The organism is Priestia veravalensis, assembly GCF_001457055.1.
Taxonomy (GTDB): domain Bacteria; phylum Bacillota; class Bacilli; order Bacillales; family Bacillaceae_H; genus Priestia; species Priestia flexa.
Genome location: NZ_KQ758659.1, coordinates 1 through 40626, shown reverse-complemented (window position 1 = coordinate 40626; position 40626 = coordinate 1). Strand labels below are relative to the sequence as shown.

41 protein-coding genes and 3 pseudogenes are annotated in these 40626 nt (G+C 39.3%); 32 read left to right on the top strand and 12 right to left on the bottom strand.

Annotated elements, in window-relative coordinates; all coding sequences use genetic code 11:
* Window positions 1–83 precede the first annotated feature (83 nt).
* On the bottom strand, window positions 84–494 hold the full coding sequence (locus tag AS180_RS13320; protein WP_025908665.1) for a pyridoxamine 5'-phosphate oxidase family protein: 411 nt from the start codon (window positions 492–494) through the stop codon (window positions 84–86).
* 203 nt (window positions 495–697) lie between these two features.
* On the opposite strand from AS180_RS13320, the gene cax reads away from it, so the two are divergent.
* Both cax and AS180_RS13310 read left to right on the top strand, forming a co-directional pair.
* Entirely contained in the window at window positions 698–1750 is a 1053-nt protein-coding gene (gene cax / locus AS180_RS13315) for a calcium/proton exchanger (RefSeq protein ID WP_025908666.1), read from the top strand.
* A gap of 130 nt (window positions 1751–1880) precedes the next feature.
* Window positions 1881–2693: a YfkD famly protein gene (locus tag AS180_RS13310; RefSeq protein WP_025908667.1), complete on the top strand. Its 813-nt coding sequence runs from the start codon at window positions 1881–1883 to the stop codon at window positions 2691–2693.
* A 37-nt stretch (window positions 2694–2730) separates the two neighbouring features.
* Here the strand turns inward: AS180_RS13310 and yfkAB are convergent, their stop codons facing one another.
* On the bottom strand, window positions 2731–3849 hold the full coding sequence (gene yfkAB / locus AS180_RS13305; protein WP_062686930.1) for a radical SAM/CxCxxxxC motif protein YfkAB: 1119 nt from the start codon (window positions 3847–3849) through the stop codon (window positions 2731–2733).
* A 182-nt stretch (window positions 3850–4031) separates the two neighbouring features.
* Here yfkAB and AS180_RS13300 point away from each other — a divergent pair, with 182 nt between their 5' ends.
* The 6 genes from AS180_RS13300 to rlmD all read left to right on the top strand — a co-directional run bounded on the left by AS180_RS13300 (window position 4032) and on the right by rlmD (window position 9239).
* Complete coding sequence (locus tag AS180_RS13300; protein ID WP_062686929.1) at window positions 4032–4223, top strand: SE1561 family protein; 192 nt, start codon at window positions 4032–4034, stop codon at window positions 4221–4223.
* A gap of 102 nt (window positions 4224–4325) precedes the next feature.
* Window positions 4326–4943 (top strand): NUDIX hydrolase, encoded by a 618-nt coding sequence (locus AS180_RS13295; protein WP_025908670.1) that lies wholly within the window; start codon window positions 4326–4328, stop codon window positions 4941–4943.
* Window positions 4944–4963: 20 nt separating this feature from the next.
* A complete protein-coding gene (locus AS180_RS21720) occupies window positions 4964–5113 on the top strand; it encodes a DinB family protein (protein ID WP_174521186.1) in 150 nt (49 codons plus the stop codon).
* A gap of 139 nt (window positions 5114–5252) precedes the next feature.
* Window positions 5253–6794, top strand: a complete 1542-nt coding sequence (locus AS180_RS13290) for a fumarate hydratase (RefSeq protein ID WP_062686928.1) — start codon at window positions 5253–5255, stop codon at window positions 6792–6794.
* Between the two features lie 78 nt (window positions 6795–6872).
* Window positions 6873–7700, top strand: coding sequence for a delta-lactam-biosynthetic de-N-acetylase (pdaA, locus tag AS180_RS13285; protein WP_025908672.1), 828 nt, complete (start codon window positions 6873–6875; stop codon window positions 7698–7700).
* Between the two features lie 144 nt (window positions 7701–7844).
* Window positions 7845–9239, top strand: coding sequence for a 23S rRNA (uracil(1939)-C(5))-methyltransferase RlmD (gene rlmD, locus AS180_RS13280; RefSeq protein ID WP_061785528.1), 1395 nt, complete (start codon window positions 7845–7847; stop codon window positions 9237–9239).
* A 61-nt stretch (window positions 9240–9300) separates the two neighbouring features.
* Here rlmD and AS180_RS13275 read toward each other — a convergent pair whose 3' ends face one another.
* Complete coding sequence (locus tag AS180_RS13275) at window positions 9301–9513, bottom strand: hypothetical protein (RefSeq protein ID WP_061785529.1); 213 nt, start codon at window positions 9511–9513, stop codon at window positions 9301–9303.
* A 136-nt stretch (window positions 9514–9649) separates the two neighbouring features.
* Here AS180_RS13275 and AS180_RS13270 point away from each other — a divergent pair.
* From AS180_RS13270 to AS180_RS13245, 7 genes and pseudogenes are all read left to right on the top strand, one after another.
* Window positions 9650–10264 (top strand): annotated as a pseudogene (locus AS180_RS13270) (MFS transporter); the annotation flags it as partial.
* Window positions 10265–10496: 232 nt separating this feature from the next.
* Window positions 10497–11063, top strand: coding sequence for a DUF4256 domain-containing protein (locus AS180_RS13265; RefSeq protein ID WP_062686927.1), 567 nt, complete (start codon window positions 10497–10499; stop codon window positions 11061–11063).
* Between the two features lie 179 nt (window positions 11064–11242).
* Window positions 11243–11560, top strand: a complete 318-nt coding sequence (locus AS180_RS13260) for a YolD-like family protein (RefSeq protein ID WP_025908676.1) — start codon at window positions 11243–11245, stop codon at window positions 11558–11560.
* Between the two features lie 129 nt (window positions 11561–11689).
* The gene (locus AS180_RS13255) at window positions 11690–12226 is read left to right on the top strand and encodes a WGR domain-containing protein (RefSeq protein WP_309599129.1); all 537 of its coding nucleotides are present in this window, start codon (window positions 11690–11692) and stop codon (window positions 12224–12226) included.
* 171 nt (window positions 12227–12397) lie between these two features.
* On the top strand, window positions 12398–13717 hold the full coding sequence (locus tag AS180_RS13250) for a hemolysin family protein (protein ID WP_062686925.1): 1320 nt from the start codon (window positions 12398–12400) through the stop codon (window positions 13715–13717).
* A gap of 136 nt (window positions 13718–13853) precedes the next feature.
* Entirely contained in the window at window positions 13854–14015 is a 162-nt protein-coding gene (locus AS180_RS22640; RefSeq protein WP_156413493.1) for a hypothetical protein, read from the top strand.
* A 454-nt stretch (window positions 14016–14469) separates the two neighbouring features.
* A pseudogene (locus tag AS180_RS13245) lies at window positions 14470–15710 on the top strand (MFS transporter).
* Window positions 15711–15876: 166 nt separating this feature from the next.
* Here the strand turns inward: AS180_RS13245 and AS180_RS13240 are convergent.
* Window positions 15877–17238 (bottom strand): MFS transporter, encoded by a 1362-nt coding sequence (locus AS180_RS13240; protein ID WP_025908680.1) that lies wholly within the window; start codon window positions 17236–17238, stop codon window positions 15877–15879.
* 257 nt (window positions 17239–17495) lie between these two features.
* On the opposite strand from AS180_RS13240, the gene AS180_RS13235 reads away from it, so the two are divergent.
* The 11 genes from AS180_RS13235 (at window position 17496) to AS180_RS13185 (ending at window position 29542) form a co-directional block, all read left to right on the top strand.
* Entirely contained in the window at window positions 17496–18410 is a 915-nt protein-coding gene (locus tag AS180_RS13235; RefSeq protein WP_025908681.1) for a LysR family transcriptional regulator, read from the top strand.
* A gap of 268 nt (window positions 18411–18678) precedes the next feature.
* Window positions 18679–19881: a hypothetical protein gene (locus AS180_RS13230; protein ID WP_025908682.1), complete on the top strand. Its 1203-nt coding sequence runs from the start codon at window positions 18679–18681 to the stop codon at window positions 19879–19881.
* A gap of 345 nt (window positions 19882–20226) precedes the next feature.
* The gene (locus AS180_RS13225; protein WP_062686924.1) at window positions 20227–22167 is read left to right on the top strand and encodes a family 16 glycosylhydrolase; all 1941 of its coding nucleotides are present in this window, start codon (window positions 20227–20229) and stop codon (window positions 22165–22167) included.
* Window positions 22168–22285: 118 nt separating this feature from the next.
* Complete coding sequence (locus AS180_RS13220; protein WP_025908683.1) at window positions 22286–23389, top strand: sugar diacid recognition domain-containing protein; 1104 nt, start codon at window positions 22286–22288, stop codon at window positions 23387–23389.
* A gap of 119 nt (window positions 23390–23508) precedes the next feature.
* Window positions 23509–24783 carry a GntP family permease gene (locus tag AS180_RS13215; protein WP_061786038.1) on the top strand — a complete coding sequence of 425 codons (1275 nt, stop codon included), beginning with the start codon at window positions 23509–23511 and terminating at the stop codon, window positions 24781–24783.
* A gap of 25 nt (window positions 24784–24808) precedes the next feature.
* Complete coding sequence (locus AS180_RS13210; RefSeq protein WP_062686923.1) at window positions 24809–25942, top strand: glycerate kinase; 1134 nt, start codon at window positions 24809–24811, stop codon at window positions 25940–25942.
* Between the two features lie 81 nt (window positions 25943–26023).
* Window positions 26024–26725 (top strand): AraC family transcriptional regulator, encoded by a 702-nt coding sequence (locus AS180_RS13205; RefSeq protein WP_025908685.1) that lies wholly within the window; start codon window positions 26024–26026, stop codon window positions 26723–26725.
* Window positions 26726–26817: 92 nt separating this feature from the next.
* Window positions 26818–27708 carry an EamA family transporter gene (locus tag AS180_RS13200; protein WP_061786040.1) on the top strand — a complete coding sequence of 297 codons (891 nt, stop codon included), beginning with the start codon at window positions 26818–26820 and terminating at the stop codon, window positions 27706–27708.
* Window positions 27709–27729: 21 nt separating this feature from the next.
* Complete coding sequence (gene csaA / locus AS180_RS13195) at window positions 27730–28062, top strand: chaperone CsaA (protein WP_062686922.1); 333 nt, start codon at window positions 27730–27732, stop codon at window positions 28060–28062.
* Between the two features lie 190 nt (window positions 28063–28252).
* Entirely contained in the window at window positions 28253–28600 is a 348-nt protein-coding gene (locus AS180_RS13190) for an AzlD domain-containing protein (protein WP_309599128.1), read from the top strand.
* A 156-nt stretch (window positions 28601–28756) separates the two neighbouring features.
* Window positions 28757–29542 carry a tyrosine-protein phosphatase gene (locus AS180_RS13185; RefSeq protein ID WP_062686920.1) on the top strand — a complete coding sequence of 262 codons (786 nt, stop codon included), beginning with the start codon at window positions 28757–28759 and terminating at the stop codon, window positions 29540–29542.
* Between the two features lie 52 nt (window positions 29543–29594).
* Here AS180_RS13185 and AS180_RS23865 read toward each other — a convergent pair whose 3' ends face one another.
* Window positions 29595–29720 carry a hypothetical protein gene (locus AS180_RS23865; protein ID WP_258954128.1) on the bottom strand — a complete coding sequence of 42 codons (126 nt, stop codon included), beginning with the start codon at window positions 29718–29720 and terminating at the stop codon, window positions 29595–29597.
* Window positions 29721–29891: 171 nt separating this feature from the next.
* Here AS180_RS23865 and AS180_RS13180 point away from each other — a divergent pair, with 171 nt between their 5' ends.
* On the top strand, window positions 29892–30509 hold the full coding sequence (locus AS180_RS13180) for a TetR/AcrR family transcriptional regulator (RefSeq protein ID WP_025908104.1): 618 nt from the start codon (window positions 29892–29894) through the stop codon (window positions 30507–30509).
* A gap of 88 nt (window positions 30510–30597) precedes the next feature.
* Here the strand turns inward: AS180_RS13180 and AS180_RS22635 are convergent, their stop codons facing one another.
* Window positions 30598–31068: a ferritin-like domain-containing protein gene (locus AS180_RS22635; protein WP_090752810.1), complete on the bottom strand. Its 471-nt coding sequence runs from the start codon at window positions 31066–31068 to the stop codon at window positions 30598–30600.
* Entirely contained in the window at window positions 31028–31237 is a 210-nt protein-coding gene (locus tag AS180_RS23590; RefSeq protein WP_062686918.1) for a ferritin-like domain-containing protein, read from the bottom strand. The genes AS180_RS22635 and AS180_RS23590 overlap by 41 nt, the downstream gene beginning before the upstream one ends.
* Before the next feature lie 219 nt (window positions 31238–31456).
* Here AS180_RS23590 and AS180_RS13165 point away from each other — a divergent pair, with 219 nt between their 5' ends.
* A complete protein-coding gene (locus AS180_RS13165) occupies window positions 31457–32344 on the top strand; it encodes a hypothetical protein (RefSeq protein ID WP_062686917.1) in 888 nt (295 codons plus the stop codon).
* 83 nt (window positions 32345–32427) lie between these two features.
* Here AS180_RS13165 and AS180_RS13160 read toward each other — a convergent pair whose 3' ends face one another.
* On the bottom strand, window positions 32428–33426 hold the full coding sequence (locus tag AS180_RS13160) for a tRNA dihydrouridine synthase (RefSeq protein ID WP_025908309.1): 999 nt from the start codon (window positions 33424–33426) through the stop codon (window positions 32428–32430).
* A 275-nt stretch (window positions 33427–33701) separates the two neighbouring features.
* On the opposite strand from AS180_RS13160, the gene AS180_RS13155 reads away from it, so the two are divergent.
* Window positions 33702–34184: a glutathione peroxidase gene (locus tag AS180_RS13155; protein ID WP_025908310.1), complete on the top strand. Its 483-nt coding sequence runs from the start codon at window positions 33702–33704 to the stop codon at window positions 34182–34184.
* 74 nt (window positions 34185–34258) lie between these two features.
* Here AS180_RS13155 and AS180_RS22630 read toward each other — a convergent pair whose 3' ends face one another.
* On the bottom strand, window positions 34259–34402 hold the full coding sequence (locus AS180_RS22630; protein ID WP_156413492.1) for a hypothetical protein: 144 nt from the start codon (window positions 34400–34402) through the stop codon (window positions 34259–34261).
* Window positions 34403–34519: 117 nt separating this feature from the next.
* Complete coding sequence (locus AS180_RS13150; RefSeq protein WP_175384201.1) at window positions 34520–35329, bottom strand: hypothetical protein; 810 nt, start codon at window positions 35327–35329, stop codon at window positions 34520–34522.
* Between the two features lie 249 nt (window positions 35330–35578).
* Here AS180_RS13150 and AS180_RS13145 point away from each other — a divergent pair, with 249 nt between their 5' ends.
* Together AS180_RS13145 and AS180_RS21715 are read left to right on the top strand one after the other, a co-directional pair.
* Window positions 35579–36163, top strand: a complete 585-nt coding sequence (locus AS180_RS13145; protein WP_062686916.1) for an SMI1/KNR4 family protein — start codon at window positions 35579–35581, stop codon at window positions 36161–36163.
* Window positions 36164–36462: 299 nt separating this feature from the next.
* Window positions 36463–36720 (top strand): annotated as a pseudogene (locus AS180_RS21715) (3'-5' exonuclease); the annotation flags it as partial.
* Between the two features lie 143 nt (window positions 36721–36863).
* On the opposite strand, the gene AS180_RS13140 reads toward AS180_RS21715, so the two are convergent.
* A complete protein-coding gene (locus AS180_RS13140) occupies window positions 36864–37469 on the bottom strand; it encodes a ScaI family restriction endonuclease (protein WP_062686915.1) in 606 nt (201 codons plus the stop codon).
* Between the two features lie 99 nt (window positions 37470–37568).
* The gene (locus tag AS180_RS13135) at window positions 37569–39839 is read right to left on the bottom strand and encodes a hypothetical protein (RefSeq protein ID WP_062686914.1); all 2271 of its coding nucleotides are present in this window, start codon (window positions 39837–39839) and stop codon (window positions 37569–37571) included.
* 525 nt (window positions 39840–40364) lie between these two features.
* Between AS180_RS13135 and AS180_RS13130 the strand changes: the two genes are divergently transcribed.
* On the top strand, window positions 40365–40559 hold the full coding sequence (locus AS180_RS13130; RefSeq protein ID WP_025908917.1) for a hypothetical protein: 195 nt from the start codon (window positions 40365–40367) through the stop codon (window positions 40557–40559).
* Window positions 40560–40626: the final 67 nt, after the last annotated feature.

The following is a 40626-nucleotide window of genomic DNA, read 5'->3' as shown; positions in this document are numbered from 1 at the left end:
AGACAAACCAAAAAGATTGGAACAGCTATTGTTCGTCTCTTAGAAGCAATCATTTTGTTATGTCCCAAACTCTTTTTAAAGGATTATAACTCTTCAGGTTCGCTACCTGCTTTTTCGAAGTAGCGAATATTTTCAGGTGTTAGCTGAAGGAGCACGTAGTTTGGGTCGTCTGGGCTGTTAATCCATTCTTTTAAATGGTCGTTCCAAAACGTTTCTTTTAGTTCTTTGTTGTCTTCAATTAGAGCTTTTGCTTCGATTTCAACATACGGATCATTCCAGCCTTGGCCGTCATAGCCGAGGAGAATATGAACGTATGGATTAGATTGAATGTCGTCAACCTTGTGCGTGTTTTTGTTTGTTGCTGTGTAAAGTACAAGGTCGTCGTGAGAAAACATCATAAAGCGAGAATAGGGTTTGTTATTTTGGATTGTGGCAAGCGTGCCAACCTTATAGTTATCTAAAATAGATAGTACTTTTTGTTTTACATCTGACATATGCTCAATTCCTTTCTTCATCTTTCTTACTTTTGCTAGTTTGGCCTTTTTTTAAACATTTTCTTAAAGAAGAATTTATTTTGTTCATAAAAAAGTTTAACTTTAAAAAATAAAGAGGTAACAGTGATAATGAATAAACAAGCGTTAGAAAGACGAAGCTTGTAGAGTGAATGGATTTAACTTAGAGAAGTAGGTGCATATGAATGAATCGAGTGTTTTTTATAATGGTGCTCATTGGTGTTCCGCTATCGGTGATTGGTAATCTTCTACACTGGTCGCAGGTTCTCATGTTTGCAGTGTTTTGCTTGACCATTATAGCTTTGGCAGCATATATGGGGCGCGCTACGGAAAGTCTGGCTGTGGTCGCAGGACCGCGAATCGGAGGATTGTTAAACGCAACGTTTGGTAATGCCGTTGAACTTATCATTTCTATTTTCGCATTAAAAGCTGGATTGATCGGCGTTGTATTAGCTTCATTAACGGGTTCTGTTTTGGGAAATCTGCTTCTTGTTGGGGGCTTATCTTTCTTTATTGGAGGATTAAAGTTTAAGCGTCAGGAATTTAACGTATACGATGCGCGCCATAACTCTGGATTGTTAATTTTTGCAGTGATTGTAGCTTTTGTTATTCCAGAAGTATTCTCTCAAGGAATGAATAATCAAAAGACGATGGTACTAAGCGTTGGCGTATCAATCACGTTAATTCTTCTTTACTTAGCCGCACTATTATTTAAACTAGTAACGCACCGCGGTGTATATCAGCATAAAAGCGAGCAAACGGAAGAACACGAAGAGCCAGAATGGTCAAAAGGTAGAGCAATCCTTGTCCTGCTGCTTGCGACCGTCGCTGTTGCTTACGTGGCAGAGAGCTTAGTACATACAATTGAAACGGTTGCGCTTCGCTTCGGATGGAGTGAGCTGTTTATCGGGGTTATTATCGTGGCCATCGTTGGAAACGCAGCCGAGCACGCATCTGCAATTATTATGGCTGTGAAAAATAAGATGGGTGTGGCCGTTGAGATTGCGATTGGCTCTACGCTTCAGGTAGCTATGTTTGTAGCCCCTGTATTGGTGTTAATCTCTTTGCTTTTTGAGGAGCAAATGCCACTTGTCTTTACGTGGCCAGAGCTTATTGCCATGGTAACAGCAGTCTTTGTCACTGTGGCCATCTCAAATGACGGAGATACAAACTGGTTTGAAGGTGCCGTTTTATTAGGTGCATACATCATTATGGGAATTGGGTTTTATTTAATCTAAGAAAAAGTCGAGCTGGAGGAGTGTTCGGCTTTTTTTGGTTATAATTCCCTTTGGCTAAAACAGGATAAAGAGCTATTCCTTTGAAAAAACTATGCATACATCTATTTATGAGGTTGAAAGGAGCTCTTATATGCTACGTCAATTAACTATCGTAACGTTCGCTATTTTCTTGTCATTTTCAGGTTTGCATACAACAGAAGCGAAAAACAAGGAGACGAAAACGCCAAGCACAACTGTGCAAATTCCTAGTTCTACGCTTCATATTGCAAAGGAGAATACAAATCCAAATACGAGTCAAGATACGCCTTATTTACAGCCAAGTGAACTGTCTCAAGAATTGCTTGAAACGTCCAATGTGCCAATTCAAAATCCGGACTTAATTCGTATTTTAAATGAAACATCCATTTCAAAGACACCGTGGGCAATTGGTTTTCGAGCAACGATTTATCTCGGTCAATGGCCGCTTAACTATGAATCCGAAGCAACAAGCGTGAACTGGCAGTATCAAAAGGTAAACACAAATCATTATGATAATCGTTCAGGGAAGTCCCAGCAGCAAATGCACTATAACCAAGAATCCCAAAGCATTGTAAAAGGTGGCTTAACGTCTCGTATTAACGAAGCGGACCACGTAAAGCAAATGATGCTTTTAACAGCTTCAAAGAAAACAAATCTAACGTTATCATTCCAAACGATTATCGGTGCAGGTACGAAAAAAGATCAAGTATATAATATCGCACCCAAAAAGGTTGGATACCTCTACGCATATACACCAGCCGTTCATGAAAAAGGAAAAGTAACGTATGGTGAAGTCTATTTGACCATGAAAGGCAGCAAGCGCATGATTGTTGTAAAAAACGTAACGTCACAAGGTATTGGTGCGTGGATTCCAGTCCAAGATTACGTATCCTTAAGCTTTGGTTCATACGACCAGCCGCGTTAATCAAAAGAAAACCTCTCCAGCTTCGGAGAGGTTTTTCTTACTTCATAATCAACGCTTTGCGTGTTGAAAAGTCCGTGTCTTTATAGTAGCTGTTTTTCACCAGAATATTTGGTCCAAGACAGGAAACAGCTGGGCAGTGACAGCTAAGTTCTTTTGAAATCGATGACTGCTGCCATGTGTCAAACGCATCCTGCAGCTTTGTATCTTGAATGTTGCCAAGCGGAGGCGTATCGCCAAAGTCCGTAACGATAATATCGCCATCAAAAATGTTCACGTTTAAGCGAGAACGGCCGTCTGGATCGTTGCGAACCGTTACGTTTTTGCTGCTGTATAAACGCTTTAACAACGCTTGATCTTCTTCGTTATCGTTACACGCATAGAACGGAAGCGTACCAAAAAGCATCCAAACGTTTTCATCACGGATATCAAGCAGGTGATGAATGGCGTTGCGCATGTCTTGTAATGACAGTGTTTCAAGCGCGCTTGCGAAGTCGCTTGGGTACATTGGATGCACTTCGTGACGCTGACAAAGCATTTCATCAACGATTTGACGATGGATCTTTTCCATATGAGGAAGCGTACGTTTGTTGAGCATTGTTTCAGCTGATACCGTTACGCCAGCCTTTACCAGCGCACGGCTATTTTCAATCATGCGATCAAAATATTTAGCACGCTGCTCGTATGTTGGTTTTCGGTCCATCATAGCAAATCCTGCTTCAACAAAGTCATCCATTGTTCCCCAGTTGTGTGAGATATGTAAAACATCAAGGTATGGAATAATAAGCTCATAGCGCGCTAAATCAAGCGTTAAATTTGAATTAATCTGTGTACGAATGCCGCGTTCATGCGCATACTTTAAAAGAGGCACTACGTAGTTTTTGACAGATTTCAAAGACATCATCGGTTCGCCGCCTGTAATACTTAGAGCGCGAAGAGTTGGTACTTCATCCAAGCGTTTTAAAATCAAATCAAGAGGTAAAGCATTCGGGTCTTTTGGCTGAAGCGTGTAGCCAACCGCACAGTGCTCACAGCGCATGTTACACAGCGTTGTTGTTGTGAACTCAACGTTTGTTAAGGTTGGTTTTCCGTAATCTTTTATATCTAAATAAGCTTCCCACGGGTCATAAGACGGCGTGATCTTTTGTAAAGTGGTCATCACAAAAACTCCTTTTTTTCATTCAACGTGTTACCTAGCTTAAAAAGGACACTAGTGACTATTATGAAATCCAATGCTTTTAGTTGTCAAATGCAAAAGCATTCGTTACGATAAAAGAAATTATTTCTTTTATTAAAGTAGAAAAGCGCATTTAAATTTATCATGAGAAGGTGTAGACAAGGATGGGAAATGCAGTACATGATTCAGAATCACAAGTTCGCTATCTAAAAGAACGTTTAAATATGTTTATGCAGGTGCTTGACTCAATTGAACCTGAAACAATGGAGCTTGAAGATATCGATCGGTTAATCACAATGATTGATGACCTTGAATTAAAGTGTGAGCAGTTTAAAAAGAGCGACGATAATAAATAAGATAAGCGAAAGGGCTAAAGAGTCCTTTCGTTTTTTTTATGGATTGAAAATCTTTATGTTTCGTTATCAATTCGATATGCTAAAAAGTGGGGGGGATGAATCATGGAAATAAAGTGGTTAGACTGGGCAAAAGAGCTTCAAGCGATTGCACAGGCAGGATTAACTTATTCAAAAGACATGTACGATATTGAGCGTTTTGAAATGATTCGAGATCTCAGTATAGAAATGATGGCTAAACAAACGGGGACACCTCAGAAAGTAGTAAAAGAATTATTTGCGAATGAAACGGGGTACGCCACGCCCAAAGTGGATGTACGAGCAGTCATTTTTAAAGGCAATAAGATTCTTATGGTAAAAGAGAAGCTAGATGGCCACTGGGCACTTCCTGGCGGCTGGGCTGATATTGGTCTAACGGCTAAAGAAGTGGCTGTAAAAGAAGTGAGAGAAGAAGCAGGATATAACGTTCAGCCCATCAAGTTACTTGCTGTTTTAGATAAAAAATGTCATCCTCATCCACCGTCACCTTATCACGTTTATAAGCTATTTATTCAATGTGAAATTACTGGGGGAAGTGGCGAGTCAGGAATGGAAACGAGTGATGTTGGCTTTTTTGCTGAGGACGAGCTGCCCCCATTATCCGTAGAACGTAATACAGAAAGCCAAATTAAGCAGATGTTTGACTGTGTTAAAGAAGCGAATGTACCTACATATTTTGATTAATGGTCAGGGGGGAGAAACGTATGTTTAACCAATATCCAATTGGAGTATTAACGATTCAACATCCTGATAACGGTACAATGACCATTGCAGAAGTAATTAGAACCTATGCATGGCATGGAAAACATCATATTGCACACATTACAACGCTAAGAAAACAGAAGAACTGGTAGCCAGCTAATTCCAAGGAAAACCTTTCAGATTATAAGACAAGAGAGTATAATAAAAGTGAAATGAAGAACGGAAACGGCCGGCTCTTCTGAAAATAAAAAACGCTTACATTTATTTAGGGGACACGGGAGGAGATCTACAATGACTGAAGCTTTAAAAAAGAGTATGTACGATCTAATTGTTGAAACATCCACGAAACTACCGAAGGATGTGCGACGTGCTATTGCAGCGGCAAAAGCAAAAGAAAATGCGGGCACGCGTGCAGCGATGTCACTTGCAACAATCACAAACAACATTAAAATGGCGGATGAAAACATCTCACCAATCTGTCAGGATACGGGGATGCCGACATTTAAAATTAAAACTCCAGTTGGTGTGAACCAAATTGAAATCAAAAAAGCGATTTATTGGGCAATTGAAGAAGCAACAAAAGATGGAAAGCTTCGTCCAAACTCCGTTGACTCGTTAACAGGAGCGAACAGCGGTGATAACCTAGGTGCAGGAACGCCGGTTATTAAGTTTGAACAGTGGGAAAATGATTATATTGACGCGCGTCTCATTTTAAAAGGCGGCGGCTGTGAGAACAAAAACATTCAGTACAGTTTACCATGTGAGCTTGAAGGACTGGGCCGTGCGGGTCGTGATTTAGACGGCATTCGTAAATGCGTGATGCATTCTGTGTATCAGGCGCAAGGCCAAGGCTGTAGCGCCGGCGTCATCGGAGTGGGAATCGGTGGCGACCGTACAACAGGCTATGAGCTAGCAAAAGAGCAGCTTTTCAGAAGCTTAGACGATGAAAACTCAAACGAGCAGCTAAAAGAGCTTGAGGAGTATGTGATGGAAAATGCCAATAAGCTTGGCATTGGTACAATGGGATTTGGCGGTGAAACAACGCTTCTTGGCTGTAAAGTTGGCGTTATTAACCGTATCCCAGCAAGCTTCTTCGTATCGGTTGCGTACAACTGTTGGGCATACCGTCGTCTTGGCATTAAGATTAATGCAGCGACAGGCGACGTAACAGAATGGCTATACCAAGAAGGTGAAGAAATTGACTTCTCTGAACAAGCGGAGCAAGCAGAAGATAAAGTAGCGAATAAAACGCGCGAAGTTGTTCTGCAAGCACCAATTACAGAAGAGCAAATTCGTGAGTTAAAAGTAGGTGATGTGGTAACGATTAACGGCATGATGTATACGGGCCGTGACGCAATCCACAAACACTTAACAACGAACGATGCGCCAGTTGACTTAGATGGCCAAATCATTTACCACTGTGGTCCAGTTATGTTAAAAGACGATGCGGGCAACTGGAAGGTAGCAGCGGCAGGTCCAACCACAAGTATTCGTGAAGAGCCTTACCAAGGTGATATTATGAAGAAATTTGGTATTCGTGCTGTCATCGGTAAAGGTGGAATGGGACCAAAAACCCTAGCGGCTCTACAAGAGCACGGAGGCGTATATTTAAACGCAATCGGCGGCGCAGCGCAGTACTACGCAGATTGCATTAAGAGCGTTGAAGGCGTGGATTTAATGCAGTTTGGTATTCCAGAAGCAATGTGGCATTTAAAAGTTGAAGGATTCACAGCAGTTGTAACGATGGATTCTCACGGCAATAGCTTACATGCCGATGTTGATAAATCATCGCTTGAAAAACTTGAGCAATTTAAAGAGCCTGTTTTTAAATAACTGGTAAAAAGTAGCGAGCATACGTAAACGAAAAGGATGGATACTAAGCATAAACTGACCTTTGGAAAGGAGCACGTTATGCGTAGATTCATCCTTTTCCTCGTTGTTTTAGTAGGCGTAACGATCCCAGTCTCAGCACAAACCTATTCAAATAAACCGATTAGCTGGGGATTTCAAAAAAGTAAAAACCACAAGCCGGCTGATGCAGGAGCTTCCCATGAAAAGCTTTTAAAGAAATATGAAGCTTTTTACCTTGGCGATACGAAGAAAAAAGAAATTTATCTTACGTTTGACAATGGCTATGAAAATGGCTACACGGCAGACGTTCTTGACGTGTTGAAAAAGCGTAAAGTACCGGCAACGTTCTTTGTGACAGGGCATTATCTAAAAGACCAACCAAAGCTGATTAAACGAATGGTACGAGAAGGCCATATTGTTGGAAATCACTCTTGGCACCACCCGGACTTAACTCAAGTAAACGATAAGCGTTTTAAAGAAGAGTTACAAAAAGTAGAAGATAAATACAAAGATATTACCGGACGAGATGATATGCAATACATTCGCTCACCCCGCGGCGTCTTTAGTGAACGAACGCTGGCTTTATCAAAAGAGGAAGGCTATATTAACGTTTTTTGGTCACTGGCATTTGTGGATTGGATGACGGATGCACAAAAAGGCTGGCGTTATTCCTATGACAACATTATGGCTCAAATCCACCCCGGTGCGATTTTACTTCTTCATACTGTTTCAAAAGATAACGCCGAAGCGCTTGATAAAGCAATTCGTGATCTTCAAAAAGAAGGATATACGTTCAAAAGCATTGATGACCTCGTATTTGAGCGTGAAAAAGTAGCCCCAATTGAGAAAAAAAAGCCTACCGATATGACAGAGCAACGAACTCCTTAAAATCGACAAGAATCCTTGTCGGTTTTTTTGTCGTGAAAGTGTTATAATATGCCTTGGTTCTTTTTTAAGAAAAACATCATCGGTTTTATGAAAAGGTAAAACCGTGCATAAATAGAAACAGAAACTATAATCGGAGTTGTTAGAATGAATAAACCTAAACAAGAAATGAAGGTTCAAAAAGGACAAACCTTTCCGCTTACTATTAAGCGTCTTGGTATTAACGGTGAAGGAGTAGGGTACTTCAAACGCCAAGTTGTCTTTGTTCCTGGTGCGCTGCCAGATGAAGAAGTAGTTGTTGAAGCAACGAACGTACAGCGTAACTTTGCGGAAGGTCGTATTAAGCGTATTCGTAAAAAATCACCACAGCGCGTTAACCCGCCCTGTCCCATCTATGAGCAGTGTGGAGGCTGCCAGCTTCAGCACTTGTCGTATGAAGGCCAGCTTGATTCAAAGCGTGACATTGTCTCACAAGCCTTTGAACGTCATAGCTCATTGAAAAACGTTGAGTCAAAAATCAAATCAACAATTGGTATGGAAGATCCGTGGCGTTACCGAAACAAGTCACAGTTTCAAGTTGGAATGGACAAGCGAAAAGTCATTGCCGGCCTATATGGAATCAATTCACACCGCTTAATTGACATTGAAAACTGTCCGATTCAACATCGCGCGACAAATCACGTGACAAAAGAAATGAAGCGTATTTTACAAGATTTAAAAATTCCTGTGTACGACGAGAAAAAGCGTGGTGGGGTTGTTCGTACAATTGTGACGCGCGTTGGATTTGAAACAGGTGAAGTGCAGCTTGTTTTAATTACGGCACAAAAAGATATTCCGCGTAAAGACTTACTACTAGAGGAAATCAAACGTTGTCTACCGGAAGTGAAATCTGTTGTTCAAAACGTAAACGGTCAAAAAACATCACTAATCTTTGGTGATGAAACGTTTACGCTAGCAGGCAAGCCAGTCATTCAAGAAACGCTAGGAGATATCTCATTTGAACTATCAGCTCGCGCTTTCTTCCAATTAAATCCTCAGCAAACCGTTAAGCTTTATGACGAAGTGAAAAAAGCAGCGGCGCTAACAGGAGAAGAAAAAATCGTTGATGCTTACTGTGGTGTTGGAACGATTGGTTTATGGCTAGCGGATGACGCCAAAGAAATCCGCGGAATGGATACCATTGAAGAATCAATTGTGGATGCGCGTAAAAATGCGAAAGATCACGGCTTTGAAAATGCAACATATGTAACAGGGCCAGCTGAACAATGGTTACCAAAATGGGTAAGTGAAGGCTGGAAGCCGGATGTTATTGTTGTGGATCCACCACGTACGGGCTGTGACGAAAAGCTTTTAAAAGCAATTTTACAAGTGAAGCCGAAGAAAGTTGTGTACGTATCTTGTAACCCATCGACTCTTGCAAAAGACGTCCAAATTCTTTCAAAGTACTACAAAGTAAAAAACGTACAGCCAGTCGATATGTTCCCTCATACGGCTCACGTTGAGTCTGTGACGACATTGAAGTTGAAAAGTATGCATAAATAAGAATGTACTAAAGACCCAAACCTCGCGTGGTTATGTGCGATTTTTGGGTTTTTTTGTCTCTTTAACTTTCTTCATCAAGTTCCATTAGTTCTCTTGCAATAAGGAATACAGAAATTTCAAATGCATCTATACGTCGCCTAGCTAAAGTGATTTGAGATTTGTACCTGCTGGGAATTTCTTTTGCTTCTAGCGTTTTGACGGTTTCTCTGAGCTTATGTAAAGTTGAATCAATTTGACGTTTTGCTTCAACTAATTCAGATTTTGAGAATTCCACTAAAATACCTCCGTTGATTATTTTTTAGTAGTAAATGAGCTGCTTTTATTTTGTAAAGATATAGTATCATAGAAAGAGTAATTATCTGTTTTTTATGTAAGTAATCATATTTTTTGAGGGGTGGTTCAGTTAGTTTATGACAAACATAAGCACTGCAAAAGAAATACATAGCTACGTGCTTTCGGAAGAAAAGCAACAAGCGCTCTATAAACGTATTTTATTCATTGTTAGTATTTCACAAATACTTGGCGGTGCAGGGCTCGCTGCAGGAGTAACGGTTGGTGCACTGATTGCCCAGCAGATGCTAGGAACAGAAGCTTATGCAGGAGTTCCTTCTGCGTTATTAACTTTTGGATCAGCCGGAGCAGCGCTGCTAGTGGGCAGACTTTCACAACGATATGGACGGCGTATTGGGCTATCAACTGGCTTTCTCTTTGGTGGTATCGGTGCAGTTGGGGTCATATTGGCAGCTATTCTAAACAGTATTGTACTGTTATTTGCTTCGTTGCTAATATACGGAGCAGGCACAGCTACAAATCTGCAAGCTCGCTATGCGGGCACAGACTTAGCCAACAGCAAGCAGCGAGCCACAGCGATTAGTACGACAATGGTGTTTACGACATTCGGTGCCGTAGCGGGTCCTAACTTAGTAGGCGTGACGGGAGAATTTGCCCAGTCAATCGGGTTTCCATCTCTTACAGGTTCGTTCATGTTAGGAGCTGCAGGTGGAGCTTTATCAGGGGTGATTGTAGCAGGTTCAAGCTTTCCCACGTTATCACTAGTTGGGGGGATGCTTTCATTGTTATTGATTCCAGTTGTAGCATGGCAGAGAAGAAGTAAACAGTAAATGCATTTGTGAAAAAATAATATTTGGGAAGGAAACCTTCTTACTGGTTAGAAAATAAGCTAGTATAATAAATATGTTCGTCTTTACCTTTATTTTTTTATGAAGCTATTTCGAGAGTTGCCAAGGAGGCTTTAATATGACAAATAACGAAAAGCAGTTGTCACCTGAACAGAGTGAAGAAATTATTACAGTATTGAGAGAACGTTTTGAAAAAAATATAGATCGTCATCCAGAGCTTGAATGGAGCAAAGTAGAAGCAAAGCTCAAAACAAATCCTGAAAAGCTCTGGTCCCTTCATGAAATGGAGCGAACTGGCGGCGAGCCAGATGTGATTGATTATGATACAGAAACGGATGTATACACGTTCTATGATTGCGCAGTAGAAAGTCCAAAAGGACGTCGAAGCGTTTGTTACGATCGTGAAGCGCTGGAATCAAGAAAGAAGCACAAGCCTGAAAATACGGCTATTGATATGGCTACGGATATGGGAATTGACCTTTTAACGGAAGAACAATATCGATATCTACAGGAGTTTGGAAGCTTTGATAATAAAGCATCGAGTTGGGTACAAACACCAGACCCTATTAGAAAGCGTGGTGGAGCTATCTTTTGTGATCGTCGCTATGACACAGTCTTTGTCTACCATAACGGAGCGGATTCTTACTATTCTGCCAGGGGCTTTCGAGGTCTATTAAAGGTTTAAACAATATTTATTTAACCCTAAATTCTTTGAGTTAGAGAAAGAATTTAGGGTTTTTTATCATTTGTCTCTTTTATTTTAAAAAACAAGCCAAAAGCAATGTTTCTGTGTCTAATAAGTATAGGGAGAAAGGAAAGGGTGAGTTCGAATTAATAATTTAGTCAAGAAAGCACAAAAAGGAAATGAAAAAATGGCGACCATTTGCAACAATGCCAGAGCAATATATAGGTATACAAAACATAATTAATAAACAATTGGAAGTTTCACAGCCAGTTTTAGCCGAAGATCAAATAGAGCACATGAACTTTACTTTAATTGAAGCATTACATGCAAATCGAAAAGTTTATCTTACATACTACAAGCAAGGTCATTATATAACGGAAACAGGATTCATTCAGTTTGTCGATTCATTGAGGGCCCTTTTTGTTTTTATTGACGATGCATTAGGAGCCAAACGTAAAATGAAATTAAGTGAGCTGATTGATGTACGGTTTGTGTGAAGCACGGTCACTTAACAACCTCATATTTTGTAAAGTAACAGTGACTATTTTAGTTTGTAATCAGAAAAAATAGTAAAAAAATTTTCGAAATACATAGTATAATTTACTTAACAAAAGTCATAGGGGGTAATGAGTGTGATTAAAATGCTGAAAGAAGTAAACGGTGAGCTCCTTTATTGGGAAGTCTGGGAAGATGAGAAAACGTTATTGATTCACTATGGACGAGTTGGAGATGCAGGCGAGACTCAAGAAAAGAAACTATCGCGACTTCACAATGCAGAAAAGTTAATGGAAGCTCTCGCAGAAGCAAAAGTTGATGAAGGCTATGATTACATAGATGAAGATGAGCTTATCGAGCTGGTTGTACAGTATAGCTATGAAGATGGGGAAATGGAAGAAGTACTTGATAAGAGACATCACGTTGAGGATTTAATGAATGAATGCTTAGGGTGGACAGGTAATGGCTTCTGCGATGGTGGAGACATTGGAAGTGGCACAGCGAATATTGTAAACTATGTGATTGACCCCGAGAAAGCCACTCAAACTATTATCGAAGATCTTGAAAAGAACAACTTACTTGAAGGCGCAAAGATTGCCTATTTAGATGATGACAGCGATGAATACGTGGCGCTTTATCCAGAAGGAGCAGAGTTTGAATTAATTTAACACCGTTATTGATAAAAAGGCATTTTGTTACTCTTTACATAAATAAAGTGAGAAGAAGAGTAGTGGTTACTCTTCTGACTATACCATAACAAATAAACGTAATGGTATTACTTATTGTTCAAGCGGGTAAGTTAACTGTATATTATTACGTTAAAGGTCGGTGAAAAACTCTTGAATAGTATTTGGGTTTCAATCGTTATTGTTTTAATCCTTATTGTTGCAAACGGACTCTTTGCGATGACCGAAATTGCAATTGTAACGTCTAAAAAGAATCGACTTGAAAAATTAAAAGAACAAGGTGACCGCAGAGCTGCATATGCATTAAAGCTTGCTGAGGATCCAAACCAGCTGTTATCAACCATTCAAATTGGAATTACGTTAATTGGTGTAATAACAGGGGCATTTGGAGGAGCCACAATTGCCCGGCAGCTATCAGGCTATGTAGACCAAATTGATGCTTTGTCTGCATTTAGCTATCAGTTAAGCTTTATCATTGTGGTAGGTCTATCTACATACTTGTCGTTAATTATTGGGGAACTGGTCCCAAAGCGAATTGGATTAAACAATCCAGAAAAAACGGCATCGATTGTGGCAAAGCCAATGTATTACTTCTCAAAAATTGGTAAACCTCTTATCTTTATCTTAAGTAAATCAACAGAGTTTGTATTAAAAGTGCTGAGAGTAAAGCCAAATGATGAGCCAGATGTAACGGAAGAAGAGATTACTCAGCTGATTGAACAAGGTGTATATAGCGGAGTTGTTGAATCCATTGAACAAGATCTTGTGGAACAAATCTTTTACTTAGGAGATAAGCGATTAGGCGATATTTTAACACCACGCCCTCAGCTCGTATGGCTTGATTTAGAAGATCCGTTAGAGGAAAACATCAAGATAATGAAAGATAATTCATATTCTAGGTTTCCTGTAGGAGAGGGAACGCTTGATAATTTTAAAGGAATTGTTCATGCGAAAGACATGTTTGCAAAGCTAGTATCTGATGAACATTTTGACTTGACAGAATGTATACGTCAAACAATCATTCTTCCTGAATCAATGAAAGCTTTTCAAGCGATGGAGATGTTGAAGAAATCTGCACACCACGAAGCGATTGTAATCGATGAATATGGAGGGGTGGAAGGATTAGTTACTCTTCACGATGTATTTGAACATATTATTGGTGAGATGCCAGAAGAGCACGAAACAGAGCTTCAAATTGTCCAGCGTAACGAAAATTCTTGGCTTGCAGACGGGCTGATTCCAATCGACACATTTGTGAGGTATTTCGACCTTGAAGGTGTCGAAAACCTAACGAGCAATAAAAATTTTCATACCCTTGGTGGTTTTATCACCAGCCAAAAGGGAGAAATTCCTAAAGTAAAAGATGAAGTTCGCGTAGGGGATTTGTTATTGGAAGTGGTTGATATGGATCAGTTTCGTGTAGACAAGGTGATGGTTTCAAGAGTTGAAGAAAGTTCATTAGGCGAAATGTAGCAATGGTATATAAAATAGTATGAAAAGAGACTGAGACATAAGTAGTTCAGTCCTTACTATACCTGAACGATTGAGAGTTCATAACTTTTAATCATTCAGGTTTTTTGTTGATTGTGAAAACAATGTTGGAAACAGGGTGGAATGGAGCGTAGGACACTCGACTCCTGCGGGAAAGAGAGGGAAAACTGAGATCACGCAGCGCAGCGAGGAAGCTCAGGTTCCTCCCCGCGGAAAGCGAGTGATCGTAGCGCAATGGAACGAACTTGTTGAGACAAATCAAAGAGATGGGAACAGCTAGTGTTCGTCTTTTAGAAGCAATCCTTCTTGTTTAGTCGGTAGAAGTTTAAACTGTAACCGTTTGCTCTTTTTAATGAATGAAATGCTCACTTAGTGCATACTAATTTTTAATGGCGGGAGAAGAGAGTTGTTAATTCCAAGCAAAAAGATAATTGTATCAAAAGGGCCTTTTTGCTATGATAATAGTATCTAATAAGAAATGGGGGTTTTTCTGTTGACAGCATCAATGAGATTACGTTTACCAATGTTCATTCGCTAATTGAATACTTGGAAGCTCTGCCTGCGCTCAGAGCAACGGAATTGGTCTGTCTATTTTTAAGAAAACCCTATATTTTACGGTTATTTTAAGAAGAGAGGAGAATATTCCTCTCTTTTTTGTTGTCTCAAAATAGGAGTGCATGGACGGAATTAGTAGGTAAATGAGATAAAAATTGAATAGAAATGAGCTGTTAAATATGAATAGTGCAGAAAGTCATTTACAAGAGAACTGGTTAAAGAATATTATTCTTTTTCTCAGTAGCCAAACGATTTCACTGTTTGGATCGTCCCTCGTGCAATACGCTATCATGTGGCACATTACGTTAACCACGCAATCGGGCTTCATGATGACGTTGTACATTATCTGTGGATTTATTCCGACCTTTATTTTATCGCCCGTTGCTGGAGTTTGGGCGGATCGCTACAATCGAAAAGTCCTTATTATGCTCGCGGATGGATTAATTGCCACTGCAACGCTTGTTCTAGCAATTCTCTTTTTAATGGGATTTGATAGCATTTGGCTTCTTTTTGTGATGGCAGCAGTCCGTGCGTTTGGAGCAGGGATTCAAACACCTGCTGTTGGGGCCATCTTGCCACAAATTGTGCCAAAAGATAAGCTGACAAAAGTAAACGGAGCAAACGAAAGTATCCAGGCAATCATTATGTTTATATCGCCGATGGTTAGCGCTGCTTTACTTGCTACAGTGTCGCTTGAGATTATTTTTTCATTGACGTCGTTACAGCAGCACTTGCCATTGTGACACTGCTTACCTTCGTGAAAGTTTCTGTGCATAAAAAAGCTATGGGGAAACAGGAAGTAAGCTATTTCAGTGATTTTAAACAAGGAATTCGCTACGTGAATAATCATGCTTTCTTAAAGCAATTTTTCTTATTCTTTGCCGTTTTCTTTGTACTAATGGCGCCAGCTGCATTTTTAACCCCGCTTCAAGTGACGCGAAGCTTTGGCGATGACGTGTGGCGATTGACGGTAATTGAAATTGCATTTTCAGTTGGAATGATGATAGGTGGAGGAGTCATTGCAGCTTGGGGAGGCTTTCAAAACCGGATTAAAACGTTAGGATTAGCTAGCGTAATAATGGGTGTTTGTACGTTAGCTCTTGGTTTAGTTCCTATTTTTTGGCTGTATTTAGGGTTTATGGGGCTATTCGGGGTGGCTATGCCTATCTTTAATACGCCAGCTACCGTATTATTGCAGGAAAAGGTAGAAGAAGAGTATTTAGGACGCGTATTCGGGGTGATGGACATGATTTCTACGTCTATGATGCCGCTGGGAATGTTGGTTTTTGGACCTCTCGCAGACTGGATTAGTGTGGAATGGCTCTTGATTGGCACAGGGATTTTTATTGTCATGCTCGCAATTTTCTTAGGGCAAAATAAAGTATTAATTGAATCTGAAAAAAATACGCTGAATGTTTAATAATGATAAGGTACAAGATAAATAGAAAAAACGAGATCATTTTACGTGATCTCGTTTTTTCTTATTTTATCGGTTTAAGATAAGGAACCATCTCTACTGTCACTCCAATAGACGTACCGTTAGCCTTAACCTTCGCGCTTTTCCTTCGCTTCTTACTATACGCTATTTAGCTTGAAATCTTTGATGCTTTAAAATGCACGGGTGCTGTTGTTCTTTCTTCTGTATGTCCATGGCGCTCTTGAACAAATAAAAGAGCGATACAACCGATGATACTAGGAACGGCAAAAGCCATGAATGCTTGCTGAGGAGCTAAGTTGGTTGTTAATAAGAAACCAATAATCACAGGAGCCAAAATAGAACCTACTCGACCGATTCCTACTGTTACACTTAATCCAGTGGTGCGAATTTCTGGTGGGTAGAACCCTGAAACATAAGGGTTTACTAAGTTTTGAGTTCCAGCTGTGCACGCACCGCTAATCGCAATTAAAACGTATAATAAAAGCTGATGAGTTGTGACGCTTAGCGAGATAAAACAAAGTGAACCTAGTAAAAACATGTATAAAAGAACTTTTCGATGACCGATGCGATCAACGAAATATCCGCCTAATAAAGAGCCTCCGATTTGGCCTACTCCTAAAACAAGACTAAAGGACAGGCTTGACGTAATACCATAACCGGCACCTTGCATAATTTTAGGTAGCCATGTGTTTAAACCGTAAATCATAAGGAGGCAGCTAGAGACAATAAGCCAAAAGGATACTGTGCTAATACCTCGCTTGTCAGAAAACAACTTTTTAACAGGAACCCCTTTTGCTTTTTCCTTCACGATCTCGTATTCAAAATCATCGGTTGCTTGGTAATTTCCTTTCGGATTAACTTTATTAAGAATATCCGCAATCTTGTCACCTTGGTTTCGCAGAATGTGAAACGATAGCGACTCTGGAAACTGTTTTAAAAATAAAGGCAAGGTGAGCAGTGGAATAACTCCTAGCCAATATAAAAAACGCCAACCTAAGTTTTCCATTAAATACATCCCTATAAGAGAAGCTAGTATTGCTCCAATTGAGTAGCCGCAGTACATCGTAGCAACGGTGAGAGCGCGATTTTTCTTAGGAGAGTATTCGGTCATCACTGCAATGACAGCGGGCATTAGTCCGCCCATTCCTAGCGCTGCGATAAACCTCATAATGGTAAAGGTAAGCGGGTTTGGTGCAAGACCTGCTAAAAGAGAAAAAATGCTGAATATAGCCATGCAAATCGCTAGAATTTTTTTTCGACCAATTACGTCTGCAAGAGAACCGAGTAAGAAAGAGCCGAGCATCATACCAACAAGCGTATAGCTGCCGATTGCTCCTGCTTCCACGACGCTTAGTCCGTAATCCTCCATCATAAGCGGTAAACCTATTCCATAAAGTGCAATATCAAAACCGTCAAACGCAATGGCATAAAAACACCATAGAAACACGAGCAAATGAAACTTATTAAACGTACTTTCAGCAATGACCTGAGAAGTTTGAACAACGCGCATGAGATTCCTCCTGAAATTCTTGTATTTTAAGTTACTTCTAAACATCCTTAGAAAGCCCAACAATTTGTTTTATTGTATGTATCCTACCATGACTAAAGAGGTATAGTGTAACTGATAAAATGCATTAATTGATATAGCTAAAAGATATAACAAATAAAAAACGAACAATGATTTGAACTTTTAACCATTTGAAGTTAAAATACAAACGAATATTGTACAGAAAATTTCGAATCAAAAGGGGTCCCATTTATTTAATTATGAAATTACAGCAGCTAAAATACGTGATTGAGGTTGTGAGATGTGGATCAATTAATGAAGCAGCGCGCAGGCTTTACATCTCACAGCCAAGCTTGTCAAAAGCAGTGAAAGAGTTAGAGAAAGAAATTGGAATTACGATTTTCACCCGTACTTCAACAGGTATTGCACTTTCCTCAGACGGAGCCGAGTTTCTCGGGTATGCAAGGCAGGTTGTTGAACAAGCAGAGCTGTTAGAACACCGGTATTTGAATGCAGCGCCTTCTCCACAGCTACTTTCAATTTCTACTCAGCACTATGCGTTCGCCGTCAATGCGTTTGTGGATATGATTAAAAAGTACGGGCAAGAAAAATACCAGTTTACGATGAGAGAAACGAGAACCTATGAAATTATTGAAGATGTAAAGAGTTTAAAAAGCGAAATCGGTATTTTATACGTTAGCTCGTTTAATGAAAAAGTGATGCTGCAGCTTTTGAAAGAACAAGGGTTGGAGTTTCATGAACTGTTTCAAGCTACCCCTCATATCTTTGTGAGTGCCCAAAATCAGCTTGCTAAAAAGAAATCCGTTACGCTTAAAGATTTAGAAAAATACCCACGGTTGAGCTTTGAACAAGGAGAATTTAACTCGTTTTATTATGCTGAAGAAATTTTCAGCACGATTCCAAGTAAACAAAGCATTCAAGTCAGTGATCGAGCAACGTTATTTAATTTGCTTATTGGCTTAAACGGCTACACCATTTCAACGGGTATTTTAAGTGAAGATTTAAACGGCTCAAATATTGTATCGGTGCCGCTTGATGAAGGTGAGTTTATTAGAGTGGGATGGGTCGTTCACAATAAAACTCAGCTTAGTCGCATGGCTCGAATTTATTTAGAAGAGCTTCATAAAGTAATTGAAAAGTATCACCAAAAATGAACTAGAAGCGATTGGCTTCTAGTTTTTTTGTTTGTTTTCTTGTAAGAGGAAAGTTCAGCTAGGGTAACCGCGTTTGTTCTTAGTTTCTCATAAATTCCCTTTTTATAGTTCAATGATACTTGTAGAACTTTGTCGGTTTTTGGGGATTAATAACTAATCTTTAGAAAAACATTAAATCCTTAGAACTGTATTTCTCTTTCGCTCTATTCATAATTCTCAATCTAATATAAATTAAAAAAGCAGAAAATTAATGAAAGGTTGTAATTAAATGGATAGAATTACAAGAGTTGAAAAATTTTCTAAGGAAAAAGCAAAAGAGAGAAAGAAGCTTATCAAAATTGGTGGAACAGGGTTAGCCATTGTAACAACAATTACTGGATGCAGCGTCTCAAACGCGTTAAACAGCGAACAGACAGAGGCAACAGTCGCACAAGTACAAAAAAGTGCTCAAGATCAGAAGCCTAGCATGAACCCTAAAAAGGTAGTAAACCTGCCAGAAAAGGAGATACCATTTTCTTATAATCAAGCAAACCAACCACTAGAGCAAAGGGTAGTCCATTCTCCTAAGCCGGACGAGCAGGTGCTAGCACAAGAAATCACTGCCGCGTCTAGTGCAAAAGAACAAGATACAGTGAAAGAAGTCACAATTAAGCAAGATCCAGTGGAGCCTGCAGTAAAAGTAGTACCAGTACCGTTAAGCTATCAGGAACAAGAGCCTGTACCTTCGCCCGTAGAAGAAGAAATGAACGTACAAACACCCATACAAGAGTTACCAACAGAAGAGCTACAAACAGAATTTGAAGAGAGTATAGTGCCAGTTGAAGAGCCACCAATTCAAGAGGAAGCCGCTTTACAAGTAGAGAAAGAGCCAGCACCTGTTCAAAAAGTGGAGTCTAAAGAAGAAGAAGCTTTAGAAGAGGATCAAAGTGCTCCAATTCAGGAAGAGCAAGAATCCTTACAAGAAGAAAAAGTGGCGCCTGTGCAGCAAGAACAAAGTAATTCGTCAATACCTGTTGAAAATAACGTAAGGCAGGAGCAAATTTTAGAAGTTCTTGGAGTTGTAACTGGTTTAGTCGATGCTCATTGTATTGAACTTGACGTTCAAGGACAGATAAAAGCGTTTCATGTTAAAAGCGACATCGATTTACAAAACGAGATTCGCCAGTATGAAGCAGGAACAGCACTGGTTGTTCGTTATGTAGCAAGTCCAAATGGACAAAATCAAATTCGTGATATTGTAGAAGTTGTAAGTCCTGATACGGGCGATCAAACAGTATCTATTGAAGCTGATTATTTTGAAATGGTGAATTGGAATACGGTTCAAGTTTACGTAAACAATCAGCCAACAACGTTCAAGCTATCAGACTATTTGGCACATCATAAAGAGAAATTTGCTCCTGGTACAAAAGTGTTACTGACAGGAGTAAAAACCTCGCAAGGAACAATGATTGAAAGCATCAGTCCATTGTAAAATGTCTATTTGTATAACTAGAAGAATGCGTTAGCATTTGCCTATAGTAATAGATCATATATTCTTTACGGTTAATTCTATTTTCGTGTGGTAGCTAACTATCACACGAAAATAGAAGGCAAGATTACATCTATCTAAATGAACCACATTTTTATCCTCTCAAACTACTTATATTAAACTCCCATTTTTTATTTGAATTTTTAGAAAAATATAAAGCTTATTTTATCTCAATCACTAAGATTAACCAGAGAGTAGGGACCACATACGTAGAACTTTATAGGTAATAGAAATGTTAATTAAAATGTAAGCGATTACTATATTTTAATAGAAGAGAGGAAATCATAAATGGAAAGTCCTTCTTTAAAACGAAAGGTTTTCGGCTCCATATTATCAGCAGCGTTAATTAGTTATTTGTTTACCCCGGTTGGTCATGCCGAAGAGGAAGAACAAGCTAAAGGGCAAAAAGAAAAAAATAAGCCAATGTGGACTCAAGTGTGGGGAGACGAGTTTGACGATGGAAAGATTGATCCTACGAAATGGACGTTTGATTTAACAAACGGTGCTTCTGTGGGCATACCTGGGTGGGGGAACAATGAGCTCCAGTATTACACCAATCGTTCAAAAAATGTTCGAGAAGAAGGTGGTAATCTTGTCATTCAAGCTCATAAAGAAAGCTACCAAGGCTTTGACTACACATCTGCTCGTGTAAAGACGAAAGGGTTGTTCAGCAAGAAATACGGGAAGTTTGAAATCCGTGCTAGCGCCCCAACAGGTAAAGGCTATTGGCCTGCCGTTTGGATGCTTCCGGAGCATAATCGTTACGGAGGCTGGGCAGCTTCGGGTGAAATTGATATTATGGAAGGCTGGGGTAGCAGGCCAAATACTATTGCGGGCACCATTCACTATGGTCAGCAGTGGCCAAACAATACGTATAGCGGTGAAGAATACACATTTAAAGATGGAAGCACAATTGAAGATTTCCACACATATGCCGTTGAATGGGAGCCTGGTGAAATCCGATGGTACGTGGACGGTGAGCTCTATAGCGTGCAAAACGATTGGTACAGTCAAAGTGATGGACAGCCAGATACCAATGCTTATCCAGCACCGTTTGACGAAGAATTTCATCTCATTATGAATCTAGCAGTTGGTGGGAATTTTGATGGGAATCCAACGGCAGAGACCCAGTTCCCAAAAGAAATGAAAATTGACTATGTAAGAGTCTATGAGTTAACGGGCAGAGAGTACCGTGAGCCAACTCCTCCAGTCATTCCAAAAGAAGAATATTTGTCAGGTGCTAAGCTTCCTCAAGCAGACGGAAACTTAGTTTATAACAATCAGTTTACAGAAACAAAAGCAGGTGACCCTGGCATGGGAATTGAAGGTACTGCTAACTGGTCCCTTCATAAAGAGCCGGATGGAGATGCAGTTTTATCAGTAGAAGAATTAAACAATAGCCGCTTTTTAAAGGTAAATATACTTCGTCCTGGAGGTCAGCTTTACTCGGTGCAGCCTCAGTCTATTGTGTCACTAGCGAAAGGCCGCTTTTATAAGCTAACGTTTGATGCTAAAACGGAAGTAGCTAGAAGCATGAAGGTACAAGTAACAGGAGGAGCATCAGTTGGATACGCAGGATATTCACCAGCTTTAAATGCTCAGCTGACAAACCAAGTACAAAGCTATGAAGTTTTGTTCCAAATGAAAAAAGAATCCGATAATGCAGCGCGCGTTGAGTTTAATCTTGGAACAAACGACCAGCCTGTATGGATTGGAAACGCAAAGCTTGTAGAGGTTGAAGGAATTCCGTTTAATGACGATATTCCAAAGGTTCCTTTAAGTGATGGAAATCGAGTATACAACGGTACATTTAGCGTGGGAGAAGCAGATGGAATGAGCTATTGGCACGTTGTACAAGCGAGAAAAATAAACGCTTTAGCAACCGTTGACCCTAATGAACGCCAGCTTCATATTGATGTGAAAACAAGCAGCAAATATGCAGATGATTTGAAGTTACTTCAAAAAAGTATCTTCCTGAATGCAGGACAAGGGTATGAATTAAGCTTTGATGCAAGTATTCAACCAAAAGGTGATATGTTTGTTGCGCTGACAGACGAAGATGGAAACGTGTATGAGAAGCAGAAAGTAAAAGTATCTTCCAGAATACAGAAATATCACTTCGCTTTTAAAAATTTACAGCTACCTCATGACGATAAAAATGCTCAGCTTGTCTTTTACTTAGGAGATGTAAAAAAGAGTATAACAATTGACAACATTCATTTACGTTAAGAGGACTCTTCAATTAAAAGAAAGGCTAGGTATAAGCAGGCTTTCTTTTTTTTATTTAATGATGCTATAGTTAACGATAGGTTAAAAAAGCATTCATGGGAATGAAGAGGTGAAGTGCATGAGGTTTTTAAATCATTCTTTAGCTCAAGAAATTGTGAATCGAACGACGAACATTATTCACCGCAACATCAACGTGATGAATGAAAAAGGCGTCATTATCGGATCAGGTGATCATCATCGAATTGATTCTATTCACGAAGGTGCTGTGCGAGTAATTGAAACACAAAAAGGCTTTGAAATTACTAGCTCTGAGTTAACGCAGTTTCACGGAGTGAAAGCAGGCATTAATTTGCCCATTACCTTTCATGATGAGGTCGTTGGTGTGATTGGTATTACAGGTGAACCAGAGGAAGTACGGAACTACGGAGAGCTTGTGAAAATGGCTGCTGAAATGATTTTACAGCAAGCGGTGTTAGTAGATGAAATTCAATGGGATGAGCGGTTGAAAGAAGAGTTAACGAGTCAATTGCTTCACGGAATGGACAAGCTAGATTCCTTTTACTTTGAACGAGTAGAACGTCTTGGCATTCAGTTGGACCTCCCGCGCATAGCGGTAATTTTAAAAGTGGAGAATCATTCAAACGGCTATAAGTGGTTGCGAGGAAAGCTCGAAAAAGATGACTTGTACATTGTTCAGCCTACTCATATTGTGGTGCTGAAAAGAATTGATATGACGCATGAAAAAGAAGACGGTACTTTTAATCAAATTAAAAGTTGGGTTCAACATAATCAGCTAGAAGGCAAGGTGGCGATTGGAAGGTTCATTCCGTCAATAGAAGGATTGGCGATATCTTATCAAGAAGCGCTCTATACGTTAAAAGTGGGTGAGAAATTACACCCTGATCAATTACTTTACCGCTATGAACACTATAAGCTAGCTGTTTTTTTAGCTGAAGCGAAAGAATTTGGCGTAAAAGGCGAGTTAAGTCAGTCAGTTGAAGAGCTAAAAGACTATGATGAAAAAGGCGATTTGTTAGAAACGCTAAGCGTATATGTTGAAGAAAATGGAGATGTAAATAAAGCAGCAGGTAGGCTGTTTATCCACCGAAATACGCTCAGGTATCGCTTAGAGCGCATTTCTGAGCTGACGAATAAAGACCCTCGTAAACTCAGTGACTTGGTTGAGCTGTACGTTGCGATACTACAGTATAAAATTCAATAAAATTGTTCCGATGCACAAAAAGGCTTGAAAAAGACAGGCCTTTTTTTGGTTTCATGAACAATGCAGTTAGTTTAGAAAACGCTTACACTTAACTTATAACATTCAAGGGGGAACGGGAAATGGATGCTACTATTGAAGTAAGCGCTTTAGGCGCAGTGGTTGCGCTTGTTGTTGCAATTGTATTGATCTTAAAGAAAGTATCTCCTGCCTATGGAATGATTGCCGGTGCTTTAATTGGTGGTCTAGTAGGAGGAGTGGATATAACGAATACCGTGGCGCTTATGATGGAAGGAGCGCAAGGGATTATACCTGCCGTACTAAGGATATTAGCTGCAGGTATATTAGCAGGTGTGCTCATCGAATCAGGAGCAGCTGCTGTTATTGCAGAAACAATTGTAAAAAAACTAGGAGAAGCGAGAGCACTGCTTGCGCTGGCGCTTGCAACAATGATTTTAACTACAGTTGGTGTATTTGTTGACGTAGCGGTTATTACAGTGGCACCAATTGCGCTTGCAATTGCTCAAAAAGCCAATCTGTCAAAACCGGCAATTTTATTAGCAATGATTGGAGGCGGGAAAGCTGGGAACATTATGTCGCCAAACCCCAATGCTATCGCAGCTTCAGATGCTTTTAATATTCCGCTCACATCCATTATGGCAGCGGGTATAATCCCAGCAGCTTTTGGAATTGTTGTGACGTATCTTATTGCCAAAAAGCTTGTGAAAAAAGGGGCTCCTGTACAGCTTGCCGAAATAGAAGTAAATAATGCAGATAAGCTACCGGCATTTTTACCAGCTATTATTGCGCCGCTTGTGACGATTGTTTTACTATCACTGCGACCGCTGTTTAACATTAATATTGATCCAATGATTGCTTTGCCAATTGGAGGAATTGTCGGTGCAATTGTCATGGGAAGGGGCAAAAAGCTGAATGACTATGCTGTTTCAGGGTTAGGAAAAATGACGGGTGTGGCCATTATGCTCCTAGGAACGGGTACGCTGGCTGGAATTATCGCCAATTCAGGCTTAAAAGATGTATTGATTGAAGGACTAAGTGCGCTCGGCTTACCAGGCTATGTACTAGCGCCAGCATCAGGAATCTTCATGTCTGCTGCGACTGCTTCAACAACTGCAGGAACAGCGGTTGCCAGTCAGGTGTTTAGCTCCACGATTTTAGAGATGGGCGTTTCAGCGCTTGCCGGAGCAGCTATGGTACACGCAGGTGCGACGGTTTTAGATCATTTACCGCACGGTAGCTTTTTCCACGCAACGGGGGGAAGCGTTCATATGGAAATTAAAGAACGACTTAAGCTTATTCCATATGAGTCAGCAGTTGGTTTAACGCTAGCGATTTTATCGACGCTCATTTACGGTGTGTTCAAGCTATTTAGCTAATATTAAAGTGTAGGGAGAGAACGTAATGAAGATTGTCATTGCTCCGGATTCATTTAAAGAAAGCTTATCAGCTTTAGAGGTAGCTGAAGCAGTTGAAAAAGGCTTTAAGCAAGTACTGCCACAAGCAAACTATGTAAAAGTACCGATGGCTGACGGAGGAGAAGGGACGGTTCAGTCCCTGGTTGACGCAACGGATGGAGAGATTATCTCAAAAACGGTTACGGGTCCTTTAGGTGAGCCGGTTGAAGCTTTCTTTGGCATTCTGGGAACGAAGAGAACAGCCGTCATTGAAATGGCAGCCGCGTCTGGATTGCATCTCGTACCCCCTGCTAAGCGAAATCCGCTTATGACAACAACCAAAGGTACAGGTGAGCTCATTTCAGCAGCGCTAGATTACGGCGTAAACCATATTATTATCGGGATTGGTGGAAGTGCCACAAACGATGGAGGCGCTGGAATGGCCAAAGCGCTTGGTGCACAGTTACTAGATGCGGAAGGAAACGAAATTCTAGATGGTGGCGGAGCACTCGGAAACTTAGCTTTTATTAATCTATCAACACTAGATTCGCGTCTTCAGCACGTCAAAATTGAAGTAGCGTGTGATGTTGATAATCCTCTTACCGGAGAGCGAGGAGCATCTGCCATCTTCGGTCCACAAAAAGGAGCAACGCCAGAGATGGTTGCGCTTTTGGATCGAAATTTACGACATTACGCAGCCGTTCTTGAACGAGACCTTGGTCAAAAGATTGATGACGTGCCAGGAGCTGGTGCAGCAGGGGGATTAGGTGCAGGGCTGCTTGCTTTCTTACAAGCGGAATTGAAAAGGGGCGTCGACATCGTCATTGAAGCAACGAATCTATTAGAAGCCGTTCGTGATGCGGACGTAGTCATCACAGGAGAAGGAAAAATTGACGGGCAAACCATTTATGGTAAAACGCCCATTGGCGTAGCAAAAACAGCCAAAAAGCATGGCATTCCGGTCATTGGAATTGCTGGGAACATCGGAGCTGACAGCCACGTCGTTTATGAGCATGGTATCGATGCGTTATTTAGTATTGTGCCAGGAGTGACGACGTTAGAAAATGCTTTTGCGAATGCCAGCGACTATGTGGAAAAAACGGCGATGAACGTTGCGGCCGTTTGGAAAATGAACAAATAAACCGAGAGCGACATGTTAGGCTTTTTTTTAGCGGATTTTGCACTTATAATAGATTCAACTTAACGTAAAGGAGAGAGCCAAATGGATAAAGTGAACGAGTTAACGTGTGAAAAGAGATCCTACTCGAAAGAATTCACGCTGCACCAGCACGAATTTGGACAGTTTCTTTTTCCACTGCAAGGCTCTCTTGATATGGAAATGGCGTTTCAAGAAGTAACGCTTAGCCCGGATCAATGCTTTTACCTGCCTCCGGGACTGAATCATAACTATCGCTCCAGAGACCGAAATGAATTTTTAATCTTAGATATTCCAACGCAGTACCTGCCAAAGGGTACAAACAGCATGTATATGACGCTTGATAGTCAGTGGTCAGCTATTCGGTATTTATTGTTAGAAGAAGCGAAAAACCCTGCTGATTATTCTGCTTTAGTTGATTTAACGAGGTATGTGACTAAAAAGCTGCAAACGTCCAATCCTCCTTCAATTGATTACATTCATCAGCACTTTAAGGAGCCACTCAACCTGGAAACCCTCGCAGCAATTGAGCATTATCATCCCGTTTATTATTCGACATGGTTTAAAAAGCAAACGGGAAAAAGCGTGAAGGAGTATTTATCGAAACTTCGTTTAGATGAAGCGAAGCGTTTATTGCTATCAACAGGATGGTCGATGTCCAGGATTAGTGAAGAGATTGGTTTTGCTAACTCCTCTTCCTTTACAAGATGGTTTGTCAGCCATGAAAGCGTGTCACCGCAAAAATATCGAATTCTTAATAATAGATAAAAAGAAGATTAAACTTGGTAAAGAAAATGAATAGGGAATTCTTTATCATAAGGGTAATCGTTCTTTTTATCTTTTTATTGAGGTGAATCATTGTGAAAGCAGCTCCTTTTTTCATTTTACTAGCAGGGATTCTATGGGGCACAACAGGTACTACCCAGGCGCTAGCACCGGACTCCGCACACCCAATTGCTATTGGCGCAACAAGGCTTGCAGTAGGCGGTGTGTTTCTATTACTGCTTCTGCTGATTAGAAAAGATTTACGTCTAAAAGGATGGCCGCTAAAAGCCACTCTTGTCGCAGCTCTTAGTATGGCATGCTATCAGCCGCTGTTCTTTTCAGCAGTTTCCATCACAGGCGTTGCGGTTGGCACAGTTGTGGCCATCGGGAGTGCACCTGTTTTATCTGGGCTTATTGAATGGTTTTATTCAAACAAGCGGCCAAGCATCATCTGGTGGTGCTCTACGTTTTTATCTATTTTAGGCTGCGTGCTGTTATTTCTGAACAAAGAATCGGCAAGCCTAAATATAATGGGAATTTTCATGGCGCTTGGAGCAGGCCTATCCTTTGCTTGCTACACCCTTGCAAGCAGAGGGTTAGTGGAAAAGTATTCGTCACTATCAGCCGTTGCGGTTGTCTTTATTTTAAGCGCGCTTTTTTTATCACCACTCCTATTTTTATTTGATATGTCATGGTTTACAAGCTTGAGAGGTATTGGTGTAAGCCTTCAGCTTGGCGTTATGGCCACAGGGCTTGCTTATTTTCTATTTGCCAAAGGGCTTGCACACGTTTCATCTTCAACCGCAGTTACTCTAGCGTTAGCAGAGCCGCTAACTGCAACGATGCTTGGCGTTTTAGTTGTAGGAGAAAAGCTGACGATGACGTCTTGGAGCGGAATTAGCTTGTTGTTAATAGGAATTGGGATCCTGATTTGGTCAACACGTGATGTAAGCAGAAAATCTGAAATGGTCACAATCGAAAAATAATAAAAAGGTGGTTCAAGCTAAATGGCAAACATTGAAGACTTTTTAAAATTAGATTTACGCGTTGGTACAATTCTTGACGCCAAACCGTTTCCAGAGGCCAAAAAGCCGGCGATTAAGCTTGAAGTTGATTTTGGAGAAGAGATCGGAGTAAAGCAGTCATCTGCGCAAATTAAGCATCGCTATGAGCCAACCGAGCTTCTGAATCGTCAAGTCGTCGCGGTTGTAAACTTTCCGCCAATGCGAATTGCAGGATTTAAATCAGAAGTGCTCGTTTTAGGTGGCGTTCCAGGAGAAGGAGATGTAGTGCTGCTACAGCCGGATGAAAAGTTGCCAAATGGAACGAAGATTTCATGAATAAGAAAAGACAAGCTGAAGGTAGCTTGTCTTTTTACAGCTTTCTTTTATGGCTTAACGAGCTGTATCAATAGCTGTCGCTCATATAGATTTGAATCAATTACGTCAAAGCCGACGAAGTCTTGATAATCAGCGTCTGCAAAGCAAAATTTAATTCCGTTTTATTACGCTACTGAACCACTGCTACTGGGTGCTCGGATCAGCGCTTGGCAGTATTTTTGGCTCGTTTATTACGTTCAGTACGGAAGGGATTGAGTTCGTAATGACCGCGCTGTTTGTCGTCATTTTTATGGAGCAATGGAAAAAAGGCAAGCAGTACCAAAGCGCACTAATCGGAGTTGTTCTACCGGCAGCGGTTATCGGATTGTTGGTAGTGTATTCGTTAAAGGATATCAGCTTTGTTTCAGGAAGTCATGGGTTACCTGAAATGCTAGCAGTTGGCTTTGTGGTACTGCTTCATGCATGGAGAGGAAGCATGCTGCTTTCGATTGGGGGAGGAACGCTTTTATATATGGGATTGGTTCAGCTGGTGTTTTGAAGGGCGCCAGTTTTTTGTCATTTTTTTGATATGAGGCTACATTTTTTCTTCATTGTGGCATGAATAAATAAAAAGTAAGTTGATTAATAGTTCAGCATTTTGGTGCGATGTCGTAGAATAGAGAAAAGCAACTATTACAAACAATGGAGAAAGAATATGAACTATAACTTTAAAAAGCTATTTAACTTTCGAGATGTTGGCGGAGTGGTGACAGAGAATGGGGAAAAGCTGAAAGAAGGAGTTTTGTTTCGCTCAGAAGATCTATCAAAGCTAACGAAACAAGATATTGAGACCTTTCGTCAGCTGAATATTAAAGCAATCTGTGATTTAAGAATGCCGTCTGAACAAAAATCAAGGGTTAGTCGAGTGCAGCCGGGACCTGATATAGAGCTATTATCTGTATCAATTCATGATAAAAACCAGGAGTTTACCCATTTTGAGTTTTTAAAATTCCTTGTGAGCAAATCTACTACCGTTGATTTTGAAAAAATAATGAGAGATATGTATGAGCATATGGCTTTTGGCTGTCATGACGAAATGAAAGAAATTATTTGCTTCTTGTCAGATGCAAATCGAGTGCCAGCTCTTATTCATTGTACGGGTGGTAAGGATCGAACTGGGTTTGTCGCTGCCATTATTCAACTATATCTAGGTGTTCCATATGAAACGGTAATCGATGAATACTTAAAATCAAATGACTTAATTGCAGTGAAGATGAAAAGAACTGAGTCATTTATTCGGTGGATGAGCTTATTTCGAATTTCCCCTGAGCAAATTAGGCCCGTGTTAGAAGTGCGGCGTGAGTACTTTGAAGATGTTTATCAAAAAATAATGAAGCAGTACGGAGATATTGGGACATATTTAGAAAAAGGGTGTAATATTCCAAGAGGTTGTTTAGAGCAGCTAAACGAAATGTTTCTTTCATCAAACGAAGGTCAATAACAAAGCATAAACAAGCCGGATTCAAACTGAATTCGGCTTGTTTATATTCCTATTACTGTTCAAGCTCCACTTTTTCGTTAACAGCTTGTGGCTTAAACGTAGAAAGTAGGATCATAATTCCACTGATGATGCCAAATACAATAATAGGTGAAAGTAAGAGTAGTTTGTTTTTAAACATGTTTCTTCCTCCTTATACTTTTGATAAAATAATGAACAACCTGTTGTTTATTTTGATTCTATTCGAATTCTATACTTTGTATGAGGCGTCATCAATAATCAACATTCAAGGATGTGTCGGTTATGGAACACTGCTTAGCAATCTGTTGGATAAAATAAAGGGGGACATACCATGAAAAATCAACATTTGGATTTACGAATTGTTAGGACAAGAGAATCCATTCAAAATGCATTCATTGAATTAATTGAAGAAAAAGGGTTCGACGCTATTTCAGTGAAAGATATTACAACGAGAGCCAACATCAATCGAGGCACCTTTTATGCGCATTATGAGGATAAGTTTGATTTAATGAAGAAATGTGAAGATGAAGTGATGCTAGAGCTTTCTACTATTGTAAAAGAAAATTTCCCAAGCGTTGTTGCTTCTCTAGAGGAGGATTCACCGATAGCCGTCCCGTCTTCCATTGCAATCGTAATCTTTGAATATCTAAACGAAAACAGTAGTTTTATGAGAGCGTTATTAGGTCCAAACGGAGATTTAACTTTTCAGACGAGATTAAAAAAGTTTATGTGGAAAGAAATCTTTGAGAATGAAGCCTTTGACTTTGTTCGGAAAGAAAATTTTCTTGTTCCAGGAGACTATTTAGCTTCTTACATAGCTTCTGCACACATAGGAGTAATCCAACAGTGGCTTAATAGTGGGCGAAAAGAATCTCCAGAAGAAATGGCTAAAATCTTTTCAATTATTACTTTTAACGGTCCTTTTTTTGCTGCTGGTTTGAAAAAATAAAGTGGCCAGAAAGCCTGTGTAAGAATGATGTTCATATCAAAAAGGCTAAACTGTTGTCAGTCTAGCCTTTTGTTAGATAAATAAGCTTCTAGCCGAAGGATGCAACTCCTCTTTCGAAAGCAGCCAAATGATTTACAGATGCGTTTCGTAGCTGCGAAAAGGCCATTCGTACATCACTTGGAATATCGAATGTCAAAAAGCGTTCATACATCGCGATGTTATCGATTTCTGCTTGAACACCTGCTGAATATGCGGCTTTGAGGTTTGCTGGAGTTTTGACAAGGTTTTGAGAGGTATCATCAGGAATCGGTACTTGGTAGCGATCAAATAGTGGCAGTAATGCATCAATATGGCGTAGTTCTGCTTCTTTGATTTGGACAAACGTCCGTACTGGACCAAACGTTGTAATAACGTTATTATATCTAGCCTGAGCTAGGTATTCGTCTTGAAGTGCATACGTCAGCATTTCTGATAACGATAGTGATGGTGCGTTTAATGCTCCTTTAGCACCGTAATCATCAAGCTGTCTTTGAGACGAAGAGGGCTTTGGGTTTTTCATCTTTTTGAATTTCACGTATTTTGTTGCGCTCTTCTTTTGTCTGTGCTAGTTTAGCTAACTTCTCGTAGCACGAAACAGCACTATACTCTGCGTTAATAGCTTTTTGAATAGCGCTTAAAAGCTTTGTATCTGAGGTGTTTCGATAAAAATCATGAAAATATGAATACATAGATTGTCCTCCCTGCATTTGCAATTCATACAGTTTATGTATGTAAAGCGGGCTATCGTGCATGACTATTTTCTAAGACTTAATGATTAGTTAATTCGTATGATATTCGCTCTAGTCCTTAATGCCATTTTCCTGTTTTTACAAATCATCCATAATTTTCAATTTATGAGTGATATACTTTTTAAGTTGAGAAAAAAACGGACGAGTGAGGCGAACAAGATGAAGAAATGGTTACTTGTAACAGCTGCAAGCTTACTACTAGCAGCTTGCGGTAAAGACGAGAGTGCAGAACAAGCGAAAGAAACAGCGGCTGCGGAAGAGCAAAAGAATGAAGAAAAAATAGAAAAAGAAACTGAAAAGGAAAGTTCAAAAGAAGAAACCTCAAAAGTGGAACTATCCCAAGAAGAGATGGACCAGCTTCGAATCCCAACGGTTTCAATTGATTCACCATATTACGAAAAAGATCTTACAGAACAAGAACTAGTTGAAGACTATATGGACGAGACGGGAAGAATTTACTTTAGCTTAACGGAAGAGCCAATCCGAACAATTGTCAGCAGTACGTCATCTTCAAAGGTTTCAAACATCACAAACTACAGTGATGTATTTATTAATCCAGAAAGCCAACAAGCATATCAGCTTCAAAATCAAGCCGAAAGGGATCAAATCTATAAATTGATTTTAGCCAATCAGCCAACGCAGCTCCAAGGCACGGATCCTTATGAGTATAGAACATGGGAACAAGCGACGAACTTAGAGCGAGGCATGATGCAGATGCTTTATTTAGTCGGACCGACAATGAATGATATTAAAACTGCGATGGACCGTGACTTATATGATCACCCGGCGTTTGTAGTAGGACAAGAAGAGCTAGAAAAACTAGGCGCACCCCTTGTTTTTGCACCGGCTCCGCAAACTCCGTTAGACTATGAGCTTTTTGAAAACATGAAAATGGTTCAAGCAATGTGGGGACAGGTAGGTAAATTTGAGAATCCTGCTGAAAATAAAGCGGAATTTGAAAAGGTATATGCCCAAGCGAGACAAGAAACCAACAATTTATTCGCGCGCATTAACTATGCGTTAACGGAAGACGGCTTTAGTGAATAAGCAAATTTGATTTATCAAAAAACAAAAGCTGAACCTCGTGTAGGCTCAGCTTTTTGTGTTGCTATTTTTAAGTGAAACAAGCGTTACTTAATTGAGAAACCTTCGTCTTCCTTCATACCAGTTCGATCCTTGAACTCATCAAGCAAATCACGTACTTCATCAGTCGTTTCTGTGCTCATAAGTAAGTTTCGTAGCTCACTTGCGCCTCGGAATCCACGAACGTAGATTTTGAAGAAGCGACGAAGCGGTTTGAATGGGCGTGGCTCTAATTCTTTCGAATATTTATCGTGAAGATCTAGCTGCAGGCGAAGAAGATCTAATAGCTCTTCACTTGTGTGCTCTTTCTTTTCTTTTTCGAAAGCAAATGGATTGTGGAAAATTCCGCGTCCAATCATGATTCCATCAACACCGTACTTTTCCGCAAGCTCCAAGCCTTTTTGACGGTCAGGAATGTCGCCGTTAATCGTAAGAAGCGTATGAGGCGCAATTTCATCACGAAGCTTTTTGATTTCTGGGATTAGCTCCCAGTGTGCGTCCACGTCGCTCATTTCTTTTTTCGTACGAAGGTGGATAGATAGGTTAACGATATCTTGTTCTAAAATATGCTTTAACCAGTCGTACCACTCGTCGACTTTTGTATAGCCAAGGCGCGTTTTCACGCTGACAGGAAGTCCCCCAGCTTTAGCCGCTTGGATAATCTCTGCCGCAACGTCTGGACGACGAATCAAGCCAGATCCTTTTCCGTTTCCTGCAACGTTTTGTACAGGACAGCCCATGTTAATATCAATGCCTCGGAAGCCCATTTCAGCCATACCAATACTCATTTGACGGAAGTATTCAGGCTTGTCTCCCCAAATATGCGCAACGATTGGCTGCTCGTCTTCAGTGAACGTTAGGCGTCCTTTTACGCTATCTTTTCCTTTCGGATGGCAGTAGCTTTCCGTATTCGTAAACTCTGTAAAAAACACATCAGGTCGAGCTGCTTCTGTCACCACGTGACGGAACACAACATCCGTTACGGCTTCCATTGGAGCCAAAATAAAGAACGGACGAGGCAACTCATGCCAAAAATTATCTTTCATTGTATATCTAAACCCTTTCCTTAAAGGGAAACGCGTTCCCGAAATTAAAAAGTGAAATGATTGTTAGAGAGCTGATTTCTACTATAGAAGAAATTCAACCACTATATACTTTAATCGTATTAAATAAAAAGTGCAAGGGAACGAGGCATCTTGTTGTGCTGGAAATTGTTATTTAAATGGTCTTGGGGTTTCTGATGAAAAGGAAAATGATTGAATTCTCAATAAATATTTTATAAAATTAAATAGCGTACAATATTTATTGAAGAGGAAATTGAATGGAGACTTTATACGATTTGACGGTAAAAAAGACAAATGGGGAAAAACAAGCATTAAAAGAGTATGAAGGAAAAGTAGTGCTCATTGTGAATACCGCTAGTCACTGCGGTTTGGCAGGGCAGTTTAAAGAATTACAAGAGCTATATGACAAGTACAAAGAACAAGGCTTAGAAATCTTAGGTTTTCCATGCAGTCAATTTAACAACCAAGAATTCGATAATATTAATGAAACAACGCAGTTCTGTCAGCTCAATTATGGCGTAATCTTCCCAATGTTTTCGAAGATTGACGTGAACGGAGAGAACGAAGATCCACTGTTTACGTTTTTAAAGAATCAAAAAAAGGGTCTCCTGTCCAAAAACATCAAGTGGAACTTTACAAAGTTTCTCGTTGATAAGAAAGGTAATGTATTAGAGCGTTATGCGCCAACTGTGGAGCCGAGAAAGATTGAGAAAGAAATTGTGAAGCAGTTAGCGCTGTAGAGAAAGATTAAAAGAGTTTGGGACATAACAAAATGATTGCTTCTAAAAGACGAACACTAGCTGTTCCCATCTCTTTAGTTTGTCTCAACACGTTCGTTCCATTGCGCTACGGCCACTCGCTTTCCGCGGGGAGGAACCTGAGCTTCCTCGCTGCGCTGCGGGATCTCCGTTTCCCCTCTCTTTCCCGCAGGAGTCGAGTGCCCTACGCTCCATTCCACCCTGTTTCCAACATTGTTTTCACAATCAACCAAAAAATCTGAACGATTAAAAGTTATGAACTCTCAATCGTTCAGGTATAGTAGAGGCTGAACTACTTATGTCTCAGTCTCATAATATTACTGTCCGTCCGTAAGAGGATATAGCTCATACTCCCACTGATGCGTACATTCTTCTAACATATAATATCCGCGCTCCTCGTTTCGTACAATCCGAGAGCATTGCTGTCTCGGGATTGGCCCCTCGTCACCATCGCTTAACACATCAATCCAACGCTGACCTGCTTTTGGATTATACCGGGTGATGAACTCAATCCCGTTAATGGTAATGGTCTCTCCGTCACTGTTGCTTTCTGCTTTCAGTATGAAATTGTCTATTTCCTTTGTGCTTACTGCTGATGAAGAAGAGGCTAAATACACATCTTTTGCTCCCTTCCATGAGTTAAACCGGACAATATCTTTTGAAATCCAAGTTGGGTTATGGGCTCCTAATGCTGCCTCAGCTCCTTCTTCAACAGGGTATTCAGGACCTCGAACCATAAATTCTACCGATTGATTCTCAAGAAGCTTACCAATCACTCCAAATCTTGTTTTATAGAAATTATAAAAGTAAGTTGTTTCACCTAACGTTACGTCACGATATTCAATCATAAGAGACTGTGAATCGTATGGTGAATCAATCTTTGTATAATCATACTCCATAAACAAAATCATCAAACCATGTATAAATAAGGCCGGAATGCCAACGACTAGTCCTAAACCGACCCACAGCTTTTTATTAATGAAAAATAGCACGATTATATTGATAACTAAAGGAATGACATAACCCGTTGGTTTTAAAAAGAGAAAAAAATAGCCTGATAGATGCATAGCTGCTAGTCCTAAGTTCATTACGCACAGAAGAACTAGTAGCCATTTCGCTTTTGTCATTTTGTTTCCTCGTTTCTATGTATGGATTGCTTTGAAAGAGTTTGTTTAGGTTTTTTCAAACATATAGAATAATTTTAACATGTTTTTAACAAATTGTGGAAAAGTGTTCAAGGATAAAGGAATTGATGATAGTTTAGAAGTATGGAGCGTGCAGTAATCTAAGCGTACTTTATAAGAGAGAAGAAAGTGCTCAAAATGAAATCAGCTTGCTCATGATAAGAGCGGCTATCGTTATAGGAGGATAAGGTAATGGACTTAGTAAATAATTTTGTAACGAGATTAAAAGCAGCGTTACCAACAGGTGATCTTGCAGAACTAAATACAGCGTGTGGTGCTACAAAAAAGGATATAGACTTACTAAAATCAACGTATCCAAATTGTCCCCAATCATTAATCACACTACTTGAAAAGATTGATGGTACATATTGGCGTAAATACGGTGAAAATGAAATTGCCGTTTATATGCTAGGTTCAGATGTTGAAGAAGGGAGATATCCGTACTATTTACTATCTACGCAGCAAATGCTCGATAGTTCAAAAGAAGAAGAGGACGTTTCGTACCTGTTGGAATACGAGGAAGACGTTGATCCTAGAATCAATCCAGACGGACTTCACCTTGAAACCTATATTCATTTTGCAGACTGTATGAATAATGGCGGAACATCAAGGCTCTATATTGACTTTAATCCTTCTCCAGAGGGGGTAAGTGGTCAAATCATTCGCTTTGTGTATGACCCGGACGAATACAAAGTGATTGCTGACAGTTTTGATGAGTATTTGCAGGGGGTTATTGATAGTGGGTTTGTTTTTTTGGAGGAAGATGAGTTATTTTAGTTATTTCGAATAGCCTAAAGAGAATGTTTAGTTTTAAGTGAATTTAAGGAATATAATAAACGCATTTATGAGATTTATATAAATGAAAATAATGTAAATATGTATGCGTACGATAAAGATTACGTGGAGATAACAGATGAAAATAGAAGGTTTTATGGTAAGTAACATGATGTCGATCATTTACGAATATATAGCATACATACAGCTAAGCCCGCCTTATAGACTGATACATAATGGGCGTGTAGACACCAAGTCTAATTCCCCCCCTTTTTGCTCAGCTTCTCTTGATGTTCAAATAAGTGAAAATCAGCACCATCGACAGCAGCAAAGGTCTCGACTACCAAGCGGTCTTCATCGTCAACGTTAACTCCATGCCGTTTCCACTAGAAGAAGATAAGGAGCGGGAAGTGTCCCTGCTATATATCGGAATGACGAGAGCGAAGCAGTATTTGTGCTTATCTTATTCTGGGGAGTCGGAGTTTGTGAAGTGGTTTGATGGGGTTTTGGAGGAGCGTAGTGGTGCGAGTGTGGAGTGGTTGAGGGAAAAGAAAGGATGAGGCTGTTAGTGAAGTTAATTGGAATGGATGTGTTGTTGTAATCTTACTTATTTATGATAGGGTGAACCTTATCATAAGTAAATGAGGTTTTTTACCTTTAAGAAAAAGAACCAAAGGGAGTACAAGCTACCCTTTGGTTATAATCATTTCTTCTTTTCATAGATTAGAACAAGCTTATTATCCCTAGCTTCTTTAGAAATTGGAGCAGCTTGTCCAGTTTGAGATTTTTGTGCTTTCCAATCTGTATGGTCAATCCAACCAAACCTAATTTTTTTAATTTCAGGCTTATTAGCAGGATTTTCAACATCAAATTTTTCAAAATTTACTGTTATATAATATCCGGATTTTGATTTACCAGAATTATTTTCACTATTTTCTTGTCCATAACTTCTATTTCCGTAAACGTTATTTGGATTAGAAGACGTTTTAATTTCTACAGAGTAGTCATTATTAGGTATATAGACAACGTCTTTATCTTCTTTAATGATTTCTTTGCGCCAATACTGAGGGAACTTTCGACTTAGCAAAGCGGGAATTAATTCATGTAAATAATTACCCATAATTTGTGGACCTGGGAAAACATCCACTCCTATTTGAAGTTCCCCTCCAATTTTCGTATCTAAAATTCTGTCCCAAGCTTCTAGTACAATACTTACTATATCGTCATTATTCAAGGGATGATTGCCAACTAACTCTTCAGTAACATTAATCCATTGTTCCATTGGTAAATTATCATATGGTGATGTCATATCAATGCAAATCCTTTCAAGTTATATACAACAATTCTATCATGTAACTTAAAAGTATTTCATTGAAATACTAAAAAAATCACTCTAATGAGTGATTTTTTAGCTCTTTTCAACTTTTAGTAAGTTTTGCAAGAATACTTTCCCTTGGGAATTTGACCACCAGCCAGTCCTTTTTTCTACAATGTTATAATCCTCAAAGATTTCATCTAATTGTTTAAGAAGAGTTTTTACTCGGATAATTATATTGTCCAAAGTGTCCCAACTAGATACGTGATAAGAAAAACAATTTACAAAAAATTGAGAGATGAAAATATTTTCTATATCTCTAATAGTAACTTCTGCATTAATAGCATTTAGCCTTCGCACGAAATTGTTTGTACTTTCCAAAGATTTAACTTCTATAGTATTAAAAGAGAAGTTTTCTTCAGGCTTCTCATTTCTTTTTTTACAAACTAAAAAGATGTCAAATGCAATCGAATTCTTAGCTGAAGTATGAGCTCCTGTTCTTGTTTCAGAATGGATTGGGTAAGCTGCAACAATCTCAAAATTTGCTGCAACCAAGGATTTGATAACTGAAATCCAACCATCAAGACTATTATCATGGAAAGTAAACATTAAGTAACCTTCATCTTTTAGCGTTCTGTTACCTTCTAGGAAAATTTGAGTTAATCCTTCAGAATAGTCATCAAAAGTTTTTTGTTGAACAGTATTTACAATAACCTCTTCTACTTTTGGAGAAGTAGGTGTATTGAAACCTATCTCTTTCCCAAACTTTGTTGAACTAATCCAAACGTGAAAGAAGTCAATTAATTCCGAGTACATTATGTTACTTCCATATGGTGGGTCTGTGAGGATTACATCTACAGAACCTGAAGGTATATGTTCTAACTTTCTTGAGTCTAAATTTGTAATTAAAGGTTGATTTTTATTCAAATCTTTATATTCAGTAACTGGATTTGCACTTACTATGTCACTCGAATATATTTTACCAGACTTGCCGTTAGTCACCGAAATATCATATATGTTTTTGTTGAACTCTTTTCCTTTTATGATTTTATTTACTGCCTTAATAAAAGTACCTGTCCCTAATTTAGTTCCCCAAACGTTATTTTCCACGGGCATACTAATCGGAACATAGGCGTGGTTAAAAAATATATTGGATATTTTGGATGCATTATGTTGATACCTGCAAAAAGTATTATTCATTTCTAGTGATGCGGAGAATGCTAGCATAAACCAGAATTTTGAATCTTCATCTTCGAGTGTATCGATTTCTTTTAGTAATAATCCTAGACATAATAACTGCTTGTCTGTAAATAAATCCGAAAACTTATCATAACCATGATTTCTCATTTGGTTCGTATTATAGCCAGCTGGGATAAGTTGTTCTGGGAGGACTAATTTATCTTTAAGTGCTTTAAAATCATTTAAAGCAGTTTCATGTAAACGCAAATCTTTTTCAGAAATACCTTTGTAATCATGACTCTTACAATTATTACAGTAATATTCTTGAGCAATAACTTTTGTTTTCTTTGGGTAGCCAGTTGACCCATCTAAATCTCGCAACATAAAGCTTTCTCCGGTATCAGGGCAAGTATATTTGCCTCTCTCTACAAAACCACTATTAGGAGAATCAATTTTATAGTCACATTTTGGACAATTTGCATGTCCGTTTTGGAAATCATCTTTAAATAGTGTATTACATTCAGGACAGCATAACGTGTAGTTACCTTTTTTAGAGACAATAATGAAATTTGAATAAAGGTCATGAGTCTTTTTTGTTATTGAGGATTGAGCCTGTTTCACATGAAAGTTATACATCACATCTGCTTCTTTGTTGCATTCAGGGCAATCCGTTTTAAAGTAAGATTTTATCTTTTCTCCTACTCTTTTTTCCAAAATACCAAGTTGTTTTTTTAATTTTTTATCATCTAAAGGACGTACTTCAGCTTCAGTTACAAACTTTGAAAGAGGTTGTAGGTCATTACCAATCACATTTGCACCAATTCTGAGAGATTCAAAAATAGTTGTACCGCCACCCATAAAAGGGTCTAATATGGTTAAATTGTCCCCCTCTGAAAGCTGATTCGAATCATAAAACTTGCTCCAAATATCTGTTTCTTTTTCAAAGAGAAGACTTAAAAGAGCTAATCTAAAATTACATGTTGTTCTTCTAGCGAAATATTTGTGAATGAAAAATATTGGCTTCTTTCGACTTGCTTCTTTCCGGGAAACTTCATATATCTTATCGAAAGGGAAATCCTCAAGTATTGCTGGATTTTTCAATGAAGAACTTGAGAAATTGCGCTTAGAACCTTGTGCTTCTTTATTTTCAATTTCATTAAAGTCTAAAAGTGAGAGTTGTTCCATAGTGAAACCTCCTTGTTGGTTACCAAGTATTTAATTATACCATTTTTAAAAGAAAACCCGATTAGAAATTATTATCAATTGCATAAAACCTCCTTTTTAACTACTAAGAAAATAATATATATTTAATTGGCTATTCATTAATATACACACTTTATATAAACGGAACGTATGTTCTTATTATATCATAAATCTAGTAAAAAAAAGAATTAGTTTAAAACTTATTGGTTTTTTTTAGAAAAGATTTCCGTAACTACTTAGTCTTTAAATATATATTATTTACTTGTAAGGTAATTACAATTTATGGAAAAACGGAGGTTAAGTTATGGGGAAAAAACTTAATGATATTAAGAATCTCAAAGCTTCAGCAAAAAGAGTAAACATCGTATCAATAAAGTTAGTAAAAGAATCTAGTGTTCTATACCAAAAAAGAACTATTCGTTCGTAAGCCCCCATTCAAACAACGCATATAAACACGCAGCACCTTCTGGTACGATACATGTATGAATCAAAGGAGGTGCATGTCTTATGCCACAACAAAAATTAACGATTGTCCCCGTCACACTACACCCAGATACTAAACATTCTTTATCATCCACTTCTTCAAAAGATCCTTCAATAAGCATTTGCACGATCAAAACGGCAAACGCGGAAATATCCTTCTATGGCGGCGTAGGTGAGCACGTTATCCAAACCGTTATGAGGGAGTTGAAACATCTGTGAAATACGATTATACAAGTGTGAAAAATATCTACATCATTTGCGGAAAGACCGATATGCGAAAAGGCAT

What these genes read in the sequence shown, in the direction of transcription:
- AS180_RS13320 (WP_025908665.1), bottom strand. Translation starts at nt 494, where the DNA reads ATGTCAGATGTAAAACAAAAAGTACTATCTATTTTAGATAACTATAAG.
- cax (WP_025908666.1), top strand. Translation starts at nt 698, where the DNA reads ATGAATCGAGTGTTTTTTATAATGGTGCTCATTGGTGTTCCGCTATCG.
- AS180_RS13310 (WP_025908667.1), top strand. Translation starts at nt 1,881, where the DNA reads ATGCTACGTCAATTAACTATCGTAACGTTCGCTATTTTCTTGTCATTT.
- yfkAB (WP_062686930.1), bottom strand. Translation starts at nt 3,849, where the DNA reads ATGACCACTTTACAAAAGATCACGCCGTCTTATGACCCGTGGGAAGCT.
- AS180_RS13300 (WP_062686929.1), top strand. Translation starts at nt 4,032, where the DNA reads ATGGGAAATGCAGTACATGATTCAGAATCACAAGTTCGCTATCTAAAA.
- AS180_RS13295 (WP_025908670.1), top strand. Translation starts at nt 4,326, where the DNA reads ATGGAAATAAAGTGGTTAGACTGGGCAAAAGAGCTTCAAGCGATTGCA.
- AS180_RS21720 (WP_174521186.1), top strand. Translation starts at nt 4,964, where the DNA reads ATGTTTAACCAATATCCAATTGGAGTATTAACGATTCAACATCCTGAT.
- AS180_RS13290 (WP_062686928.1), top strand. Translation starts at nt 5,253, where the DNA reads ATGACTGAAGCTTTAAAAAAGAGTATGTACGATCTAATTGTTGAAACA.
- pdaA (WP_025908672.1), top strand. Translation starts at nt 6,873, where the DNA reads ATGCGTAGATTCATCCTTTTCCTCGTTGTTTTAGTAGGCGTAACGATC.
- rlmD (WP_061785528.1), top strand. Translation starts at nt 7,845, where the DNA reads ATGAATAAACCTAAACAAGAAATGAAGGTTCAAAAAGGACAAACCTTT.
- AS180_RS13265 (WP_062686927.1), top strand. Translation starts at nt 10,497, where the DNA reads ATGACAAATAACGAAAAGCAGTTGTCACCTGAACAGAGTGAAGAAATT.
- AS180_RS13260 (WP_025908676.1), top strand. Translation starts at nt 11,243, where the DNA reads ATGAAAAAATGGCGACCATTTGCAACAATGCCAGAGCAATATATAGGT.
- AS180_RS13255 (WP_309599129.1), top strand. Translation starts at nt 11,690, where the DNA reads ATGAGTGTGATTAAAATGCTGAAAGAAGTAAACGGTGAGCTCCTTTAT.
- AS180_RS13240 (WP_025908680.1), bottom strand. Translation starts at nt 17,238, where the DNA reads ATGCGCGTTGTTCAAACTTCTCAGGTCATTGCTGAAAGTACGTTTAAT.
- AS180_RS13235 (WP_025908681.1), top strand. Translation starts at nt 17,496, where the DNA reads ATGAAATTACAGCAGCTAAAATACGTGATTGAGGTTGTGAGATGTGGA.
- AS180_RS13230 (WP_025908682.1), top strand. Translation starts at nt 18,679, where the DNA reads ATGGATAGAATTACAAGAGTTGAAAAATTTTCTAAGGAAAAAGCAAAA.
- AS180_RS13225 (WP_062686924.1), top strand. Translation starts at nt 20,227, where the DNA reads ATGGAAAGTCCTTCTTTAAAACGAAAGGTTTTCGGCTCCATATTATCA.
- AS180_RS13220 (WP_025908683.1), top strand. Translation starts at nt 22,286, where the DNA reads ATGAGGTTTTTAAATCATTCTTTAGCTCAAGAAATTGTGAATCGAACG.
- AS180_RS13215 (WP_061786038.1), top strand. Translation starts at nt 23,509, where the DNA reads ATGGATGCTACTATTGAAGTAAGCGCTTTAGGCGCAGTGGTTGCGCTT.
- AS180_RS13210 (WP_062686923.1), top strand. Translation starts at nt 24,809, where the DNA reads ATGAAGATTGTCATTGCTCCGGATTCATTTAAAGAAAGCTTATCAGCT.
- AS180_RS13205 (WP_025908685.1), top strand. Translation starts at nt 26,024, where the DNA reads ATGGATAAAGTGAACGAGTTAACGTGTGAAAAGAGATCCTACTCGAAA.
- csaA (WP_062686922.1), top strand. Translation starts at nt 27,730, where the DNA reads ATGGCAAACATTGAAGACTTTTTAAAATTAGATTTACGCGTTGGTACA.
- AS180_RS13185 (WP_062686920.1), top strand. Translation starts at nt 28,757, where the DNA reads ATGAACTATAACTTTAAAAAGCTATTTAACTTTCGAGATGTTGGCGGA.
- AS180_RS23865 (WP_258954128.1), bottom strand. Translation starts at nt 29,720, where the DNA reads ATGTTTAAAAACAAACTACTCTTACTTTCACCTATTATTGTATTTGGC.
- AS180_RS13180 (WP_025908104.1), top strand. Translation starts at nt 29,892, where the DNA reads ATGAAAAATCAACATTTGGATTTACGAATTGTTAGGACAAGAGAATCC.
- AS180_RS22635 (WP_090752810.1), bottom strand. Translation starts at nt 31,068, where the DNA reads ATGAAAAACCCAAAGCCCTCTTCGTCTCAAAGACAGCTTGATGATTAC.
- AS180_RS23590 (WP_062686918.1), bottom strand. Translation starts at nt 31,237, where the DNA reads ATGTATTCATATTTTCATGATTTTTATCGAAACACCTCAGATACAAAG.
- AS180_RS13165 (WP_062686917.1), top strand. Translation starts at nt 31,457, where the DNA reads ATGAAGAAATGGTTACTTGTAACAGCTGCAAGCTTACTACTAGCAGCT.
- AS180_RS13160 (WP_025908309.1), bottom strand. Translation starts at nt 33,426, where the DNA reads ATGAAAGATAATTTTTGGCATGAGTTGCCTCGTCCGTTCTTTATTTTG.
- AS180_RS13155 (WP_025908310.1), top strand. Translation starts at nt 33,702, where the DNA reads ATGGAGACTTTATACGATTTGACGGTAAAAAAGACAAATGGGGAAAAA.
- AS180_RS13150 (WP_175384201.1), bottom strand. Translation starts at nt 35,329, where the DNA reads ATGACAAAAGCGAAATGGCTACTAGTTCTTCTGTGCGTAATGAACTTA.
- AS180_RS13145 (WP_062686916.1), top strand. Translation starts at nt 35,579, where the DNA reads ATGGACTTAGTAAATAATTTTGTAACGAGATTAAAAGCAGCGTTACCA.
- AS180_RS13140 (WP_062686915.1), bottom strand. Translation starts at nt 37,469, where the DNA reads ATGACATCACCATATGATAATTTACCAATGGAACAATGGATTAATGTT.
- AS180_RS13135 (WP_062686914.1), bottom strand. Translation starts at nt 39,839, where the DNA reads ATGGAACAACTCTCACTTTTAGACTTTAATGAAATTGAAAATAAAGAA.
- AS180_RS13130 (WP_025908917.1), top strand. Translation starts at nt 40,365, where the DNA reads ATGCCACAACAAAAATTAACGATTGTCCCCGTCACACTACACCCAGAT.